Here is a 57,671-nt window from a genome sequence, read left to right as displayed (position 1 = left end):
TTAGCAAGTGATTCGAACGTTCATAATAAAACAGGAAAAGCCCTTAGTTCTTGGGGGTTAGCGAGAGAATATGGATTTAAAGATATTGATGGAAGACAACCTGATTGGGGAAAATATTTTGAAGAGAATGTTTTAAAAGGACAATGAGTATTGTATAAAATGAAATGAAGACTAAGAACCATGTATATATCGGTTCTTAGTCTTCATTTCCGTTTGTATAAATATTTTTGCTGCATCTTCATTCCTTCCAACGGTGGACAAAAGGTTGTTAAATATTGTTACGCTTTAGAACTTTTTAAAACTCATATCCATAATATATAAAACAGTGTGTGGATGATTATATAAGAGGGAGTTGAATGAATATGAATGTTCCATATTTTAATAATGAAATTCGAGTTCCTGCTGTAACATATACTTCAGCACAAGGTACACTTCAATCTGTTCAGCAGGCATTACAAGCGCAGGTACAAACAATGCAGATGCAAGGTATGCATTTTGACTATCCGTCTGTACAATATTATTATCCTACGTATATGACTCAGAATGGAATATATTTTTCAACAATTCCAATTGGTGCTGTGTACAATTTATAAAACTGATTTTATTACTCTTAACAAAATTAAGCTGTTCCAACTTGATTTTGATCTGCAACATCAGAATCAAATGTATTCGTTGCACTCACACCGTTAAAGGTATTAGTTACAAAAGCAACATTAGATGATCCTGAACCATTATAGGCTTTTGTATTCTCTTTCGGAGAAACATTATAGAAATCACCTAAGTTAAAAGAACCGTTACTATTTTGAACAACAAGATTTCCGACAACAGAGGGCATAGTCTTCACCTACTTTATTAGATTAGGGATTGTTAAAGTCACTATATGATTTATTTTTGTAAAAGTGCAGCTTAGCATAAAGCGAATTTGAGCGGAAGAGAAATGTATCGTATGAACCAAAGACATCATTGAACAAAAAAATGCATAGATTTGTGGAATTGAGATGGACTCTTTTTTATTAATATTTCGTACTATTTTGATAAATGCATTAAAAAAAACATTGATAAGATTCCATTAACCCAAGAAAATGTAATTATCGTTGTGCATCTAAAAGCGATAAATCTATTTATAGTAAAAACGTGCAAGCTGTTTTCTATCAAATGAATAAAATACATTATTTAATGAATAGGGAAGTGAACTATACTTTGTCTAAATGTTTTTTAACTAGATTAACAGGGCGAGAAGAAGTGCCTCTTGTAAAAACAGATGCTTGCGGTTTAGTACTATTTAGATTTAATACTGATTTTACAGGACTTCGATTTAAATTGGTGCTTAATGATATAGAAATATTGACTGCTGTTCACATTCATCTAGGGACGCGAGGCGAAAATGGTCAGGTTGTCGCATTTCTTTTTGGACCAGTAACGCGTGGTATTAGTGTCAATAGAGGAGTGGTAACGGGAATAATTGTAGAAAGTGACCTTACTGGTCCTTTACAAGGTATGTCCTTGTTAGAACTAGCAAGAAAGATGGAAATCGGCAATTCGTATGTAAACGCTCATACGGAAAACCACCCAAACGGAGAAATTCGAGGGCAAATAAAAAGGTTTTAATCTTTCTTAACTGTATATAGCCTGTTCTTACAGGTTATAATTCCATATTTTTATTCCTTATAAGTATGATGACAAAAACCTTTAGCCATAATTATGACTAAAGGTTTTTGTTGTGGGGAAATTTATATAGAACCAATAATTTTTAAGGAGGTAAAGTTCATGGAAGATAATAAAAAATCAATTCTCGCTTTTATAGTGTTATTTCTAGGTTTAGTGTTCATTGTTGGAGGGATGGTTTATAGTTTGTGGGGACCATTTTAAATTCATTGGTGAACAATTGCCACCTAGGCAATTCAGTCATAAACTGTTTTCCATTTTTTATTAGTTAATGGACTTTATATATCATTTCAGAAATAAAGGAGAACATTTATAATGAATTATATGCTGTTTAAGGTTATAAATCGTCTTGCTGGACGAGGAACTACTATGGATGCGATAATGGTTTTTCTTTCACAAAAGACGCGTTATCTATACCTTTTCATATTAATATTTATGTGGTTTAGAAACAATTTCTACAAAAAAATTATTTTGTATGCAGGAATTTCAGCAGGAGTTACTTTATTTATAAACCGTATCATCCAACTTTTTTATTTTAAACCTCGTCCTTTTATTTTCCATCGAATTCGTTTGCTTATCCCATCAAAGAGTAATTCCTCATTTCCAAGTAAACATACTGCCTTAGCTTTTGCTGTAGCGACTTCCGTTTTACTTCGTGAACGTTTAATTGGCTCTATTATGTGGTTATTAGCAGTTTTGACAGGTTTTTCACGTATTTGGGTAGGACATCATTATCCATTTGACATAATCGGGAGTGCTGTTATAGGTAGTCTAACAAGTGTGATTATTGATAAGAATACATATACATTTCAGTCTCTTATTACTTGGATTATAAATATATATTCATCGTTCACAAAATTATTTAAATGAAAAAAAGAGAAAAATCCCCTATGTCATTCTTGGGAATTGTACCAAATAAAAAGAGAAGGCACAAATTGAAAATCTCTTTTGGAATTTTAAAAAATCTAGTAAGGATTGACTAGGATAACTAAAAACAAGTACATGCTAGGGAGTGCTAGTATATACTTGTTTTTAGTTTTTAGGAACTGTGTGAACAATAAAGAATTTAATTAATGGTAATGTTATTCATAAATTAGCATTAAAGGAATGGATTGTTGATGAATATTTTTTTTGAAAGCATAATTTTAATTGTTACGGGTATCCTCGCCTTAAAATTAACCGGAAGTAAATCAATTAATCAGATGACAAGAGCTGAAATTATTATCGTTGTCTCTATTGGGCGTATTATTGTAGAACCAGTGCTAAGTAGAAAAGTAGGACCGTCTATCCTTGCTGCTTGTATATTTTCAGGTGTTTTATTTATTATTCATTATGTAGAAATGAAATCAAGAGAGATGGAACAATTTTTAAATGGTAATAGCATTGTTATTGTTGAAAATGGAGAAATTTTGAAAAATAATTTGAGACGTACGAAAATGACAGAACAGCAACTGCTGATGTATTTAAGAGAACAAGGAATTCATGATATTAAAACATTACAACAAGCAACGGCAGAACCGAACGGTCGCGTTGGTTATCAACTAACAGCTGGAGCACAACCAGTTACTTGCGAAATGTTAGAAAAGATATTGCACCAATACAACCTGAAAAAATAGTTAATATGGAGATATATTAACTATTTTTTGTTGTTTTAGGGAGTTTAGCAATACGTTATGAAATCTTTTTAATCCAATCAACATGTCTTTTTCATTTAACATAGAATAACTAATTCGTAAATAGTTATATTTTGATTCATGATTCAAAAAACAAGCCGTTCCTGGTAGAAAAGAAACGTTCGCTTCATTCGCTTTTTTAAGTAACATAAAAGCATTGATTGAATCTGGAAGTGTAATCCATAAATTAAAACCACCTAGAGGTTTTTGAAAATGAATTTCTCCTGTTAGAGAAGTTAATATTTCTAGTGTTGTATCGCGTCTTAGTTGTAATGCGGTGCGTAATTTTTCTAAATGATTTTTCATTCTTTCTGCTCGTAAAAATGGAAGAAGTGCCTTTTGTGTTAGTAACGGACTTCCTATATCCATCGAAGCTTTCACAGCATATAACCATTCAAAAATAGGTCCTTCTACAGCTAATGCTGCAATACGAAGGCCTGGCGCTAATGTTTTACTGAATCCTTTTAAATATATAACGTGACCATTTGTATCAAAGGTTTTAAGTGGAGGTGGAATTATAACTTCATCAAAATATATTTCCCCAAAAGAATCATCTTCAATTATAAAAAAATGATACAGTTCTGCTAGTTCTACAAGTTCATTTCTCCTTTGGCTACTCATTATAGTACCTGTAGGGTTTTGAAAAGTAGGATTCACATATACTAAAACGGGTCTCTGTTTTTGACAAACTTCATCGATTAAATCAGAGCGAATTCCTTGTTCATCAAGCTCAATTGGTATGATTTTAACCCCTTTGTTTATAAATACATCAATTGCTGCACCGTAGCACGGGCTCTCTATTATAACTGTATCACCTGGTTGTAACAATGTTTGAGCGATTAAATCAATTCCTTGCTGGGCGCCACTTGTAATTAATAAATTAGAAGGATCTACAGCTAGTCTTTGATAATCTTTTAAGTATCTTGCAATTTCTATTCGAAGCTCTTCATCTCCTTGAACTGGTCCATAAGTTGCTAATATCATTTGATCTTTGTCTATTATTTTTTGCATTTCATCCGAAAGAAATGGATTAGGTAAAAGACGAGGATAAAGAATGGCCTGTGAAAAATCATAATATTTCCTATGTTGATTCATTACATATTGAGATCGCATGACATTGATTGATTTCGTATGTTGCCAATCATACGGCGTAGGCTGATGCTTCCGATGTTCATGTTTATGTATATACACACCTTTTCCTTGTTTAATTTGTACATAACCTTTTGTTTCCAGCTGTTTATAGGCTTTACGAACGGTTAATATACTTATTTTCAAATCATCTGCTATAGTACGTAAAGAAGGTAAGGAATCACTATGTAATAACATTCCACTTTGAATCCGCTCAACAACTTGCATATAAATTTGTTGATAGAATGGTATATTAGACTCTTTGCGTAGTACAATTTTCATGATCTCACCTGAGTTTCTTTTTAATTTAATTAAACCTAAAAACATATGTAGGAGCAACTATAGATTTATCCAACTGTTATATACGTTGATATACTGTTATACACTGTTTCCTCTATACTCATCTTAAAAATCAAAAGGAGGAAACATAATGGTCATTTTTAATTATATTTTAATTTGTATGATTTTCGGCACAACATTTTTAACGATAAAAATTGGGATTGAAGCGGGGGCACCACCATTATTCTCGGCGGGAATCCGTTTCTTTTTAGCGGGTGTTATTCTAATCATCATATTTACCTTAAAACGGAAAGGTATTATACCATATCTACTTTCAAAACGAATTATATATGCTGGTTTTTGTTTAACCTTTATGACATTTGCAACATTATATTGGGCTGAACAGTATATTTCTTCGGGTTTAGCAGCTGTTCTTTCTGCAACAGGGCCAATGATGATTTTGTTATTACAATCGAAGAGAAATAAAACAAAACTACAACGGGAGCAATTTCTCGCTCTAATCATAGCGCTTATTGGAGTTGTTTGTATCTCCTTACCAGGGATGCACCAACAACTCACTTTTATATGGAGTATCGCTTGCCTTGTCATATTAGTCGGCGAATTATTTTATGGCATAGGTTCCATCCATTCAAAAGAAATACTTTCAGATCTGCTAAAAGTATCGCCGTTTCTCATTAACGGAATCCAAATGTTTTACGGTGGACTTTTTCTTCTGATTAGTTCTATTTTTATAGAACAGCCAAATCTCGATATATTAACATCTTGGAGTGTACAATGGCCCATTCTATATCTTATCTTTGTAGGGTCAATTGGTGGGCATGGTTTATATTATTGGCTCTTGTCAAAGACCAATCCAGTATTCCCATCAACTTGGCTGTATGTATCTCCATTAATTGCTGTTATTACAGGATACGTATTTTTAGGGGAACCAATTAATCCAGTAATGGGAATCGGAGCGTGTCTCATCTTGATGGGTGTATTTTTAGCAAATCGCTCTACACTTGGAGTGTACTTTAAACAGGGGAGATTATTGAAAAAAGAAATGTAACATAATTGTATTTCAGTTGTGAAATAGAAGAATAAAATAGTGTGTTTATGACAATGGAATTGATATGTAATTAAATGTTTTTTTATATGTATACTGTTGTTTTTCAAAGTTACATAAATAAAAACCCTCTCATATAGAAAACGAGAGGGTTTCATTATGCCTAATTTGTATGTAAAAATATTAGTTTATTTTCTTTATAAACCCTTTATAGTGACGCTTCACAAGCTGGCTTTCTAGTGTTTTCATTGTTTCTAACGCTACCCCTACAATGATGAGTAAACTTGTACCACCAATTTGAGCAGAAGGTGGTAAAGTAGCCACTTTCGTAAATACAATTGGTAAAATTGAAATAGCACCTAAGAAAATTGCACCAATAAACGTTAAGCGATACAAAATTTTTGTTACATATTTCTCTGTCGATTTCCCTGGTCGAATACCTGGAACGTAGCCATTTTGCTTTTTCAAGTTTTCGGCCATTTGTTCAGGATTTACTTGAACAAATGCATAGAAGTATGTGAAAGCAATAATGAGTCCAACGTAAAGGATCATTCCAACTGGATGTGTAAAGTCCAGATTTGTACTTAACCATTTAGATATATCAGAGTTAGGGAATAACTGCGCAATGGTCCGTGGTGTCATTAGAAATGCAGAAGCAAAAATAACAGGAATTACACCCGCACTGTTTACTTTAAGCGGTAAATGTGTATTTTTTGCCCCTTGATATTGATTATTCCCTGAAACAGCTTTTGCATATTGAATAGGTATTTTACGAATTGCCTGTTGGATGTAAATAACACCAACAACGATCGCTAAAATAATGAGTCCAATCAATACTACTTTTACAATATGCATAAAGAGTTGATCTCCAGCATTTTGAAATTGTTGTAAATAAATTTGATTTACGACATTTGGAATCGCTGCAACAAGTCCTGCAAAGATAAGCATTGAAATTCCGTTACCTACGCCGTTTGCAGTAATTTGTTCACCTAACCAAAGTAAAAATGCAGTACCGGCAGTTAGCACTGTAGCGATAAATAAATACGTAGTCCATCCTGGATTAGAAATTAGTTGCCCGCCTGCTATATTGTTAAAGCCAATAGACATTCCAATGGCTTGAATAAATGCGAGAATGATTGTAAAGTATCGGGTAAACTGAGCTGATTTTTTACGGCCCATTTCCCCTTGCTTTGCCCACTCTGTAAATTTAGGTACAACATCCATCTGTAACAACTGTATAATAATGGAGGCTGTAATATATGGTGTGATACCTACAGCAAAGATTGAGAAGTGTTGTAAGGCTCCTCCGCCAAATACATTAAGCATACCTAAAACATTGGCTTGATCTTGTACTTTTAATACCTCTGCGTTAGTATGAGGAACTGGTATAAACGTGCCAATTCGAAAAACAATTAACATCGCAAGTGTAAAAAAGATTTTCCTTCTTATCTCAGCTACTCTCATAAAGTTTGAAATCGTACGAAACATCGTGTCGCCTCCTGTATTTTTTAGCAGTTATCTAAAAAGAAAACTGTTTTTTTATATCCTGATGAACGAACTACAAGCCTCCTTCCGTGTAGAATTCATTTGACAAATGGATTTTCATACATTTTGTAGTGTTGTTATGGATATAAAAAATACAAACGTTTTTATAAGCGATAGATTTATTTTCGTAATCATTCAATAACCATAATATAACTAATAAATAAAAAAATGTACATAGATACGCATGAAAAATGAATGAAAAGGGTAATTCTTTACATTGTTATATGAAGAGTTGATTACATAAGTTTGTAATTGTTATCTTATAAGTAGAGAATTATCTACAATTGATAGCAGTCAAGTTGTGGCTATAGCGTGGGATTAAGTTTTAATAGGAAGTGTGTTTACTCCAAGTGATATTCATACACCTTTATGGTTATGGAATCAGTATTTCCGGACCTTGTTGTTCAAAACACATTAAAATAAAATGAAAAAGAAGTAGATGCTGGTGTTTCAAACATCGGTATCTACTTCTTTTTATTAAAAATCAGGAATTTTGTACCGGTACAGTTATTGTAAATGAACATTGTTGATGCTCTTCATAGCTTTTAAAATTAGCATATAATACATTCACTCTAAATATTGAAGGGGTGCTTTATATGACAGAGTTACAAGATCAGTTTTTTGCAAGGTTAAACCTAAAGAAATAACAGACTGTGAGATTTGAGGACTTGAACAAAATAATTAGCGCAATTGCGTATGAAATTCCGTTTGAGAATTTAGATATCGTAACAGGTAATACGAAAGAAATTTCTAAAGAGAATTTACAAAAGAAAATACTAATGAGTTCCCGAGGTGGGCTTTGCTATGAAATGAATTCTATTCTATATTACTTATTAAAAGATTGTGGATTCGATGTGAAGTTGGCATTAGGCACAGTTTATAAAAGTGATTTAAATGTATGGGCTCTTGAAGAAGGCCATATTACAATCATTTTAAATTATGATTCAGTATCGTATTTAGCTGATGTAGGAATTGCTTCACTTGTACCTCTCACACTTGTACCGTTTACTGGTGAGATTGTTACTTCAAAAAATGGCGAATATCGTGTTAGGAGAAAAGATACAGATAAAGGAACTTATATTTTAGAAAGACGAGACACTCATTCGTGGCATGACCCACACGAAAAGATAGAATGGAAAGTATGTCATGCTTTTCGTACGGATCCTATTGATGAAACAACTTTAAATGAAGTTCAAAGAAAAGTCATAGAAGATGAGAATTCTAGTTTTAATAAAGGGCCGATTGCAGTAAAACTTACGCATTCTGGATATGTCTCTTTGACGAAAGATAGTTTGACTCAAGTAATGAATGGCCAAAAAAGGAAAAGTGTAATTACAGAGAATTACTATAGGAAGCTCTTACATGATATATTTAACATTGAAATGTAAACCCTACCTTTGCATTCAAAATAGAAATAATATGATCCTTAATGTAAAAGCGTCATGGTAAATAAATGAAAAACCAAACTATTTATTTGAAAAACGAATTAAATAAATGGTTTGGTTTGCACAGCAAGGTCATTCTCTTTTATGGTAATATAGGTACGATAAAAGTAACAATGAATAAAAAAGGAGTCTACTATGTCAGTTATCGATAAATTGAACCTTAGTAAATATAGTAATATGGTAGTGATTAATCAACCAAGCGATTATGCCCTTTTTACTGAACACGCAATTAAGTTATCTAAAGATCATGATGCTATTTTCATTTTTGTAGAAACAATTGATGAGATGGTGAAGTACACGCAACTTATTATTAATAAGCAAATATTACTCGAAAAAGGTTATTTATTTTTCGCTTATCCGAAAAAAGGTAGCACTCGTTATGAAACTTTTATTCACAGAGATGAAATATTTCCAGCAATGAACGTTGGAGAAGATGGATATGTAGGTAATAGTGATATTAAGTTCGCACGGATGGTAAGTATGGATGATGTCTTTACTGTCGTTGGTTTGAAACGCGAAAAAAAGAAAGTTAAAAAGACATCTGCTGCTAGTCAATGTGTTTCTGATTATGTAGAGAATATTAAAGATGTAGAAGCATTATTAGCTAATCACCCAAATGAACTTCAGTTTTATCAAAGTTTAACACCAGGCTATCAAAAAGATTGGGCACGCCACATATTCTCAGCAAAACAGCAACAGACACGTGAAAAGCGTGCGCAGCAAATGGTTGAAATCCTTTCACAAGGTTATAAATCAATTGATTTATTCCACAGAAAGAAGAAATAAAGAAGATTTAATAGTAAAACTAGGATATTCAAAAAGAGTGGAATTTTTTTAAAGTGTAGTTATAGGTACCGTAAGTCTAATTTTAAGATATAAAACATATTCTTGACCTCATCAAGAATATGTTTTTTTATGAACTTCCGTTTTCGATATCAAAATACATAATGATGACACAATTAATAGAAGAGAAAAGTTGAAAAAACATCTCCTTCAAGTATACTGAATATGATTCGGAATTTATGAGAGTGGCTTTTTACAGCACATAAAATGTGTAGAGCTCTCGTGCAGTAAATAGAATATAAAAGAATGAATAAGAAAAGGTGTTTGAAATGAAATCGTATATTGTAGTTGGAGCTGGAATTTTAGGGGCGTCTACTGCTTATCATCTCGCTAAAGAGGGAGCTCGTGTTACTTTGGTTGATCGCCAGGATTTAGGACAAGCAACGGATGCAGCAGCAGGAATTGTATGTCCATGGCTTTCACAACGGCGTAACAAAGCTTGGTATAAAATCGCGAAAGGTGGAGCGAAATATTACGCTTCTTTAATCCAGCAATTAGAAGAAGATGGTGAAATAGATACAGGTTATAATCGAGTAGGTGCTATTAGCTTACATACAGATGATAAAAAGTTAGATCAAATGGAGGAGCGAGCATATAAACGACGTGAGGATGCTCCTGAAATTGGCGAAATCACTCGTCTATCACCAGAGGAAACAAAAAAATTATTCCCGCCGTTATCGGAAGAATATGGAGCTGTGCATATAAGCGGTGCTGCTCGGGTAAATGGACGAGCACTTCGTCAATCTCTTGTAAATGCTGCGAAAAAACATGGTGCTCCCTTTATAAAGGGAGATGCTGTTTTAATTCATGAAAACAATTATGTTAAAGGTGTTCATGTAAATGGTGAAACAGTAACGGCAGATCAAGTAATTGTTACTGCAGGAGCATGGGCAAATGAGTTGTTAAAACCTCTTGGTGTTAACTTTCTTGTGACTTTCCAAAAAGCACAAATTGTTCATTTACATATGCCGAATACGAATACTGAAAATTGGCCAGTTGTTATGCCGCCAAACGATCAATATATTTTAACTTTTGAAGATGGCCGTGTAGTTGTAGGTGCAACACATGAAAATGATACTGGTCTTGATTATCGTGTTACAGCTGGTGGTTTGCATGAAGTATTTGATAAAGCGTTGTCTGTGGCACCAGGGTTAGAAAATAGTACGATGCTGGAAACAAGAGTTGGTTTTAGACCATTTACACCAGGTTTTCTTCCAGTCATTGGTCCGTTACCTAATTTTAAAGGTATACTAGTTGCGAACGGCCTAGGTGCTTCTGGATTAACAGCAGGTCCATACTTAGGTTCAGAACTTGCAAAACTTGCTCTTGACCAACCGATAGAATTGGATTTAAGTCATTATGATGTAGCTGGTGCACTTGAATAGTGATTAGATCTAGAAACAAAAAAAGATTAGGAATAGCTACCTAATCTTTTTTTGTTTCTTTTTATATTTGCAGAGGGAATTTTGAGCATTTTGGAGAAAAGCTATATTGATTGTAAATTTGAAATAGATAGCATGAAAATTATAAATCAATTACACATACAATTTTAGAGGATTAAGGAGTTGCCTTAAGTGTATAACGTTGAAATAAGAAGACCAATCATTGGTGATTATGAAGAGTTACATCAATTGTTTCATACAGTCATTATAGATACGTTTGCTGGAGAAGGTTTATCGGAGTTGGCTGGCGATATAGAAAATGAAATTGAAACTAAAAAACAGTACTTGAAATGTGACTTTGATAGCGATGGGAAAAATCGATATTTTTTGATCGCTGTAGACAAACATTGTAATAAAATTATCGGCACAATTGAATTTGGGCCATCTAGTAAACTGATTAATAATTGCACAGATGGCGCATTAAAAGACTTATATGAGATAGGGACTGTATTTATACTCCCGAATTACCAAAGACGCGGCATAGGTAATTTGCTTTTAAATGCGATTTTTCTTACCTTATTGGATAAAGGAATAAAAGAATTCTGTTTGGATAGCGGATATACTAACGCACAAAAAATATGGAAGAAAAAATTTGGAGAGCCTAACTTTTTGTTAAAGGATTATTGGGGCGAGGCGTATGATCATATGATTTGGAGAAAATGCATAAATGATATACCTATAATATTTAGTAGATAATGAAAGTTGTTTTAGCAAATCGATTGTATAAATTTAATTAAATTACATTTATAATCAACACGCATAGCTTTTTTTTCATACTTATGCTATTATTTACCTTTACTATAAAAGAGGACGTGAAGTAACTTGATTAAAATTGATTTACCTGCAGTTGATGTTTCTATAACAGAAAGAAAACAAGTAATAAAAGGCGATGAGCCAAGAATCACTCCAATTCATGGATTCATTGATTTCCACCTGTTTCCAAGAGATAAAGGCGGCATTTTTATGTTTTATAACATTAATGATGAACTTCTTTTTGTTGGGAAAGCACGTAAAATAAGACAACGCATTAAAAAACACTTTGAAGACAATGTTTCACCAATTCAAGCACATCGCGATGAAGTATACCGCATTGATGCATGTATTGTAGAAGATCCAATGGAAAGAGAAATTTACGAAACATATATTATTAATGCGTTTCAAGCGAAGTATAATGTTGATAAGGTATTTTATAAATAAAATAAGAGTAATTTAAAACATGATCTTAGTATTATATTAAGGTCATGTTTTTTTATTTAATAAAAAACATTTGATCCCCTTAGACTATTCGACAAAATATAACAATGCAAAAAATTGTTTTTTGCTATGATAAATAGGAAATTTATATATTGTGTTTATTGGGGGATAAAAAAGGATGTTGAAAAAATTTACTACATGTATTTTGGGTGGCGCTTTAGTATTTAACTTATCTGGGTGTGGAAGTACATCTGACAAAACTTCTTCTGAATCTAAAGAAACCACTTCTAAGCAAGAAGAAAAGAATGTGAAAACAAACGATACAACGAAAGGGAATACAGATTCGAAAAACACGGAACAAACAAAAGAAAAGACAAAAATAAAAGAAAAAGAGTATTCATTAAACAAAACTTTTAATACGCCAAAATTTGATGTAACTGTGAAAAGAGTTGTAGAAAGAGATAAGGTTGGTAAAGAAAGTATAGGGATCCAAGAGCCTGAAAATGGACATGTCTTTATTGTTATAGAGGTTGAAGGGAAAAATATCACAAACGAACCGATGAAATTAGCAGTTTTGCCATCAGTTGATTTAGTGGATGAAAATGATAATGCTTACCAAAGTGATGTGTGGGCAACTAGTAGTTATGAGGTTGAAAAAGGCGAGACCTCTACTATTAGTAAGGAATTAAAACCTGGTGATGTAAAGAGAGGAAATAAAGTTTATGTGATTAATAAAGAAAAGTTTGATACAGGTAAATGGTATGTTCTTGTTAATCATGAACATAAAGAACAAATTAAATAAAGTTTATGTTAAGAGGGTATATACCCTCTTTTTTTGTTGTTTGGAAAAGTCCTTAAATCTTGAATTCCTTTACCTTTCTTTTCTTTCATAACAGGTAAAAACAAACATATACTGGTACAAGCAAACAAGAAAGGAGACAATCATGAACTGGTTAGAAGCTTTTATATTAGGAATTATTCAGGGATTAACGGAATTTTTACCTATAAGCAGTACTGGACACTTGTATTTAGGAAGACATTTGTTCCATTTAGATGAAGCTGGGCTTTTTTTAGACACGATGCTGCATATTGGTACCCTGTTAGCGGTGTTTATTTATTATAAAAAAGAGTTTATCTATTTAATTAAAAATCCACTTTCAAAGCTTACATTTTTACTCATTGTTGGAACAATCCCAGCAGTTATAATTGGCTTATTATTTAAAGATTTCTTTGAAGAGATTTCAAAAACGGGTGTAACAATCGGATGGGAGTTTTTAGTGACAGGTTTGTTTTTATATATGGTAGAGAAACAAAAAAATGGACGTAAGAAAATGGATGACATTACATATCAAGATGCTTTTATTATTGGTTCGTTTCAAGCGTTTGCTATTTTTCCAGCAATCTCTCGTTCTGGTATGACGATTGTCGCAGCACTTTGGAGAAAATTAGATCGTGAAACAGCTGCATATTTTTCGTTTTTGTTATCTACTCCCGCTATTGTTGGAGCAATCATTTTACAGTCTGTAGACGTATTTCAAGGGAAAGCTGAAAGCATTTCAAGTACATCGTTAATCGTTGGCACCTTATCTGCTGCATTTTTTGGATATATTGCAGTATCTTGGATGATTCAATATTTAAAGCAGCATTCTCTTAAAGTATTTGCATATTATGTTTGGGCTCTAGGCATTATCATTTTAACTTTACAGTTCACTGGCGTATTTTAAGGAGAACGACCTTGAAAAAATACAGTCATGCAATAATCTTATTTTATGCTGAGTCTTGCTGGTGAACGTTATTAGATAAACAATGCTATTTTTAGCGGAATTACATGTTGATTCTTTGCTTAAATAGTACTTGTAATTAAGGTGAAAGACGAATAAATGTTGATAAAAAAATCCTGTTGCGCAATTTTATAGCAGGATTTTTTATTTTATGATTCTATTAATATGTCAGAAGAATAAAGAGGGAAATGAAAAATTTATTTTAGCATCATGAAAGTAGCGGAAATATCTTGCGGGAGGTAAAAAATGTTAGGAAAAGCAATCGTTATTGGTGGAAGTATAGCTGGGAAACTAGCAGCAAAAGCTTTATCTGATTATTTTCAAGAAGTAATAATTTTAGAAGCAGGCGAAGAATGGAATGAAAAAAGGCCTAGAAAAAGAGTACCTCAAAGCCATCATCCTCATGTGTTATTAAAAGGTGGTGAAGTAGCAATTGAGAAATTATTCCCGGCAATTATGAATCAATTAAAAGAAGATGGTGGTATCGAAAATAATTTTACTGGGGATTTGAAATGGCATCATTTTGGTTTATGGAAACAACCATTTATCGGAGAGTTGAATGCGGTTCAACAAAGTCGTCCTATGCTTGAGTGGCACATACAAAAAAGAATGAGTGAAGTAACTAATATTACAACAAAATATGAAACAATGGTTGAACAGTTGATAATAGATCGGCAGCATAACAAAATCTCTGGAGTAAAAGTGCGATGCGTGAAGACCGGAAATAAAGAAAATTTCCACGCAGAACTAGTTGTGGATGCAAGTGGATTTGGTTCGAAAACTATAGAATGGTTAGAAACACATGACATAGAAGTAAAAGAAGAAAAAGTATGGATTCAATTATTTTACGCGACTAGGGTATTCCGTCTAAAAAAGAATGAATATCCTGATTGGTGTAATTTACTTATTTCTCCTAGCTTTCCCGAAAATCCTTATGGCGCCTTTATTCAAACCATTGAAGACAATCGATATTTCGTGACTTTTAGCGGATACGCCAATGAAAATGCACCAAAAACAGATGAAGAATTTCTTGCATTTGCTCATAAGTTACCTGCACCAGATGTCATTCATTTTCTTGAACAAGCAGAGCCAATTACAGATATAAAAATACATAAGATTCCATACCAAATTCGTCGTCGATTCGATTTAGTGAAAAATATGCCAGAAGGATTTTTAGTAATTGGAGATGCTCACTGTCGCTTTGATCCAGTTTTTGGACAAGGAATTTCTGTCGCTGCTATGGAAGCTGAAGAATTACAAATGTGTTTAAAGAAGGGGAAAGTGCTAGAGAAAGATTTTACGCGTGACTTTTATAAGCGAATTTCAAAAATTATTGCAACGCCGTGGGAAATGGTTACTACAGAAGCTTTCCGTCACCCTAAGATAAAAGGAGAAAAGCCTTTTATACAACCATTTCAACAATGGTATACGAAAAAAATATACCAACTTTCCGCGAGTAATACAGACGTTTACATTCGTTTAGTTAGGGTCATGAACTTTATGCGTAGTCCCCTACATCTTCTTCATCCTAAGGTATGGCTTGCTATTTTTACAACTCGAAAAAATAAAGGAGGTTAATCTCATTACAAGCAGTAGGATTTTAACTATTAAATGGAGAATTTATAATAGATAATTGATTAAAAAGGAATGAGTCATGAATGGAAATATACATAGAAAAATTAAAGAAACAAGATGCAGAAGAATTGTTTGCTTTTGAGAGTTATAATAGAAATTTTTTTGAAAAGATGGTACCGAGTCGTGGTGATGATTACTATGTTTATGAGACGTTTCAATCTAAACATGATGAATTGTTAAAGGAACAAAAAGAAGGCACTTCCTACTTTTATCTCATACGGAATATGGAAAAAACAATTGTAGGTCGAATAAACTTAGTAGACATAGAGAAATATAGACAATTAGGATATCTTGGTTATCGTGTAGGAGAAGATTTTATTGGAAATGGAATTGCAACTAAGGCCGTCCAATTACTCTTAATTCAAGCAGCAAACCATCAGATTATCGAAATTCATGCAAAGACAACAAATAATAACATTGCTTCACAACTAGTATTAGAAAAAAGCGGCTTTTCACGTACGGCAATTGATAAAAAAGGTATAGAGTTAAATGGTCAAGAGATTAATTTCATTCATTACGTTTGGAAACATACTAAAGTATTATAAAAGAAATTTTAAAACAAAAGGGGAACAATACAATGCAGGACTTACGTTATCCAATTGGGAAGTTTACTTATGAAGGAAATATTACGGAGGAAATGGTAGAAAAGTGGATTCAAGAAATTGAAAATCTCCCTGCAAAACTAACAAAAGCAATTAACGGTTTAGATAAAGAACAGCTAGATACACCTTATCGAAAGGGTGGATGGACAGTACGGCAAGTTGTTCATCATGTTGTCGATAGTCATATGAATAGTTATATTCGTTTTAAGTTAGCTCTTACAGAAAATAACCCGACAATTAAACCATATATGGAAGAGAAATGGGCAGAGCTCCCTGATTCAAAATTACCTGTAGATGTTTCCCTTATATTATTAGATTCATTACATAAAAGATGGGTAAATGTATTAAGCTCTTTAGAGCAGACAGATCTTGAAAAAACTTTTAATCATCCTGAATCAGGTGAAACAAAACTGGAGGTAGCAATTGGATTATATGCATGGCACGGTCGACATCATACTGCACATATCACTTCTTTACGGGAGCGATTAGGGTGGTAAATGTTATGGAAATAACACTAGAAAGAGCAATAAGTTTTGATGCGGAATATATTTTCAATATTCAAGTACAAGTATTTAAACCCTTATTAGAAAAATATAAGGACTATAAAACGAATCCTGCTAATGAAACAATTGATAAAGTAATTACAAGAATAAACAATCCTAATGGTGGATTTTATAAAATATTAGTTAATCATACTCTTGCGGGGGCTATTTGTATATTTTGGAAAGAAAAGACAACGGAATTTTGGATAAGCCCTATGTTTATCCTGCCTATTTATCAAGGGAAAGGGGTAGCCCAGGAAGTACTCGTTTTAATAGAGAAGATGTTCCCACAAGCAACTAGTTGGGAATTAGCTACCATTTTAGAAGAAGAACGTAATTGTTATCTGTATGAAAAAGTGGGCTACATTCAGACGGGGTTAAGAAAGAAGTTGAATGATAATACAACACTTGTTTATTATAAGAAAATATTATAAAAATAGGTTTTAAAAGGATAGATACAACAGAGTATATCTGTATTATCTATCCCTTTATTTTGGTCCTATATAATACAATGCTGCGAAGTTTTTTGTATTTTTAAAACAAAGCAATGCATGTTGTTCCAAAAAACACGGGGTTATAACTTTTGTTTTTGTATAAAAATGCAAAGGTGTTATTTTGTTGTATATTTTACTAATGCTTTTTGAACGCTTAAAATACTGTCATCACTTTTAAATTCCTTTGTAATCGGTTCATGCATACTAGATACCCAAATTTTAAGTTCTGCATCTAAATCAAAATGACCTGCTGTTTCAATGCTAAATTGTGTAATGCTTTTATATGGAATAGAATGATATTCTGTTTTCTTACCAGTTACTCCTTGTTTATCTACTAAAATCATTCGTCGATTTGTAAATACAATTAAATCTCGAATCAATTTATACGCATACTCAACTTGTTCATCATCAAGCATAATCTTCTGTAAGTCACGCTCAACATTTTCTGTACTCGTATCAGATGCATTTCGGAAAATACCACTAAATAAACCCATATAAAATTCCTCCTTTATGATCTGTGGAATGAGTTTCTTTTATTGTATCATGTTATAGACTAAGAGATTCTTACAATGCAGCAAGAGCTTTTTTAAGCAAATGCAATGAATTTATTGATACTTCATCATAATATCTTGTGCTAAAATATAAGTGTTTAGAAAATCAAGAAACAAATATAGAGGGATTATAAATGAAAAATATCGGTTTAGTATTAGAAGGCGGAGGCATGAAAGGGTTATATACAGCAGGGGTACTTGAGTACTTTATGGAAAATGATTTGTTTTTCCCATATGTAGTTGGAGTATCGGCAGGAGCATGCATGGGTGCAACTTATTTATCGCGTCAAAAAGGAAGGAATAAAAAAGTAAATACAGAGTTAGTATCTGATCATCGTTATATATCTTATCGAAACTTAATACGAAAAAGAGAATTGTTTGGTATGGACTTTCTTTTTGATGAAGTGCCTAATAAAATTGTACCATTTGACTTTCAAACTTTTTTATATGCAAATGAGCAATTTGTAATCGGCACAACAGATTGCGAGACAGGACAAGCTGTTTATTATAATAAGCAAGAGCATGGGAATGATATATTGAAAATTATTCGCGCATCAAGTTCTGTTCCATTTATTGCTCCAGCTGTGGACTATGATGGTAAAAAACTTTTAGATGGGGGAATCATTGATCCTATCCCTGTTCGAAAGGCACAAATAGATGGATTTCAAAAAAACATTGTTATTATGACAAAGCCAAAAGGATATGAGAAAAAGCGTAATAAGTTTTCACCAATGGCAAAATATTTATATAGACGATATCCGAAAGTCTCTAAGCTTTTAGTAGATCATTATCGGTTTTATAATGAGAGCATTTCATACATGTCTTCAGATGAACAAAAAGAAAACTTTTTTGTAATTCAACCAAGCATGCAGCTTCCTGTTAGTGGGATTGAAAGAAATAAGGACAAGCTTGTTAATTTATATAATCTTGGGTATCAGGATGCAAAGAATCAGTATGAGCAGTTATTAGAATGGATAGAGAAATAATAACTATAGGGGTGAACAGTGGATACTAGGCAACAGTACGTAAATTATCACTTTACTATCTTGATAAATAAGAATGTAAACACACAGACTATATTGTTTGTGTGTTTTTGTTCATAAAATATACAACATTAGTACCCTGTTTATATAGGGATTTATTTACAAAAAAAGAAGTACTAATATACTGCGGTGGAGGAGGGAAAAGGAATGAAGTCAATACTAAGCCCCAAAATAACAGAGCTTACAGATCAATTAAGCAATGGAGATACACGAGCTTTTCATACATTTTTAGATGAACTCAAAGCAAATGAGACGCCACTTATAGAAACTTGTCCAATGAATAATCAGTATCATCTTATTACTTACATATGGCTAGGCGATAAAGACACAGAAAATATTTATGTATTTGGTAGTTATCCTGGTTGGGATCTTCATTCTAATCGACTAGAACGGCTTTCAGACACGAATTTATGGTACAAAACATTTAGAACGAACAAAAAGTTTATTTCTACCTATCACTTTTCAGTTAATGATTATTTTGAACAAAATTGGATAGCGCGTAGTGAACAGTATCAGTTAGATCCATTTAACAGTCATATATTCGGAGAAGGAACAGATAGAGCAGCTGTTTTAGAAATAGGAATGGAAATGCAGTACGATAAAAGATTTCCTAAAAATTATAATCCTCAGGGAAAAGTTGAAACATATTCTTTTTACAGTTCTGTTTTAGGCAATACACGAAAGATATATATTTACACACCTCATGATTATTCTCTTACATCAAGCCTTCAAAATCTTATCCTCACATTTGATGGAAACTCATTTATGCAAAATCTTTCAGCACCAGCAACACTCAATCATCTCATTCATAAACAAGAAATACCTTCGTGTATTGTTGTTGGAATTGAACACGTAGATCGATTAAATGAGCTTACTTATAACGACAAGATGAATGCATTTTTAATAGAAGAGCTACTTCCTTGGATTCAAACAAAATATCATGTATATAAGGATCCGGCGCATGCAACAATTGCTGGTTTAAGTTTAGGTGGCCTAGCGGCGTTTTATGCAGCACTTCAGAATCCTCATGTTTTCGGAAATGTGCTGTCATTGTCAGGTTCTGTACATTGGAAAAAGGACGGGTATGAAGAAAAACTTCCTTGGATGGAGAAACAATTTTTATCAATTAGTAATACGCTGAGCTTACGTATGTATATGGCAGCTGGAACTCTTGAGAACGAACCGCTGTTACAAGCCAATAGGAGCCTGTATAAGACGCTTAGAGAAAAAGAATACCAAATTACCTATAGTGAGTTTCAAGGCGGTCACGACGAGATTTGGTGGCGAGAGCAACTTGCTGAAGGTTTATTAGCATTAAATAATTCAAGATCGTTATCTTAAAAAGAAATGAGGAGGTAAAATATGAATCAAAAGCATTTAGATAAAGAGTTAAAAAAACAAGAGATTTTAGTAAAGGATGAGAAGGTTTGGGATTTCACGTATGAAGATCATATTAGTTCTATCGTTAAGCGGGCAGAAAAATCAGGAGCTTTTGATGACCTACCTGGCAAGGGGAAACCACTTAATATTGATAAAAGTCTTTCGTATAATCCTGAAAAACAACTTTATAAAACATTGAAAGATAATCATGTTTTACCTAGGTGGATTGAGCTTTCGAAAGAAATTGATTATTTAAAGGAAAAGCTGAAAGAGATTATAGATTCTAAAGAAGCAGCAAAGCTAGTTCGGACTATTAATAAAAAAGTTTTGGAACATAACCTTTTGTGCCCAGCATCTGCACAAAAAATGAGAGTGAAAACGGATTTTTAGTATTTTTCAATAAGCCTATTTCTTGTTATATAATTAAAATAGGCTTATTTCATATATTATGCAAAGGAGGAGTAGAGGGTGACAAATACATACCATTTACAAATACCAAGGCAGCTAGAACAGTATAGAGGCATTCTGGAAGAAAGCGCAAAACCCTATATAAAAATTACAGGAGAACTAGGTGAAACAACTTTATTTGAAAGTAAATTTGGTGGGTATCCGTATGTACCTATTCATCATGAGCATCCAAAGGATTCGAATATTATTTATCATGCAGAATTAACGCAAGATGAAACTCGAATTGTAACGGATTTTAGCTACTTAAATGCTATTGATTCAGAGAATTTTATTGTACCTAGAGCAGCAAAGTTAAGGTTTGAAGCAGGTTATCAACCTGTAACACTAGGAGATTATCGATTTGAAGAGTTTTTTAGAGATGCAATTCATTTAGAAGAAATCGATGACGATAGCGTAGAAATGGAATTTCATAGATTGTACAATAAACGCTTTGAAAGCCAAGGGCATAAAAGTGGAGGATATCCATTCTTTACACAAACGGATCCAAGAGAATGGGAAGAAACCTATCAAGAACATAACATCTTATTGCTACAAATCGATACAGATGATTCTCTAGGAATTATGTGGGGAGATTGCGGCATTGCTAACTTTTTTATACGAAAAGAAGATCTACTAAACCTAAACTTTTCAAATGTACTTTATAATTGGGATTGCTGTTAAGTCTAAAAACACCTTTAATATAGCGGAAAATAGGGAAGAGGGGTTGAAGTATTTCGCTATATCTGTGTGAATTACCGGTTATAGCAAGAATCTTAGTGTGAAATCACAATTTTAAAACTTATGTACGTAGTTACATGAATAAAAAGTCAATATAATTTACAAAAAGAAATATAAACCAATATAAAAATTCTTCCTAAAAAATAGGGGGAATTTTTATAGGAATAGTATCGGGTTATGTTAACTAAGATAAAAAATACAACGCAATAAACAACTTGTTATAGATAAACCCTAAATTTAACCATATTAAGAAAATAAGATGTAATTATAAGGAAATGTATAATAGATGATGAAAAACTTAAATGCGCACGCGGAAACAATGTAATAACAAAAAAATTTTTAACGAATTACGTAATAAATTTTTGTTCATCAATGTTTTTGTATGTTGTAAACTCAGCAAAATTTTTATTCTAAAAATGCTGTAGAGAAATTTAATCCTAAATTTACTATAAAATCTATAAAAATTTAAATAAGTAATATGTAAAGCCGATTTCATCAAAAATATCCGTTTCATCTCATTTTGTATAGTATACTTGTGTTTAGAGACAGGGAAACACTTCTTCTGTATAACTACCTATAATATATATTATGTTAACTGTTAAAATGAAAATAACTTACTTTTTGTTTCATTCCCCCTTTTTTGCTATTATTTAACGAAAAAAAGATTAGTGTTAGAATGCAGCATTCACACTAATCTTTAAACGGAATTTTAATTTGAATGTATTTGTTCAAAGTGATTTTTGAATTCTAAATCATTTTTTAACCAGCTTTTAAATGTCGCTTTGCTCATATTAAGATATTCGCAAGACTTATTTATACAATTGTGTTGCTTATATTGTATGAGAAAATCATTTTTCCTTTGAGCAACTGCTGTTTTTGTTCTTTTTAATTTTCTATCATGTAAAAGTTTAATTGTTTTTCGACCGCTGAGGATTACACGAAAATGCGTTTTTTTATTTATAAAGTTTGGTTTGAGATTTTGTTCTTGTAAGGTTTGGATTAAAGAATTCACATAGCCATCTCCATCAAAATATCCCTTAATAAAATGATGCAGATACTCTTTTGGGACAAATGGGAATTGTAAATCATATGATTTACAAGGCATGATTCCGTGTAAGTCCATGAGATCGTTTTTCATGATTTTGCTATTTAGATTCAACATATAAACGCCAGTATTCTTGTTTTGGTATAACGGCTGGTTTGAATTGAGTTCTATTTTTATATCTTCTAAGATTCTGGAGTCTTTTTGAGAAATGCTTACAGTTTGATTATCTTTTGTAATGACACCATCTGCAATGAAAAACCCTAAAATATATGCCATATTATTAGACCAATGTTTAAAGTAATCTTCATTTAAATTATATTTTCGTTTCCAACTCCCTCTTGCTCTTCTTTCAACCTTGTTATCTGCTAAGATCATACGAATATATCTAGGAGAAACATTAGCTAATTTCGCAATATTTGATGTGCTCTCCCCTTCTAAATAAAGTTTAATCATTTCTGCTTTTTTCAGTGTGCATTTAGACTTCTTTTTACTCCTTTCAAAGATATAAATTAAGTGCTACGCCCCTTCCTCTATATCATATAAAAGAACGAACGTTCTATCTATTATCTACCGAAATCAATCGTAGCGTTTTTATTCAATATAAACCTGATATCCTCCCTTCTTTCTGCTGCTATCTGCTCTTCCTGTACTTTACATTTGTTCTATTTTTGTGACAGCTATGTAGCATTTTTCCTAGAGTTCTCTTCCGACGGTTCTTTTTACACCGTTTAATTTATAGAATTTTTAAATTTAATAGAATTATCACCCTTTTCTTTTTGATTTATATAAACTCCATCCTTTAGTATAAATATATAAATCTAATTGTTCCTATTTTGTTTAAATGAATCCTAGCTGATTAGATTTATGTGATAAGGTTTATAAAAATTTAGGAGGGGTATGTGTGTTTTCGAAATGGAAAAAAGGATTTGTAACTACTTTATTTGCATTAACAACGTTTTCGACAATCGTATCTGCTGAAGAATTACCTGCAGATCAACAAAAATGGCAGAAATGGGTTGGTGAACATGCGGTCAAATTGCAGGAACCAACTGCTAGTTCTAATGAGGATTTGTCATTTTTAAAGCAAACCTTACAAGATAAACGTATTGTCTTACTAGGTGAGTCTACTCATGGTTCAACAGAAATGAATCAATTAAAGGTTCGAATGATTAAGTATTTACATGAAGAAATGGGTTATGATGTACTTGCGTTTGAATCAGGATTTGCGGAAGCGAATTCCGTATATCAAAACTTAGATGATTTAACAGCTGAGCAAGCCATGAAAAAATCTATTTTTGGCAATTGGTTCACAAAAGATGTAGAAGAATTATTTCAATACATAAAAGAACAAAAAGAAAAAGGAACGCCCCTTATTTTAACAGGGTTTGACATACAAATACCGTGGAATGCTTCTACTGCTACATTTGCAACTTCTGCAAATGAATGGATTGGAAAATTAAATCCGGAAATAGGAAAACAACTTGTAGAAACAGAAGAAGAAATTGTGAAATACCGTTCCGTTTCTACTTATGAAGAATTTCAAACAATGCAGTCCTCCCTTTTACGTAAATATGAAAAAGTAAAAGAATTTATCCAACAGCATTCGAATGATTTAAAACAAGTAGCGCCTAAAGCATCATATGATGTAAATCTTCTGGAAAAATCAGTTAGCATTCGAATCGGTACGCTTAAAACATATATTCCAACTGAAGTGAAAGGAATTTTCATATTACTCACGCGATCAAAAAATGGGAAAAAATTTAGCGTGGTTAAGTGAAATACAATTTAAGAACAATAAAATAATTGTGTGGGGACATAATTATCATATACGAAAACAGAACGCTAAAATGTTAAAAGCAGATCCTTATCCAATTCCATTTCCAAATATGATGGATGTTATGCCAAAATACTTGAAAGATCAAATGTATTCTGTGGGATTATATGCGTATAGCGGGAGCAGTTTAGGTTCGAATAACAATGGCCCTTTTCCTGTAAATGAAAAACATGCAGCTAATAGTATCGAAGAAATTTTGAAATCTGCGCAACATCCGCATTTAAAAGGTGAAGAAAATCGTCCTGAAACCTCTTGGATGTATATGCCAATTATCGGACTGCATTGGGGACAAAAGGAAGAAATCATGATTCCTAACCAACAATATGATGGTATTCTATGGTTAGAGCATATTACACCTTCTCAGATTAAATAAAATAAAAAGCGCACCAAGAAAATGGATGGTGCGCTTTTTATTTTATATGGTCACTAGAAGATATATTTTTCTTTAACCAATCTTCTTTATGAAGGATATAGTGATTTTCTATAAAGCTCTTCTCCCTCCTTTTATGTCTTAGGATGTTAAACAAATCATTCATGTATAGCAAACACGCATAACTATTTTAACTATCGTATGTAAATTATACACTTTTTATTTTATCTAAAACTTATTTTATGAAATTATTAGTTTAAATGTATTCTGCTTAAAATGAACAAGAAAAGACACCTTATATAGGTGTCTAAGAATCTTATGTATCATACAAATCAAATGGAATTATTCTTTTTTCTCTTCATCTGTCTTCCCGTAAGCGAAAATCTCAAAAACGAATTCACATAGACCAACTACGACTTCCCCAATTACTTCGTGCATTTTCCCACACTCCTTTTTTATAAATCTATCTTAAGTATATGAGTGGGATGTTTTTAAGTGCTATTGGAGAAGGTGACATAAACATTACAAATTTGTAATGTTACTCTAGTTTAAATGACACCAAATTTCTTTAACGCGTAAGATATTCCTCCTTCGCTTGCTCTTTTGGTAACGAAGTCTGCTTTTTGTTTTAACGTATCTTCTCCATTTCCCATGGCAATTCCCAAACCCACATACTCCAACATGTCGATATCATTTCCGCCGTCACCGAAAGCAATGGCTTCGGATTTGCAAAAGTTGAGATGCTCCAATACTTTTTTAATCGCAGCTGATTTGGATACTTCCGTTTCTTCAAGTACATTCATTACGTAGCCATGAAAACGCTCGAATCTAAGTTTTGAAAATCTATCTAGAAATTTTTGCGCTTCACTGTCGTCCGCATACAAACATATACAGTAAATTTCGTCTGATAGAGATTTCATTTTTTCGGGATATTGTGTAAGGTTCAAAGTTTCTTTTAATGCCCCCATGACCCGCTCATCATCGGAACCCATGCCGTTCATCGTAAATAGCTTGGTAAAATAAGAAACACCGTGTCCGTTCAACTCAGCAAAAGCAGAAACATCTTGAACTGTTTCTGTTGATAGTACTGATTTATGTATAACCTTCTCGTTACATGTTATAAGCGCATCATTAGCAGAAATAAACGTATCAATGCCCATAGTCTTAAACTCTTCGCACAAATTGTACGGTCTTCCTGTTGTAACTACAACTTTTAATCCTCTCTCGATTAATTTCTCAAGTGCTTCTTTTGTGCTTAACGGTATACTTCTATCCACTTCGCTTAATAGGGTGCCATCAACATCAAAAAATACAATTTTGTACATATGTAATCCCTCCCTTGTTAAATTGCGCTATCTTTATACAATAACTAATAGTGTACTTTTTACAAACATCTCAAAATACGTTCTACACTCAACTAAAATGAAGCAGTTTAAGCGTTTTTTCAAAACATGGAGTTCTTCTTTCGTACGGGCCTTTTACTAAACTATGTTCTAATATATGATGTTCATTGAGCATTTTAGGTAGAAAGTGAGGTATCATCGCCCCTACCCCATAATTATACTCACTAAGTATCCATGACACGCCTTTCCAGTCTAAAATTCCTTCGGCTGTCTTTTTAGGAGTTTCGTAGTAAAAGTCATTAGGCACATCTACTACATACGCATACATGCCACCTGAATATGTATGATCCATTTCCCATGTTATGATACCTTTGAACTGGATTTGATTTCTTTTGATATCGATATCTGTTTCTTCTTTTATTTCACAAATTGCGCTTTCTAATGGCGTTTCTCCGCTCTCTATTTTTCCGCCTACTCCGTTCCATAATCCTTTAGCAGGGGCGTATTCTTTGTTTAACATGAGTATCTCATCATTTCTTTTAATAAAACATAGTTTCTAATTTTAATATAAAGCAACCATTACTTATATAATCGTATAGTCATCAAAATATTGATCGATACTTTTTAGTTTCTCTACTTTAAAATTTATAATAGCAAAAGAACTCTCATGTAAATGTAACTTTTCATCTAAGGTAATAATGTTGCCGTCTGTATCAATCAATATGAACGAATAAACACCCTCTATAGTAGCTGTTACTTTTCCTAACGCTTTTTTATCCAACCATATAGATAATCCTGCAAACAAAGAAGCAGTAACAAACACTTTGTTATCTATTAATTCAAATTTAATATAGTCTGGACTGTCAATATCAAATAGTTCAACGTAATTACATTCCGAATTCTCGTATTCTTTTGTATAATAATCAATAAAACTACTAATAAACATTTCTTTGTTATTCAAATTTTCTAGTATTTCTCCGCTTTCATTCAGTATAAATTCCTCAAGTTTTTCGCTTGAAAGTATTTCGTTATATATTTGCAATGAAACCGCATAAAAAGAAAAGACTTAGAAAGAAAAAACGTAATCGAAAAACATTTAAGCAAATTGTATTTCAATGCTGGATCAATATTAAGAAGTTTTTTAAAGTATTGTTTGTTTTAGTGCTTTTTGGCGCGTTTTGGGGATCTTGTTATTACATATTTGATAAAGTATCGAATCGGGAATTTACAGTTCATCTTGTTTTCGCTTTTGTAATCTGTTTTGTGTTGTCCTATATTCTAGGGCATATTATCAGCAAAGTTAAGGACTGGAATTTTTCAAATGCAGATGTAAATTTTGATGGAGATATTGGAGGTTGTTTACTAACTCTTATTTTATTTCTATCATTCTTGTTATTATTTGGTGTAACGTACTTAGGTGTGAACTACATTATTTATAAAATAATTGGAAATAAAAAATTTAATTCCTTCTCAAAAGAGCCCTAATGTTCATTTAGGGCTCTTTTCTATACAGAACACATGCAAAATGTTAAGCTATTTTTCGATATAACTTTTGTGTTTCTTTCTTTTTCTCCTTGCTTGGTGGTCGAATTAAAATGGAGATAATAAAGGATACAATACATAGTATACCGATTGTAATAAAAGTTGGTTGAAATCCGCCTAACAGCGCTCCGATAAATGAACCTGCGAGTGCACCAAAGCCAAAACCTTGATATACAATTCCATAATTTGTACTATGATTTTTTAAACCGAAGAAATCACCCACAATTGCTGGGAATATGGTAATATTTCCTCCAAAACAAAATGCGACACTTGCAACACAAGTAAAATAAATAGCGTAGTTTAAATTCATAAAACTCAGTGTAAAAACAGATAAGCCAATTACAATAAAAGTTGCTGAAACAATTTTTAATCGACCTATTTTATCTGATAATGTCCCAAGAACAATTCGGCCAACAGTATTAAAAACCGCAATCATTGCAACGGCATTAGCTGCGGTTGCTACACTAAGTCCTACGAGTTGAACTCCGATATCTTTTACCATACCGATTAAATAGAGGCCACTCATACATGATGTAAATAACATAAAAAACAATAAATAAACTTGTTTTGTGCGTAACATTTCTTTCGTTGAGTAATCATTACTTAAAGTTTCAGATACTGTTTCATTCGTAGCAGCTTCACGTAAGAAGAAAGATCCCGCAAGTATTACAATCAAAACGATTATGCCCCAATATAAAAAAGCTTCCGATACACCAACTGTATCAATTAACTTTCCATTTACGTATTTAAAAATTAAGCTCCCCATTCCGTATGCTGAGACTGATATACCAGAAATGAGACCTTTACGATTTGGAAACCATTTAATTAAATTTGATAATGATGTGATATAGGCTGTACCATCTGCATAACCTACCACGACACCAGCTAGTAAATAAAGAAGTGGTAATGAGGAGACTTGTGAGCTAAGTATTAATCCAACTCCAAGAACAATTCCTGCGGTTGCGATAAGTTTACGAAGCCCCATCTTTCGTTGTAATTTACCTGCAAATAAAGTTGAAAATGATAAAGAAAAGCTGGTAATTGAGAAAGTTATCGCTACAGTATGAAGTTCCCAACCGAATTTACTTACTAAAGGTTGATTAAACAAACTCCATGTATAAATCGTTCCAAGGCCAATTTGCACAATGATTGTGCCTAGGACAATCAGCCATGGATTTACAGATGCTTGTTTCATGCGAACTGTCCCTTTCTTATCATGACATGTTTTATCACAATTTAGTATATCCGTGATGAAATACAAGATACTAATTTAAAACTGGAAATTAAATTGGAGTCATTGTACAAAATAAACAAAAAGACACTTCGTTAAGAAGTGCCTTTTTGTCAATTAGATTATATACGGGTTTATTGTAAAAAGCTGTGTTAAGATAAGACATTTTCAAATGCTTATATACATTATAGTACCAAATGATGTCTTTATTTTTATGGGGCTTAAGATGTATTTTTCTTTCATAAAAAAGTCTTATAAAAAACAAAAATTAATATTCGATTTCCTCATAATCTTTTGGTTGTGGAACAGTTTGCATATTTGCAGCATCTTTTGGATCGCTATATATAGCGTTCTGCTCAACACTTGTGTCGTTGATGTTTTGTTTTTTACTTTTATTCGTTTGTTTTTTCATAAGGGTTCACTCCTTTTCTTTATAAAAGTAGTTATACCCCAATTCAAATATTTTTACAGGTATGTAAAAGATGATTTCGCGAATGTATCAGCGACTAAATTGCTGAATTCTCGTAAATAATACAGATAGTTGTCTCCTCCATAGTTATATCTTTTGTTATACATTTTGGCAACGACAACATTATACTTGGGAATGACTAAAATGGTGGGTCCTGTAATGCCTAATATTTGATACGAGCCTTTAGGTACCCTTTCTCCAAGCTCGCTTTGTATAGCGGGTGTGTTTTGAACAAACCAGAAGCATCCGTTTTGTGGTAAGTCCGTGTTTTCGTATTCTGGACTTTGAAGACTTGTTGCAATTTTAATAACCTCTTTCGGTACGATTTGTTTTCCATTTATGTATCCTTCATTTAAATGTAAATTTCCCCAATAGGCGAATTCTCTAGCAGAAACAAAAAGGTTTTTTTCCGTTCCATCATCTAATATTCCAGTACTGCATATTGCTTCTTCATGAGGATTTACTATTACCTTTACCAAATTCTCATGATACTTTTTTCTCCATCCTGTTTCTTTAAAACCTGCAGGTATAAAGATACGTTCTTTTAATAACGCAGGAAAACTTTTATTATATAGTTGATAAATAAGATGGGTCATCATACGTACGTTAATATCTCGATATGCCCACCCTTGTCCAGGTTCGAATTCTCGATAAATAGTTCCGTCTACTTTTTCATTTAAACCATGTGAATGGGTTACTAAATGCCTTAATGTTGTTTTACCAAGTAAATTTGTATCATAGTCTTTAAAATAATCAGCTGCGTAATCGTCGAGATGCTTTATTTTCCCTTCATATAGTGCATAAGCAACCGCTAAACCTAAGTAACTCTTTCTAGCGGAAGCAACATTAAATTGTGAAGACGCTGTTATAGTAGCACTGTTTTCAGTATTAGAATGATTTCCACTATAATGTTCAAGTACCACTTCATTATCTTTCATAATAAAAAGTGCTGCTGCAGAACTATGATTCCGTTCTTTTATATCTTCTACCCATGAAACTAATTTTTGGTATGTATGCAATGTCTCATTCACCTCTGTATGAAATTCTATATCAAATATTAATTTCGATGAAAATAGAAGATGTCCTTTTATTTGTTAAATTCACAAAATGAAAGAAAAGTGTCTCTACACTCTGAACATGTACATACACCTTTCTTTCATACAATAACTTCATTTATGTTACAAAGTTAAATGAACCACCAGCTCCAGCAGCTAAAGCAGCCGCCGCCGCACCCGCCGCACCCTGCACAGCCGAAACAGCCGAAACAACGTCCGCCGAAACCACCACAACGTCCGCCGCAACGTCCGCAGCCGCCGCAGCGACGAGCATCTTCTTGTGCATAATAATATGGATATTGATTTTGATTATCCCAGTACACAACATTTCCAGGGTGATAATCATTTAGATTCAATGATTGCAGTTCTTGTTGAAATTCATTCATTTTAATGACCTCCGTTTATAAATTAAAGCTTCTATCCAGCATAATTCATCGGTGCTTTTCTATAGGTATTGCTTGTTTAATCGGTGTAATAAACAGCAATACCTATAAGCTAGAAACTAATTTCGATACGTACAACAACAAAATATGAGGTTTTACTGGGTGATGTACCTTGTTCGATTGCCTATTTTTAGATAGCTTGTATGATGGATTCATTTTTATAAACGATATGAAATTGAACAATAGTATTTAAATTCATATGAATTTCTCATTTGTAAATATAGGAGGAAATCTTACATTCTTTGTAGGAACATGGGCTGAGGTTTATTTCTTTCATACAATCGAGGCGAATCAGTTATTTTACTTGATCGGGATTATAGCTTTCTTTAGTGGTTATTAAGAATAAGCTGAGTACCTATGCAGTACTTTTATTAACATTTAAGTACCCAATATCCATCCTTAATACTTTATAAATTGCTAATCCAACAATTTGATAAATCCTCTTTTTGTACCTTTTCTATTAATCTTTGAACAGAAGGTTCAGGCATTATTTTATATGTAATTAGATTTTTATTATTGGGGATGATCCAATGAAAAGCCAGGTGAGACTCTTTAGAAATCGGTGGTATATCACTATGTAGGTCGTTACTATCGACTTCGAAAACATGATTCATTTCATAATGAAGCGTCTCGCTATCTTGCCACTGATTTTCAATCACTCCTAAAAAGCGCTTAACTTCACAATCGATCCCTATTTCTTCTTTAAGTTCTCGAATTAATGCGCATTCTGCAGGTTCTCCAAATTCAACATGACCACCTGGTAGAAAAGAGTGATGCCCTTTGTAATTTGCTATTAAAAGCCTTTTATCTTTTATAATTATCCCTCTTACAATATGATGAAATTTTGTTTTCAATTAAGATTTCCCTCCTTTTGTAGTAACATAGCATGTATTCTCATTAAGTCTTTATTATTATTTTTTGTTTTTCTAGAACTATCGTGAATAGATTTTGAATACACCTTTAAGTAATCTTTAAAAAATGAAATTACAATACTAACTTCATGTTTTTTGAAAGTGATATCCTCCGAGAATATTAAACTTGTCCAAAATGTTCATTTAGTAGTGGCATGATATAAATCATGGGTGTTTCGTAAGGGTGAATTCGATTAATTATGGTAAGTGTGTCTTTTACAATGTCTTGTTTACACCTTATTTCGACTTTACATTCTTGCCCTTCACATATTTGACCGATTTCTCCATCAAAAGGTGTTGCATTATCTAACGGTCTCCAGTACCCTTTAACTGTGCTGTAAGATAGACAGTTATCGTAATTTCCGACCTTACAAGCGTGAATGTTATTTAATTCATCTCGTAGAGTTTCAATATATTCCTCTGGGATAAATATTTCGATTTTTACTTCATTAAATTCCATGCGCTAGATCACAACCTTTTCTAAATAAAAGTTAGACATATAAACGATATACTTGCTCTTCGTCATAAACATAATCAAGTTTTTTAAATCCATAACCTTCATATAACCTCTTTGCAATAATATTCTCTTTATGTACAGTTAATCGAATCTCCTTACATTCCGTAAATTCATTTGTAATCCATTTAATCATTTCAGCTAAAGCAGTTTTACCATATCCTTTTCTTTGATGATGCTCATCAATCATAAATCCGTTAATCCAATACATGTCCGATGTATTTGGTTCGAATGCATGCATAATGAATCCAATCATACTATCGTCATCATATATGGCTAATGGAATGTATTCGACATTTTCACCATCCGGCTTAATATATACTTTCGCAAGTGATACTGCTACTGGTGGTACAAATGTAGTTTGTTTCTTCGATACTTGTAATTTCAGTGCTTCTTCCCAGTTATCTCTTGTTATTATTTTTAATTGGATATTCATCGTATGGACTCCTTTTTGAATAACAAATTTATATTCGCTTCATGTATTTCAATCAGCAGATATACATCTTTCTAGAATATCGATGGATGAGTGTGGTATCGTACCAAGCGATTTGTCTAGACGAAGTAAATATAATAAAACGAAAAACATTTTATATTCTATCCCTTGTTTTCACAACCCAACAGGTGTCTTAATGTTGGAAAGTCGACGGAAAGAACTTATGAATGTTTGTGAAAAAGAACAACTTCCTATTATTGAAGATGATATTTATCGTGAATTATGGATTGATGAACTACCTCCACTACCATTAAAGGCAATGGATCAAAATGGGCATGTATTGTATGTCGGTAGCTTATCGAAAACACTTAGTCCTGGATTAAGAATTGGATGGGTAATTGGTCCAGAATCTGTGATTGAAAGATTATCAGACATAAAAATGCAAACAGATTATGGATCTAGTTCATTATCACAAAGAGTTGCTGCTGAATGGTTGTCTAGTGGTTTATATCAAAAACATGTAGCGTCCGTGAGATTGCAGCTGAAAGAACGAAGAAAAATCATGATACAAGCGCTGGACCTGTATTGTAAAGACATCGCAACATGGAATGCCCCTAGCGGAGGATTGTTTATATGGTTAAAGATACAACCTAAAATTTCAATGAAAAAACTATTTTCAAAAGCATTATCTAAAGGGATTCTTCTTAACCCAGGGCGTATTTATGAAGAGGAATCTGATCAACATATTCGTTTATCGTATGGCTATGTACCTGTCCAAGATCTTACGCAAGGAATCTATCAGATAAGTCAAATTGTTAGGGAATTAATAGAACCATAGAAAAGTCCTCTTCATTTAAGGAAGAGGACTTTCAAGCGGGTACTCATACATTCATATGTTAGGTGTTGACAACTTCCTGATACATTCTTCTCTACCTTTTCATAAACTGTCCAAATCAAATCTTTGAGTTAACTTATAATTGTTTAACCATATTGGTATATAAGAAAGATGAAAATACTTTTGAAATTTCCAATTTAATTAGATTCTATTTGTTCTTCTATTACAAGTAGTAATTCCCACTTTTTCTTTTTAGTTTATATAAAGCGTCTTATTCAAAATCCCTTTTACAAAATCAGTTTTAGCTTCACAATAACCATCAATATTATATCGATAGTTCTCAGCTAATTGATATTTCAGTTCTTCATATTCTTTCCGTGCACCCTCATTTGCTGATAAATAATCCCGTAAAGCGACATGTTCTAAATAGCCTTTCCCATCCTTCGGGCAGACATAGAGGTGGTATTTCATAAAATTATCTTCATTATTTCTTTGAAAAGCTTCACGTCCTTCAACACCTAGATCTCCTTGATGGTGATAACCTTCTTTTTCTAATCGTTCTATAATGTCAGGTAATAGATCGTAACTTTCTATAACTACATCAATATCAATAATTGGTTTTGCTGCTAACCCTTCAACAGAGGTACTACCTACATGCTCAATTCTTAAAATTAAATCGCCGATATAACTTTCAATCATTATTTTGATTTTCTTGAACTCCATTTTCCATTCAGGATTATAAGACATGATTTCTATTATTCTCGTTTTTTCAGCCATTATTATATACCTCCTTATCATAATTTAATTTTCTTCCAAATATAATAAATTGCTCATACGAATCCTCATCAAGCCCTAGAATTTCTGCAAAAGCAGTTTCTATTTTACACCTTTTTTAGAACTATAATATCTTTTCAAATATGAAGTAGTTTCTTAAATTATAGTATACATTCTAAAGCGTCTAATAAAATATGTTGAAAATTATTATAACTAGAAGATGTTCTAGAAACACCTTTATTTCAATATATTAAGTTGAATCAAGGGTATATTTCATCTCTTCTTCAATAAACCCAAAATATTAAAATAGCAAAGGAGGAAATTTATTGGATATCTTTCATATACTTTTAATAATTCATATTCTATTTGGGATCATATGTTTAATTTCAGGAGCTGTCGCAATGTCTGCAAAAAAGAGAAAAGGAACTCATACAGAATGGGGTGAAGTTTATCATGCATCTTACGTTGTAATATTCATCACTGCAATTATATTGTCTATTTTACATTGGAATGAGATTGCTTATTTGTTTTATGTCGCACTTTTTTCTTATTCATTTGCTATTTATGGCTATCTTGCAAGAAAAAGACGCTGGAAAAATTGGATTCATCATCATATTAGAGGTATGCTAGGTTCATATATAGGTGCTGCAACGGCTCTTCTAGTGAACATAGGGAATTCTATACCGATATTAAATTTACTTCCTACACTATCGTTTTGGTTTTTACCAACATTGATTGGTACCCCACTTACAATAATGGTTATAAAAAAATATAAAAAGCATACAAACAAGTAAAAAGCTCTATTCCTCTTTGAAAAAATAGAATCGCTATTAATCATGCAGTAAATATTCTGCTTCGATAACTGGATTCAGCGATTTTTTTATTACTACTCAATCATTTTAGTCCAAAGAAAAAAAGCCATTTAGATAAAATACAATTTATTATTCGTGAATAGTTGAAACGAAGTGTCAATAAAAAATAGACGATCTAAGGAGCAGAAAACTTCTTAAATCGTCTATTTTGACTGTGTAATTCCCTACACTCTTGAAGTATGCTTCGAAATAGCGTTAATTATATTATCCCAATCATCAAAATGAATTTCATGCCCCGTTCCCTCTAGTGGTAGTAACGATGCATTAGGAATTTCATTCGCTAGAGCTAAGCCATGCTCATACGGAAGTGCCGTATCTTCGGTGCCGTGAATAACTAAAGTAGATATATTTATTTTTTTTAATTTCCCCTCATAGTAATCATCACCTTTAAGCAGTGCATGATTAAACATGCTGAGTAGATTGTTTGCTCGTTTTATTTCTTTTGTTACCTGCTTCGTAACTCTTAGTTCATCAAATTTATGCTTTGGTCCACAGAGTAATGCTGATCCTCTAACCAAATAATTCACAACAGATTCGTTATCTGTCCAATCCAATTTACTTCCATTCGCATGATAAGCAAGAATTTTTCCATCCATTGGAGGTAAATTCCGATTGTTTTCATCAGACCCATAAATACTTGATGCAATCAATGTCATTGTTAGGACTCTTTGAGGATGCCTTACTGCAATAATTTGAGCAATCATACCTCCCAAAGACATTCCTACAATATGTGCCTGATTAATATCGTATGCATCGAGCACTTCAACAGCATCATCCGCCATGTCTATCACAGTATAATGGGAACTTCCTGGCTCGTAGACAACGGAACGTCCAACATCTCGATGATCATATCGAATAACGTATCGCCCTGTATCTGCTAACCTTTTGCAGAATTCTTCATCCCAGTAAACCATTGAACACATTGCGCCCATAATCAATAAAATCGCTGGTTGATTGGGGTTTCCAAAACTCTCTGTACATATATCAATTCCATTAATTTTATTTATCTTTTCTTTCATGATTCATTCCTCATTTCATTCGAATTTGGTCATTTGAAAAAAGGTACATCAAGACAGCCAAAAATTCCCTTTAGAAAAATGAACGAATAGAAATGTACCTGAAATTAACGGAAACGAATGAACTTAATAATCATAATAAGCACTCTCCTTATAAGAAATGAATAAGAGGCTTAACCCCATTACTAATTATATTATATTTTTGTAACTTAGGTTAATCTATTTCATTACTAATGGATAATGATAAAATTACATGCTGTAAACGATCCGGATAATTCGTAAACATCCCATCTACACCCCATTCAATCATTTTTTTCATATCTTCCTCTTTATCTACTGTAAATGGGTGAACTTCTAAGCCTTGTTTTTGTATTTTTGGAACATCGGTAGCATTCATATATGTATAGTTCATGCCCAAACCTACACAATAAGTTTTATACGCCTTTAAGTCTTCATTGGTTAGTCTGACTGCTTTTTTGTGTGTTAATAATTGCACCAGCGGAATGCTAGAATTTAGACTATGAATCTTTTTTAAACTTTCTGTACTAAATGATTGGATGATTATTTTCTCCTTTACAATAGCGGGATCACTTAGTTGGTATCGATTCAGTATTTCTAAAAGCTTTTCTTCCATTCCTAGATAGCCCTCTGGTGATTTTGTTTCAATATAATAACGAGCATCATGGCCAAACGTTTCAATAATCTCTTCAAGCGTTGGTACTTTTACGTCCTTAAATTCTTCTTTTGATAGCTTGGGATGTTTTTTATTAAAGAAGCTACCAGCATCAAGTCTTTTTATTTCTTCTAATGTATGATCTTTAACAAGTCCTGATCCGTTTGTTGTTCGATTTAATGTATTATCATGCATAGCAATTAAGTGTCCATCCTTTGTCATTTGAAGATCTATTTCTATATAATCACCTTTGAATTGTTGACCTAATTTATAGGCTGATATTGTATGTTCTGGAGCATATGCAGATGCCCCTCTATGGGCAATTGTTATGACATGATCTGATTGATTCTTAGCTTTTATATAATTTTTTTCTTTTGTTTGCTGTAGAATAGCAATGCTTATTCCTATCAAGATGCAAACAGTTGTAGTAATAAGTGCTTTTTTCATAGTGATATTTTAACTCCTAATCTTATACTCTATTTATATATGTTACACGATAAAATTTAAGCACGTATAAATATGTTATTAAAGCTTTGTAACAAAATCATTCAGTCTACAAAATAAACAACTGGATAGCTAATGTCTTGATAAAAAATAACCATCCTCTAAGGCTTGGATATACCTTAAAGAATGGTCGCCTTAAAACAGATTTACGATTCAATATTTTTAGGTACTTCTCTTATACCTTTAATCGGTAAGCAAGTACCTATCAGTGCAATTATAGTACAACCCATAAACATAACAGGTAACCCGTATACAGCAAGTATAGATAACGTACCAAAAATAATTAAATCCAGTACAGAATCTAGTACTGATAACAATGAAATTGTTGTTGCACGTACATGTGATGGAATTATATCATTACTCAGCTGTGAATACATCGGATATCTTATTGCTCTTACAAATCGTAATATAATAAATGCTCCTAAAACGCTCCACAACGTATTTCCAAAGCACGCTGCTAATAGTAATCCACAGACAGCTAATGCACCTGAAAGATTTAATAAAAATATACGAGAGAATTTTCGGGTTAACCACCCTATAGAAATGGATGCAAAATATCCGCCTATTGCAGCGACTGCATATAATATGCCAATTGCAAATACGGGCACGCCTGCATTTTTCAAAAGTAATTGATCATAGTTGTCAAAAACTGCACTCGCTGGAATAAATACAAGCGATATATTTAAGAACATAATAAGTAATTGAGGTGCTCTTCGGATAACTTGTATTCCTTCAATTACTTGTGAATAAGCTGACTCATTATATTCAAATTCCACCGCCGGATTTTTTATAAATAAAAGTAAAATTAATTCTACGAAATGAAAAAGAAGTCCGAGTGTAATTAAAATAAAGAATTGCTCTTCCTTCAAATCTTTCGCAAAATAAGATCCGAAAATAACAGCAATCAACATTGAAATAAAGCTAGCGGATTGAATTTTTCCCATCGCTTTATCCATAAGATGTTGTTCATTCGTTTCTTTTAAAGATTCGTATATTAAGGCTTCATCAGCACCCGAAAAAAATGTGACTGATAAACCATTCAATAAGCTATATAAACAAAATAGCCATATGTTATCAGCAAAGAACAAAATAGAGATACTTATAATTTTTATGCAAGCGCCTGTTATAAAAGAGAGTTTTAAACTGAAACGATCTGCAAAAATGCCTGCTGGTACTTCTCCAATTAAAACCGCTCCACTCCAGCACATCAATACAATAAAAATATTTGAAGGAGTTAATCCTCTTTCCACATAAAACAACGTCATAACTGCTTGTAAAAAGCTAATTGTTCCAAAAAAATGTACCCAAAATAAAATAGAAATATTATGATTTGCCAGCGTATACTTATCCAAACGTTCTCCTACTTTCCGATATTTATATTCTTCGCGGAAGCAGGAGTGTTAAGTTAGCTTAAATACTATGCACTCCTCTTCCTTTACTTGAGAATGTTTTTAAAGTTTTTAACATGTTAATTCCTCCTTACATTTAATTAAGTGTATCGTAACAAATATTCTTAATATTTACAAAATAAAATTATAAACTGGATAAGATTGTCGTAATGGAAAAAGTGGTATATAATAGGCAGTAACATTACTAGTAATTATTTTAGGTATTCCTAGAATAAAGGAGCGATACATATGAAAATTACTATTTATTTCGGAAGTCATGAAGATCAAGATGTACGTACAATGGATTGTCATTTAGATGTAGAAGATGCAGAAGAACTTGTCTCTGTTTCATAATATAAATCGTAAATAAAATGGGTTGAATCCTCTTCCCTATCGCATTCAGGGCACCTTTTAAAAGGTGTCTTTTTTATGTTTTTCCGGTAAAAATCCCTTTACTTTATAACGATTAAATAGTAAAATATAAATATACGAACAAACGTTCTTTTATTTCAATCGTACTTGAAGGGATGATTTTTACAATGGCTCAAAACAAACGCAGAGGAAGAAAAAAGCATACACCTACTATCTCAAATACAGGCTTTATCGGTTCTGTGTTTATTGATACATTGGAACTACAAAAAAAATCCTATTATTTTGCCCGTAAAAAGCTTCAAATTGTCCATCATGTATTAGATGGCCTTGCAGGCGCAACAAGTTCTTTATTTAAAGAGCATAATATTTCTGCACATATGTCTTGTGTGTATTTACATAAACAAAAGAAGATAGGTTTTGTTCTTTCAACAAAACCTTTTGAACAAGCTGATGGTGTTGCTTATTTTAAAAATTACTTAATTGAAAAAAATTTTTATGATAAGCAAGACGCCGAATTTCAAGAAGTATTTAATACAGGCTTTATTGGGGTGGTATTTGCTGACATATCTAGTATTGATCGATTTAACTTTGATTTTGAAATGAGCATGTTATCAAAGCTAATGAAGGATATGATAATTCCTGTTAAGGAGCTATTCTTACGTCATAATACCCCCGCTTATATCTCTACTTCTCATTTAGAGGAACAAAATAAATTAGGATTTGTTTTATCTGTAAAACCTTATGATGAACGTGCAGAAGCAGATTTATATTTTGAAACATATTTAAAAGAACGTGGCTTATATATTGGGGATGAAGAAGACGAAATTGATAAGATTGTCATTCGAAAAAAAGTTGAATTGATATAGAAAAAATGCAGGATTCCAATAAATCCTGCATTTTTTATTTGAAAGTTTCATTCTCTAAAATAACAACATAATCATTAGTCAATCTACCCGCTTCTTTTGTATAATCAACAAGTCGTTGTATATTATCACAACACAGTTTTGCTCCCCATACGAGTAAGGGAACACCAATAAAATCAATATGTAATCTTCTTGAAAACAATCCTCCAAACGTCATAGGAAGTGGAACTGTTGGTGAAGTATTTGAAAAAATGATTTTTTCATTGTTTTGATACTGATGTTGAAGAATTTCCGCTAAATTTTTCATGGATGGAACAACTACTTTTGATGTCCCGTGTCCTACTGTATAAACCGGATTTCCTCCTTCGTCCCTTCCATGAAAAATTATTTTTCCCATATCAGACGTTTTAAGCTTATTAAAATAGTCCACATTTAAAATTTCTTCTTTTGTCAGTCTTCGATCAGTGGGGAGTTTGTTTAAATGATATGCTGCTGCAAGTGAAGTTGTATGTGTTCCGCCAAAATCTGTGTAAATAAAAATCATAATACCATCCCTTATCATAAACGTTTGATAGTTATTAGTATCACCATTTCATCATTTACTAATCAAGAAAGGCTTTGATTTTATAACTTACTTGTTAATTCGTGATATTTTCTCCAAATATAATATCTTCTACTAATTATTGTACCAAGTGGCGTACATAAAAAAGCGTTTGTTACAACGGTTAACATATAATGTGTACCTCACGAAAAAATACCCTTGAGTTTTAAGTTAATATACGATTATGATATCTAGATAGAATATAATACTGAAAGGAAGGTGTATTTCTTTTGAATATTCTCGAAACAGAGCGTCTTACTCTTCGCCTACAAACAACCGACGATGCAGCGTTTATCCTCGAGCTTTTGAATGACCCCTCTTGGTTACAATTTATAGGAGATCGCAGTGTGAGAACGTTAGAAGATGCAAGGATCTATATTTTGAATGGACCGATTCGCATGTATGAGAAATTTGGTTTCTGTCTTTTTTTAGTAGAAAGGAAGGAGGATCATGTTCCGATTGGAATTTGTGGTCTAGTAAAAAGAGATTCCTTGGAAGATGTAGATATTGGATTCGCCTTTCTCCCAAAGTATTGGGCTAAAGGATACGCCTATGAAGCAGCTTCTGCGGTGATGGCATATGGAAAAGATAAATTGGGGCTAAATCGTATTGTGGGGATTACTACTCCAGACAATCACGCTTCAGCCAAACTTCTTGAAAAAATAGGGTTGCGGTTTGAACGATCGATGCAGGTGGCCAATGATTCTGAAGAACTTAACCTGTTTGCATTTGATAAACGAAAAGAAACCACATAAATAAACAGCAAAGATATCAAAAATAATAACTCATATAAAAGACTCTCCGCTTGGGAGAGTCTTTGCTTTATTTGCTGAATTTTGGCAGAATATCTGTCGGTATAATTATTTCACAGCTTGAACAGATACTGGTTTCCAGCCTTTATTTTCAATCCAATCAATATACACTTTATATTTTTTATTGCTTTGCTTATCTCGCACATTACCATAGGCCTTATTCGTTCCGTTATTTCCAATAAAATCATAAATGAGTTGTGATTCAGAAACATCAACAGCGTAGGAAATTGCTTTTTTCATCTCATTCCAATCTGTCGTTCCCTCTTTAAATTGCATGGCAGGTTTTGCTCCTTGCTCTGTACCAACTGGATTCCATTGCTTATTTTGTTCTGTTTGATTTGCATCTCTGTCTGATTGATTTTTATTTATTGTTTCTACATTAGCCTTCTGTTCTTCAATTTTATTATCCTGCTGTTCTTCTTGTTTTTTTACTAGATTTTCATTGTTCTGTTTTTCTTTTTCCTGTACTTTTGGGCTTTCTTTCTCTTGATTTTGCAGTTCTATTAATTCTTGTTTTTCACTTTCTTTGTTTGCTTGTTCCTTTGATGAGTCTGCTTCTGATTGTTTTGTTTTTCGTTCCTCTAATTTATTGTTTTTCGCCTCTTTAGATGCTAATTGGGCTACTTTCTTTTCTTCTGGATGTTCTTTTCCTTTTGTTTGATCAGTAAAAAATAACTGATAAGATACCATGCTGACTGTCAATAATACTAAACTTAATCCAATATTAACAACACTGCGTTGTCGACGGACTTGTTGCTTTTCTTGAAATCTACCTTCATTTCCCATTTCTGAAACCTCCATGTAATTTTTACAGTGAAACTGTATGCTTTGTTCACTATTTTAGAATTCAGTAAGCTTATATGTTGATGAACTTTAAAATTCATCTGTATAGTTGTTAATCCCTTCCTCCTTATTACTTACACACACCTTTATTGTAAATACATTTTCTTACCTAAAATAAGTACATTGTTAAACACGCTTTTTTTATATTACATTTTAATATTCAGAATTTCAACAACAAAATTAATGTTAAGCTAGAATGTTTCTACTATTTTTAATAAAAGCGTCAACCACTCCAAGAATTCATCTACTTTTATAAAAATATTTTACAATTATTGGTGTATCTACAAAAGTTGAGCATAATACACTCACCTTAACACCGTAAGTTTCCTAATGATGTTCTATTTTAACTACATATGAATAGAATTCACTCTATAGGAATACATAAAATATATATGTACAAGCCTACTCACTACATCCTTAGTGAAAATAGAACTCTATAACTTTTGGAGGAATACACATGCCAAAAAAGGTTCTCCTGTTTACAGATTTGGGAATTGACGATGCATTTGCCATCCTGTACACCTTTTTTCGTAAAGATATTCAAATTTTAGGGATTGTAGCCGATTATGGAAATGTATCAAGAGAGAATGCCATAAGAAATATTAACTATTTGAAGTACATTGCGGGAAAAAAAGAGATACTTGTATTCCTTGGTGCTTCTGTACCGTTAACGGGTATATTGGTTCAGTATTTTCCTGAGGTACATGGAAAAGTCGGGTTAGGACCTATCATTCCACCTAAAATTTCTTATCCAGTTTATCCCTTAAATGATATTTACCAAATTATAAATTCAAATTTAGATGATCTTACAATTATCAATTTGGGAAGACTTTCTTCGTTAGCTACGACCTTTGTTTTAAATTTAGAAACAATGCGGAATGTAAGAGAATACATTTGCATGGGTGGAGCTTTTTTTTATCCAGGAAACGTGACTGCGGTGGCTGAAGCTAACTTTTATGCGGATCCTTATGCAGCAAACTTAATTCTGCAGCATGCGAAGAACTTGACAATTATTCCGTTAAATGTAACTCAACATGCGGTTGTTACACCCGAAATGGTCCAACAAATCGATGCATTTCATCGGGAGACACAGGATATTGCAGGACTCATCATCAAGCCTATGTTAGACTACTATTATAATTTCTACTCCAAGTCGAATCCCGGTATAGGAGGAAGCCCTATGCATGATTTTGTAACAGTGTGGTATTTGCTGAATCAAGAGGCTGTTGGTCTTTCAAGAGTACCCATCAAAGTAATTCCCGATCAAGGGGAAGGATTCGGTCAAAGCATTGCAGACTTTCGTTTTGTGACTAATCCAGGTTATAAAACGCATAATGTAGCTTTTCAGTTTGATTATGAAAAATTCAAGAATGATATTATGGAAACGTTCCTAAGGAGAAGGCTGTAGCATTCTTTCGTTGAGAGATAAAACTGTTTCAAGAAATATCCACAAAAAATTGTATAAGTAACCGGTATATCCCAGGGTTCTCTTTATCGAGTAATCAAAGGAAACTTCAAGAAACACAGGGATGCCAAATCTCTGTGTTTCTACTTTGCGATCTATAACAGCAATCCTGTCTCTTTCCCATAAAGTGAAACTTTAATCAGTGGGGTTTTCTTCATCCCCCACTGATTATTAGTTGAACGAATCGGGCTTTTACGGGCAGTTTATCTCCCACCTAATTTCTTTAGAAAAGCGCAAGCGGCTCGCTCAGAATCGCAGGGCGAAACGACCGGAGATTCTAGCCGCTAGAGCTGGACAATGCTTTCGCCGAATTTTGAGGTGGGAGTATTACTGCCCACAGATAGCGGGATAAACCAGTGGTATTCATACAAACTAGATGTTTATGCTAATTTGTTTATTTGATTTATTTATTATACAAATACAGTGCGTGAAATTGCTTGCTTGAGTATTTATCCCTCTAGAATTAGGGATACCAACAACAAAATACAAATTTCACACATTAAGCAAAATAAAAAGGTAAACAAGCTGGATTTTCACACACTAAGGATGTCCAGCTTGTTTACTTTATTGCTAAGGTGACATAGGAGTTATTTGTATTTCCCTAAAAAGAGGTATCATTCAAAACTTTCTCCCATTGATCCATGACTCATGTTTTTTCCGTAAAATATTTCATCCATTTCCGTTTTTAATTTTTTTGTAATTTCCTCTTGTTCTTTTACGGATAATTTTTCTTGTGTATATCCAAATAGATAGTTGTTTAAGTCAAATTCTTTTAGTTTACATTTTGTATGAAAGATATGCTCTTGATAAACATTGACATCAATCATATCATAGAGATTTTTCACATTATTTGGAATGTAATTTTGGATAGAACTTATTTCATGGTCAATAAATAACTTGTTACCTGTTATATCTCTTGTAAATCCCCGAACGCGGTAATCAATTGTCATAATATCTGTATCAAATGAGTGGATAAGGTAATTTAAAGCCTTAAGAGGTGAGATTTCACCGCATGTAGCTACATCAATATCCGCTCTAAAAGTGCTAATACCTTCATCTGGATGATATTCAGGATACGTATGAACCGTTATATGACTTTTATCTAACTGCATAACAACTGAATCAGGAAGAGGTCCAGGTGATTCAGTGAATGATTCTGTCGGCACTTCTACCACGGGACCTTCTGATACTAATATAGTTACGCTCGCCCCTTGTGGTACATAGTCTTGTTTAGCAATATTCAGTACATGCGCACCTATAATGTCCGAGACATTTTTCAAAATCTTAGTTAATCTGTCTGCATTATATTGTTCATCTATGTATTCTATATAAGCTTCTCGTTCTTCTTTTGTTCTTGTATAGCAAATATCATACATGTTAAAACTTAATGATTTTGTGAGGTTATTAAAACCATGTAATTGAATCCTTTGTTCTGGTGTTAGGTTCATGATAAAATGCCCCATTCTTTTTTCTGATTAATACTATTTTATAAATCCTTTATGAAATATAGTTCCATTCTACAATTTTTTCATGCATCTTCTTTTTGAATTGGGATTACTTGTAATATACAAGTTATTTCTAATTCGTTGGTGATGGCTAATTATTATATTGTTGTGGCTTGTTTTAGTTTTATTAGAAAAAATACGGTAATTGAAATTTGGAATAGCAGCTATGTAAAATTTGAATGAAGAAACCATTGTGAGTAAATGTATCCAAAAAAGAAAAGATGTGTAAGCTTATCTAAGCTTACACATCTTTTCTTTTTTCTATGTTTAAAACTAATTAAATACTGCGCCGATTTTTATAATTACTCTCAATTATATTCCAAATCAAAACACTACTTTTTTAAATCTTTTTTCGTTACTTCACTTCTAATATTTACATCTTTTGAGAATTCAGTATCATTTTTTAGGTTATTTGGATATTTGCTTTTTTGTTTTCGATTATCATTCCGATTCGTCATGAATGATCCCTCCTCTTATAAACGTTCGTACCTATTTTGTACAAAAGGAACTATTTCATACTGATAATTTCATGAGTATAGTCCCGTTCAACTTACGCAATCCGATTTAACACAATGTTTTCAATATTTCTCCAAGCGATTTGGACATGCTAAAGAATGAGGTGACTGTTATGAAAAATGAAATATTAAAGTTAGTACCAGAAGCGGTAAAAAAGTTAATCCAGAAAGACGTTAAAGAAAGAAACAAGCGCATCATTGATTTAATTATCGATGATGCAACTGCATATGAATTTGAACCAGACCAAGTAGTTCCTTGTATCATGGCAGCTTATTATGCTTACGAGTCCACCCCTTATCCTAGTGAAATGGAAGATGAATGGATGAAGATCTTAGTTTTTCACACAGCTACTCGTTCAGCGATGAAACTTTTATCTTACGGTAAATTTAAAGCAAAACGATCAGAGAGTGGATGGATGAAGTATACAGGTCATTGAATGATCCCATTTTGAAGTGAGAGGTTCCTATTAACTAACATATTCGCTGGAATCTCTTATTTCGCAATGGAATTTTCACAGAACATATGACTGTTTCGTGCTCAATAGGCGTCGTACATTTCGTTCGAAAAAATTTTTACGAAAAGTTACACATGCTATATATCTTCTAACTAGCCCTAATATTTTTTGTTTTCCAATTAAATACAGTGCGTGAAATTAATGTTTGTATGCATGAAAAAGAACCCATCATTTACGAATAGGTTCTTTTTCTAGTAACTTGTATGATTAATGTGTATGGTTATATTTCGATAACAATGGAATTCGTTTTGCAATGGATGCATAAATTACAAATACCATTTGTGTTAATGGTTCTAATTTTCGCGTACTTTGCATTACTATGCCGCAAGTTATAAATGACAGGAATGCTCCACCAATTATATCTGCTGGATAATGGACACCAACGTAAATACGTGAAACTCCAACTAGTACGGCCCAAATTAATGCAATATATTTTAATCTTTCCCCTCTCAATAGCATCGTAAATGCTATTGAAAATACAAGTACAGAATGATCACTTACAAATGATGAATCTACTGCATGTGGCACTAATTGATGAACATGATAAGTTACAAAAGGTCGCGCATGATAATATACTGCATGAATGAAAACATTTAACAGCAATGAAACTCCGACTGTAAGAACAGTATATACAACAGTATATTGTTTTTGAATCGCCATTTCTTTTTTAGTATTACTAAACCATAAAATAAGCATAAAAAGAATCGCCATGTAAGGCGCGCTATTCGTAATCATAATCATGATCTTATCTGAAATGATTGAGGTTCCCGCTAAATTATTAATCCATTGAAATACTGTGTAGTTCATATCTACCCTCTCCTTATTTTCATTACATTCGTACTTTAAGAAAGTACAAGTTCTATTGGTTTACACAGTATACAACAGTAATATGAAAATACTTTGAAACTTTTCTCATCTATTTCTCATTTTCATGTAAAACATAAGGAAACGAAATTGTAACTGATGTACCTTCTTTCTCCTTACTTTCTAATATAATGTTTCCATGATATTTTTCTACAAGCCGTCTTGCGATGGAAAGCCCCAGGCCATTTCCACCCTGTTTACGACTCCTTGCTTTATCCACCCTATAAAAACGATTAAGTACATATGGTAAATCTGATTCGGGTATTCCGACGCCATGATCTATAATACGTATAGTAATATTTTCTCTTTGCATGTTTGTTTGAATACAAATGTATTTATCATTTGCTTTGGTATATTTAATTGCGTTATCTAGTATGATAATCATTATTTGCTCTAAATAAGGTGTTGGTATAGCCACGTAAGCCTCTTCGGTATATAATTGTATATCGAATTCGAATTCAGTTTGAAGAACTTCAAAGTTTTGGATTACTTGTTTTAATACAGTATTTACATGTACAGGCTCGACTGCTAATGAGGGCATTTGCTCTGATTCTGCTCTGGATAACTCTAATAATTCTGAGACTAATTTATTCAATCTATCCACTTCTTTTAAACTAGATTGAAGTGACTTTTGTAGAATAACAGGATCATCCTTTCCCCAACGGTTTAACATGGATAAATGGCCTTGAATAATTGTAAGGGGTGTTCGAAGTTCATGTGATGCATCTTCAACAAACTGTTTTTGTTGTAAAAAAGACTTTTCTACATCATCCATTAATTCATTAAATAGAATGCCTAGCTTTGCAAGTTCATCATTATTTTCCCGTACAGGAACTCTTTCTTTTAACCCGTTTGTTTTAATTCGATTCATCGTATCAGTTATATTCTGAACACTTAATAAAAGTTGTTTAGCAATAATTGTTCCACCTAAAAAACTAAGTATAAGTCCACCGATACCAGCTGCAACCATTACAACGAAAATGATTTTCAACAAATGATCGAAAGCTTCTAAATTTTTCCCAACCTCAATTGTTCCCATAAATGTTGCTGTTTGAATCGGCATACGTTCAATTAATATTCTATCTTCTAAATGCCTCTTTATATAAGCTTCAGGTTGGGTAACCGATTTAGGAGGCGCCCACCTCGGATTAAAATCACGAGAAATCGAGACAATTGGTTGTCCATCTTTATCTAAAATTCGAATAATCTGATGTTTATCATTCATATTATTAAGAAAGTCTTTACTGTTTTCAATCGTTTGGTTAGAAAGTGTTTCTTTTTTATCAGTAAAATATGCTGCTATTTCTTTCACTTGCCTGTTCATTTGTTTCTTTTCATAGTCTACTGTCCATTGATTAATCACAATAAACTGTAAAACATTATATAAAGCGAACAAGATAAATAATAACGTAGTTGACCAAAGAGTTAGTTTCCATTTTATCGGAAGGTTTCGAATGCGCTGTGCAAAATTTTTGATCATCTCATCACATATCCAGCCCCTCTAACAGTCTGGATATACTCCTCCTTATCTACACCATGTAATTTGTTTCGTAAATAGCGAACATATACATCAACAATATTTGTTTCTACAATCGCATCGTAACCCCACACTTGCTCTAAAAGTATATTTCGTGTAAGTACGCGGTTAATATTCTTCATAAACATGAGTAATAACTCAAATTCTTTGTTCGTTAATTCAATGATTTCATCATTTTTTCTTAGCGTTCTTGATTCTACATGTAACTGTAAATCTTTAAAAGCAAGCAAAAGTGTTGGCTTACTTTCTTCTTTTTGTTGGCGTCTAAATATAACACGTATTCGTGCAAGGAGTTCTTCAATTGCAAATGGCTTCGGTAAGTAATCATCAGCGCCGCTATCTAATCCTGTAACACGATCCATAATACTATCACGCGCTGTTAACATAATGATGGGAGTATTCTTCGTCGTACGCAGTCTACGACATACTTCAATCCCATTGAGTCCTGGTAACATCAAATCAAGAAGTATAATATCATAGTTCTTCTCTATGGCTGCTTCCAATCCTTTTCGCCCATCGTATTGTACCTCTACTGCATATCCTTCATATTTTAATTCTAACTCTAAAAATTCAGCTAAACTTTCTTCATCTTCAATTATTAATATATGATGCAACCCTAATTCCTCCTATATTATTAAATGAATGATCAATCCTAATCCAAATAGAATCGCAATCATTTGATGTATGTTTCGATATAATACCGATTTTTTTCTGTCTTTAACCTTATTCAAAAGAATTCCAACAACTCCTAGCAATACTAAGCTACCAAAAGCAAATATGCCGCTGTAAATCTGTATCATATGGTGATTTTCCCTTATAAAAAAATAAACTCCATGTGTTGTTGCAACAGCTAATACAGCATAACCGATAAACATATGATATTTCTTTGCTAACATATATAATTCTTTCATATACTTGAATCCGGGTATTTTATTTTTGTGTAAAAACAGCCAAATATGACGTAAAAACCAAAGTGATGCAGCTGCAATCGCACCATATTCACCAAGAGAACCAAGATTTTTATTTACGCTTTTTAATCCTATTTGATCTCCTAGCATAAAGTTTACGATAAACATTGTAACACTAAATGCAATCACACAAGCTCCTGCGATCTTTATAAACAAATTAAAAATTTGACTTCCGAACGTTTTCTTCATTTTGCATCCCTCTTTCAATTTCAAAACATCACTACATTCCAAATTGTAGCAATCAAAAAAGAAAAAAGAATGAAAGAAAGATTAGAATAAGATGAGAAATACTTTATGTGAACTAAAAAACAAATTTCCCACCGTAATTTTTATATGTATAGATTTTCTTTCGCCAGTGTAATGATCCTTTGAATAAAAGGTTCTTTTGCATTAGTATACGCCACTCGATTAAATGGATACTTCATAGCAAGCTCGTATTTTAATTGTTTGTATTCCACACGTGCCCATTCATGATTTTTCATAAAATCACGAAATAGTAAATTGTTTTTCCAATCTTGACCACCGTGCGTATAGACGTGTAAATGATGTGTACCTGCTCTCCATTTCCCTTTTCTAAAAAAACGCCTCTGCGGAAAATGTTTATGAAATACATATCCATATCCTATTGTTTGCAATGGTTCTATCCAATGATCAACTAATTTTAAATCTTTAACACCTATCATCATATCAATAAGAGGTTTAGCATCTAACCCTTCTACTGACGTACTTCCGATATGTTCAATCGCTAAGATGTCCTTTTTTAGCAATGTGATAAATTTCTCTTTCTCCTTCACAAATTCCGTATGCCAATTTAAATTATACGGTTCAATGATTATTTCTTTATCCATCTTTTACTCCTTTCATAATAATTACATAGCTTTAAAAGTAATTCTTTTTAACTAATCAAAACAGGATTTTTATTACTCTCCTCGAATTTATTAATATTTAATCTCATTATATAAAATAAGAGGTGTAAAATGAACGAAATTCCAGTCACACTTAGCTTTGATGATGTAACTTTTAAATTAAAAGAATATCAAGATTTTGAATGGCTTGTGAAGCTTGGTAGAGTGTTTACTGTATTTGATCAACAAGATTCTGGCAATATATGCTTTGGTATTGAAATAGATGGTCAGAAAAGATTTGTTAAATATGCTGGTGCAAAAACAATGGAGTATTCGGGAAATCCAGATGCCGCTGTTACTAGATTAAAAGAAGCTATTTTTCTTTATGAAGAATTAAAACACGATCATCTAATCGAATTAATTGATCATTATGAAGTAGAAAACGGTTATGTGGCAATCTTTAATTGGTTTACCGGAGAATGCCTTCATTCCCATTGGTCATTTCCACCACTAGCGAAATATAGTAATCCTAGTTCTCCGTTCTATCGCTATAAACAATTATCAATTGAAGAACGTCTTATTTCACTAGATCATATTTTTTCTTTCCATGTTCATGTTGAAAGAAAAAATTATGTAGCAATAGATTTTTATGATGGAAGCATTTTGTATGACTTTGAAACAAAGACAACAAAGATTTGTGATATCGATTTCTATCAGAAGAAACCTTATATCAATACAATGGGAAGACTTTGGGGATCATCACGATTTATGTCACCTGAGGAATTCGAACTTGATGCAGTGATTGATGAGAAAACAAATGTATTTAATATGGGAGCAATCGCTTTTGCGTTCTTAGGAGGGGAACTCGATCGTTCTTTCACTAAATCGGAAGCAGGGAAAGAATTGTATGACGTAGCAGCTCGTACGATAGAAAAAAATAGAAATCAACGTTATGCATCAGTTGAAGAATTTCACTTAGCATGGGAATTTGCTCGAAACAAATAACAATTCAAAAGTAATCACAGTCCTCATTCCAATAATTAAAACATGAAGAAGTTGTATTTTTCCGGTATAATACTTATAGTACTGAAAACTACAATAATGAGGCATGCTAGATGAATTTTGTATACATTAACCAAAACGTATTAAATAATCTGCTTTACATTTTAAGCAGCATCTTTGTTTTTTATTTTATATATAATAATGAAATATTTTTTAAAAACTATAAAAAGATTCTTATCATTATATGCACTAGTATACCATTGATTTTATGTATGAAATTCCCTATATACATAGACGAAAACTGCGTTCACGACTTAAGACAGATCCCTTTTTTAATAGGTACACTTTATGGTGGTTTACCAGTTGGGATCGCTTTATTATCTATCATGTTATTGATTCGGTTTGTTTTTTATGGTGTTAACTTTTTAACAGTTATTGTTTATATTACCATGCTTATTTTCACTGCCTATTCTTCTTCTAAATTTAATCAATTAAACAGAAGAAAGAAGCTTATCATGTCAATGACTTTACCTTTTTTCCTTGCTTTACTTACAACCTTTATCGCTGTTGTTCTGTCAGATTTCCCAATTACAAATTCATATATCACTTATTTTATTCTACTCCCTCCAATTGTCATGTTATTTGTTGTATATATAAATGAGGTTTTAAGAGATGCCGTTATTATGAGGTCTAAATTAGTAAAGATGGAGAAGATGGAGATTGTGAGTCAACTTGCTGCGAGTATTTCACATGAAGTAAGAAATCCTCTTACCGTAGTAAAAGATTTTACTCAACTCCTTAAAACTCCAGATTTACCACAAGAATCGCGAGAACAATATATTGAACATATTCTTGGAGAGCTAAACCGCGCTCAGGTTATCATTGATGACTACTTAACATTTGCTAAGCCAGCATCACAAAAAGTTGATAACATTGTAATAGATCAAGAATTAAAAAGAATAATAAGTATGATGATGCCATTATGTAATATGAATTCTATAAATGTTTCTGAGAATTTAGTAACAGGTTCCATCACTGGGAATACACAACATTTTCAGCAATGCTTTTTAAACTTAATAAAGAACAGTATTGAAGCGATGCCAAATGGCGGAAAACTAAGTATCAAATCATCTGCTTGTGAAAACAAAATTACTATTGTCATTAAAGATAGTGGAATTGGGATGACACAAGAGCAAATCAATCGATTTGGTGAACCTTATTTTAGTACAAAAACAAGAGGAACAGGTTTAGGTACGATGGTTGCAGTAAAAATCATTGAAACGATGAATGGTACTTTAGATATAAATAGTATTGTTAATAAAGGAACCACTTTAACGATCACATTTCCACAAAATAATGAGATTGCTAAAAAACACTAACATTTTGATTTAAAAGGAGCTTCCTATGCTCCTTTTTGTTTTTCACTACATAAATTGAAATTTTAATCAATGTTTTTTCTCCATCCCCCACTGATTATTAGCCTTCACTAATCAGGTATTTACTAACATTTCATCTCCCGCCTAACTTCATTGTTTTCGATGATTTTTAAAGCGGGAATATTACTACTAGTTAATACAAAATAAGATATGCTTTTCATAAACCTTGGCTTAAATTATTTATATATGAACCCTCCTATAAAAGGTCCTGGCTATAGCTAACTTGAAGGTATTCCTTCTTTACTCCATTTTTTATTACCTAACATAGTTGTACCACTTCTCGTATATTTACTCATTAGGTTTTACATTCGCAAGACTCCATCCGCATCAATCACCGGTACGCAAAAATAATTCGAAATATTTAGGAGGGATAACTTGAGCGCTCACTACTCTTTTCACATATTAATTATCAAACGAAGCCTGATAGCTCCTTTCCCGTTAAATATTTAGCACAATAAACGCATATAACTTCAAAATAAATATACTTTTTATGGGTAAAGAAAAAGTCTCATCTCAGTATGAATAAAAGCAAACTGCTGAATCATTTCATTTAGGCATCTCGCTGCTTTTGTAGGAATTTGATGCTTTACGTTATCAATGAATTTTAATTCATTACATGGCAATTTTTCATGTAGTAATTTGGCATGACTATAAAATACTTTATCTTTCTTACCATACACCAACAAAACCGGAAGCTGAATATTTCTAAGCTGATTAGTACAATCATAATGCAAACTATAACAATAATACTGCCAGATATTTTTGCCATTCCCTTTTCGTGCCTCTTTAAACATCTTTCTGAACAATTTATGTGTATTTGAGTTGCTCCATGAAATAGACCATGCTAAAAATGAAACTGCCCCCGCTTTCGCAAGTTTCACGCCAAGTGAAATCTTATTCTTTAGATATCCATCCCTCACTTCTGACATTCCCCCGATTAGAATACCTCCTAACGCTCTTTCAGCAAAGGCCAATAAAAATTCTAATGCGACAGAGCTTCCAGTCGAATATCCACATACAAATGCTTTCTTAATCTCTAAATGATCCAACAAACATCTAATGTCTTCAGCAATCAGTGGATAGGTTATCGGTTGTTTTGAATACTGACTCCTTCCGTGTCCTCTAATATCAAAAGCAATCACCTTAAAATTTTGGGATAATCCCTCTATTTGATACTCAAAATTCACACATGTAAGTACAGGAGGATGAATAAAAACAATAGGAACCCCTTTTCCCTTAACGATATAGTACAGACTACTACCATCTACATCCAACATTGGCATGTATGTAATCACCTCAACAATCTAAAATTATTCCCAACTCTTTTTCAAAAAAACAGTAGCTCTAAAAAATGATGCATACTAAAAATTGATTTTAGTACATGAGTATTTTCCTTTTGTTATTAATTTCTTTATAATTTGTTAGCTATAAGCTGTCGATATTATTCTGTTATACGTTCCTGATAACGTTGAAGCTGATTTTCGTTTAAAAAAATGAATTTAGTCGCTCCTCAAGTTTTTCTTTTAATCTTTTCATTTATTTAGACAGAAAAACAGATGGTCTTTTTTGAATGTTATGCTATAAAATAACCTCTTACAGTACACTTGACGATGTGTCTTTTCACTCATTTCTGTTATTATGTGGCACTTCTTTTTTTCTATTCTGGCAACTATTTAGAATAAATTACAATGGATTTTCCTTATGAATCACACATAAAATTACAATAATTCTTTTTAATCCCATTTTTCAATATACTGCATCTCATTGATTAAATAAACATTATGTAAATGAATTTAAAATCCTTATTTATCTGTACATGTTTCCCTTTGTAATGAGTAAACTTAGGGTTTTTAGGAAAAAAGAATCCAGAAATGTTAGCATAAATTCCGATAAAATATTGCAACATAAATCATGTGAAATTGAACTTAGTGTTTCTTTTTCCTAATTATCTTTACAGGGGGTAAAAAATGAATACTCTTAACTTCTTGATGTCACTATTCAATTCTGGAAGAAGAACTCAGCAAATGTTTAAATTATTTAGAAATAGACGGAATAACAATAGAAGCTGGATTTGGTTTTCTTTACTAGGATTAGGAACAGTTTTTAGTGTAGTAGCAACACGTAATTCAAATATGATGAAACCTATTCAACGTTTGTTCCAAGGTGTTCAAAATACAACAAAAACATTTATTCCATCCAAAGTAAATTTGGCAAATATAGAATTTTCCGATGAAATTACGCCTAACAGTCAAAAGAGACTAGGTAATCAAAACCAATAACTATCGTGAATAATAAAAACTCGTCTTTTAGTCACAAGTATTTACAATATTAAAAAATCATGTAAATTAAACGAATTTTCCGGAAATCAACCTTATTATTTCGGTGAAATTTCAACATAAAAAAAGGAGCATAGCAGCTCCTTTTTTTATGTTGAATCTCGTATTGATACTAAAAAAGTATCTTTAATGGTTTTTCTGATTACATGATTCTGTGACGAATGATTAAAAAGTTATATGTTTTTAATACCCTCAGCCCCAGCAGCTGCATCCAACAATAATTAATAAAATAAATAACACAACTAATAAAGCAAAACTTCCACCAAAACCACAAGAACCACCGAAACTCATATTCTCTCCTCCTTTTAGTATAAAACTAATGGATAATGAAATTGATCGTTTATTAACAGGTTCGTATTATACAGTATGTTTCTATGTCATTTTTGAGCATGTCTTGGATAAATTTAAAAAGACATTCCCCTGAGTTCCTAAATTTTATCCCAATAACATCCAGAAAACTTACAATGGATACCAAAACCCTTTGAAAATATTGAACTTTAGGTAAATGGCCAGTACTAAAATTATAATACCGATAACGAGCCCTAGATAATCCTCTTGTTTTGCTTTTGTTGTAAAATACCATGTTCGCTTCTCTTTTTTTCCGAATCCTCGTAAGTCCATTGCATTTGAAACCGTATCAATTCGCTCTAAAGAATGAATAACAAGTGGCCAAAAGATGATTACCCGATTTTTAATACGTTCCCAAAAATTCGTCTCTCCTCTTTCAAATGGTACACCTCTTGCTTCTTGAGCGTGCTTAATCAATTTGTATTCCGCTTGTATATTCGGTATGTAACGAAGCGCAATGTTTATTGCATAGGCAATCTTATATGGTAAGCCAATTTCATGCAGGCTGCTAGCGAACTCACTTGGATGTGTCGTGTATATGAAAATAAGTGTAAATGGTAATAACGTAAAATACTTTAATGAGAGCGTAAGAGCATAAAATAGTGTTTCAAATGTAATCGTAGCATATCCAATATGCAAGAATGCTGTACTTGTACCAGTTAACTCAGATCCATGAGTTGGTGTAATCAATAAAATCATCATTGAATTTAGCATACTAAATGTGAAAATAACACTAAATATAATTACAATTTTTTTTATAGGGATTTTAGCGATCACTAATCCTAAACAACCAATGAAAAACAAGCATAATAAAATACGAAAATCAAAAAATATAAACGTAAGAGTCATCCAAATTATAAATAACAACAATTTAATTGCGCCGTCCATACGATGAAAATATGTATGATTATCTATATAAAATAAATCTGATTTATTCATAATCCCCTCTCCTTTTTGCCTCCATATACATTTGTACAAAAACGTCTGGAAAAGGGACTTTACTCAAATTCGCTAAAGTTGTTAGCGAACTCTCCTGTAAATTAGCTTGTTGTAATACTTCGCTATTTGCTAATACGCTTGGAACAGTATCATTAGCAAGTATTTTCCCTTTATGAAGGACAACTGCACGGTCTGCATATTCTAAAGCTAGATTCATATCATGTGTAATAAAGATGAATGATATTCCTTGTGCCGCTAGTAGGCTTATACAAGACATAAATTGTTTATAATGAAAATAATCTTGTCCTGCTGTTGGCTCGTCTAATATGATAAGCTTCGGATTCCTTGTTAAAACCGATGCAATGGTAAGCCTCTTTTTTTGTCCGTAACTTAACGCTTGAATAGGCCAATTTCGGAATGGATATAATCCACAAATTCGCAATGCATCTTCCACGCGTTTATTTATTTCTGCGCTAGAAGTCTTCTTTAATTTTAATGAAAAAGTAACTTCATCCCAAACAGTAGATTGTGTAATCATGTGATTAGGATTTTGCATGACATAGGAGATCACTTCTCCACGCTTTCGAATAGACCATGAACTTATATTTTCATTATCAAGTACAATTCCCCCTTCCTTCGCTTTGTTCATTCCCGTTAATGTATGTGCAAATGTAGACTTACCTGCACCATTATGGCCTAATAATGCTACAATTTCTCCCTTTTGTATAGAGAGTGTTATATCCCTTAATGTAAAATCTTTTTGCGAATATGAAAATGATATATTTTCTATTTCACATAAGATTTCTTTTTTTTGTTGTTCTTTAAACATGGTAGAATTTAACATCCATTGCTTAATCGCTTTATTCACATTTTCATGATCTAAACTTTCAATTGGATATAATTCTTCATCTAAAATATTCATTCTTATATTTTTTAATGCTTCAATATATACAGGTTCTCTTAACCCTATTTTTTGTAGCATGTTTGTTTGTAAAATTCTTTTTGGTGAATCAACCGCTACAATTTTTCCTTCTTCTATTAATATGATTTTATCAAGGTCTTATTTTAATATTTCTTCTATTCTAGGGGTACGGAAACGATTCTGGGTATGAGGGGCCACTCTGGAATTTAATTACAAATAAAAAAGAACTTTATTCAAG

At 32.5% G+C, this 57,671-nt stretch carries 61 protein-coding genes and 4 pseudogenes (1 of these 65 running past the window's edge); 32 read left to right on the top strand and 33 right to left on the bottom strand.

Annotation, left to right across the window (positions count from 1 at the left end):
• Positions 1 to 147 carry the 3' end of an SDR family oxidoreductase gene (locus JDS96_RS11680; protein ID WP_199666891.1) on the top strand. The gene continues 732 nt to the left of window position 1, outside the view, so only the last 147 of its 879 coding nucleotides appear in the window; its start codon lies off the left edge, out of view; the stop codon is at positions 145 to 147.
• A 209-nt stretch (positions 148 to 356) separates the two neighbouring features.
• On the top strand, positions 357 to 593 hold the full coding sequence (locus JDS96_RS11675) for a DUF3947 family protein (RefSeq protein WP_006094922.1): 237 nt from the start codon (positions 357 to 359) through the stop codon (positions 591 to 593).
• A gap of 26 nt (positions 594 to 619) precedes the next feature.
• On the opposite strand, the gene JDS96_RS11670 is transcribed toward JDS96_RS11675, so the two are convergent.
• The gene (locus JDS96_RS11670; protein WP_003207198.1) at positions 620 to 835 is read right to left on the bottom strand and encodes a spore germination protein; all 216 of its coding nucleotides are present in this window, start codon (positions 833 to 835) and stop codon (positions 620 to 622) included.
• Between the two features lie 320 nt (positions 836 to 1,155).
• Here JDS96_RS11670 and JDS96_RS11665 point away from each other — a divergent pair, with 320 nt between their 5' ends.
• From JDS96_RS11665 to JDS96_RS11655, 3 genes are all read left to right on the top strand, one after another.
• On the top strand, positions 1,156 to 1,608 hold the full coding sequence (locus tag JDS96_RS11665; protein ID WP_080740374.1) for a CHRD domain-containing protein: 453 nt from the start codon (positions 1,156 to 1,158) through the stop codon (positions 1,606 to 1,608).
• Positions 1,609 to 1,980: 372 nt separating this feature from the next.
• The gene (locus tag JDS96_RS11660; RefSeq protein WP_003197858.1) at positions 1,981 to 2,535 is read left to right on the top strand and encodes an undecaprenyl-diphosphatase; all 555 of its coding nucleotides are present in this window, start codon (positions 1,981 to 1,983) and stop codon (positions 2,533 to 2,535) included.
• Positions 2,536 to 2,783: 248 nt separating this feature from the next.
• Positions 2,784 to 3,281, top strand: coding sequence for a DUF421 domain-containing protein (locus JDS96_RS11655; RefSeq protein WP_199666884.1), 498 nt, complete (start codon positions 2,784 to 2,786; stop codon positions 3,279 to 3,281).
• On the opposite strand, the gene pdxR is transcribed toward JDS96_RS11655, so the two are convergent.
• On the bottom strand, positions 3,282 to 4,748 hold the full coding sequence (pdxR, locus tag JDS96_RS11650) for a MocR-like pyridoxine biosynthesis transcription factor PdxR (RefSeq protein ID WP_199666882.1): 1,467 nt from the start codon (positions 4,746 to 4,748) through the stop codon (positions 3,282 to 3,284).
• Positions 4,749 to 4,896: 148 nt separating this feature from the next.
• On the opposite strand from pdxR, the gene JDS96_RS11645 reads away from it, so the two are divergent.
• A complete protein-coding gene (locus JDS96_RS11645; protein ID WP_199666880.1) occupies positions 4,897 to 5,814 on the top strand; it encodes a DMT family transporter in 918 nt (305 codons plus the stop codon).
• A 180-nt stretch (positions 5,815 to 5,994) separates the two neighbouring features.
• On the opposite strand, the gene secY is transcribed toward JDS96_RS11645, so the two are convergent.
• Positions 5,995 to 7,299: a preprotein translocase subunit SecY gene (gene secY, locus JDS96_RS11640; RefSeq protein ID WP_199666878.1), complete on the bottom strand. Its 1,305-nt coding sequence runs from the start codon at positions 7,297 to 7,299 to the stop codon at positions 5,995 to 5,997.
• Positions 7,300 to 8,009: 710 nt separating this feature from the next.
• On the opposite strand from secY, the gene JDS96_RS11635 reads away from it, so the two are divergent.
• From JDS96_RS11635 to JDS96_RS11585, 11 genes are all read left to right on the top strand, one after another.
• Positions 8,010 to 8,744, top strand: a complete 735-nt coding sequence (locus tag JDS96_RS11635; protein WP_307838176.1) for an arylamine N-acetyltransferase family protein — start codon at positions 8,010 to 8,012, stop codon at positions 8,742 to 8,744.
• A gap of 192 nt (positions 8,745 to 8,936) precedes the next feature.
• Entirely contained in the window at positions 8,937 to 9,587 is a 651-nt protein-coding gene (locus JDS96_RS11630; protein WP_199666876.1) for a YdeI/OmpD-associated family protein, read from the top strand.
• 326 nt (positions 9,588 to 9,913) lie between these two features.
• Complete coding sequence (locus JDS96_RS11625) at positions 9,914 to 11,029, top strand: NAD(P)/FAD-dependent oxidoreductase (protein WP_199666874.1); 1,116 nt, start codon at positions 9,914 to 9,916, stop codon at positions 11,027 to 11,029.
• Positions 11,030 to 11,218: 189 nt separating this feature from the next.
• The gene (locus JDS96_RS11620) at positions 11,219 to 11,782 is read left to right on the top strand and encodes a GNAT family N-acetyltransferase (RefSeq protein ID WP_199666873.1); all 564 of its coding nucleotides are present in this window, start codon (positions 11,219 to 11,221) and stop codon (positions 11,780 to 11,782) included.
• Positions 11,783 to 11,908: 126 nt separating this feature from the next.
• Entirely contained in the window at positions 11,909 to 12,283 is a 375-nt protein-coding gene (locus JDS96_RS11615; RefSeq protein ID WP_199666871.1) for a nucleotide excision repair endonuclease, read from the top strand.
• Between the two features lie 175 nt (positions 12,284 to 12,458).
• Positions 12,459 to 13,082 carry a DUF4352 domain-containing protein gene (locus JDS96_RS11610; RefSeq protein WP_018765940.1) on the top strand — a complete coding sequence of 208 codons (624 nt, stop codon included), beginning with the start codon at positions 12,459 to 12,461 and terminating at the stop codon, positions 13,080 to 13,082.
• A 142-nt stretch (positions 13,083 to 13,224) separates the two neighbouring features.
• Complete coding sequence (locus JDS96_RS11605; protein WP_033797613.1) at positions 13,225 to 14,004, top strand: undecaprenyl-diphosphate phosphatase; 780 nt, start codon at positions 13,225 to 13,227, stop codon at positions 14,002 to 14,004.
• Between the two features lie 303 nt (positions 14,005 to 14,307).
• Entirely contained in the window at positions 14,308 to 15,639 is a 1,332-nt protein-coding gene (locus JDS96_RS11600) for an NAD(P)/FAD-dependent oxidoreductase (RefSeq protein WP_199666869.1), read from the top strand.
• Between the two features lie 80 nt (positions 15,640 to 15,719).
• A complete protein-coding gene (locus JDS96_RS11595; protein ID WP_199666867.1) occupies positions 15,720 to 16,241 on the top strand; it encodes a GNAT family N-acetyltransferase in 522 nt (173 codons plus the stop codon).
• Positions 16,242 to 16,273: 32 nt separating this feature from the next.
• Positions 16,274 to 16,795: a YfiT family bacillithiol transferase gene (locus tag JDS96_RS11590; RefSeq protein WP_199666865.1), complete on the top strand. Its 522-nt coding sequence runs from the start codon at positions 16,274 to 16,276 to the stop codon at positions 16,793 to 16,795.
• Complete coding sequence (locus tag JDS96_RS11585) at positions 16,735 to 17,274, top strand: GNAT family N-acetyltransferase (RefSeq protein WP_199666857.1); 540 nt, start codon at positions 16,735 to 16,737, stop codon at positions 17,272 to 17,274. Before JDS96_RS11590 ends, JDS96_RS11585 begins: the two co-directional genes overlap by 61 nt.
• A gap of 176 nt (positions 17,275 to 17,450) precedes the next feature.
• On the opposite strand, the gene JDS96_RS11580 is transcribed toward JDS96_RS11585, so the two are convergent.
• Positions 17,451 to 17,828, bottom strand: a complete 378-nt coding sequence (locus tag JDS96_RS11580) for a PH domain-containing protein (protein ID WP_199666855.1) — start codon at positions 17,826 to 17,828, stop codon at positions 17,451 to 17,453.
• A gap of 191 nt (positions 17,829 to 18,019) precedes the next feature.
• Here JDS96_RS11580 and JDS96_RS11575 point away from each other — a divergent pair, with 191 nt between their 5' ends.
• The 4 genes from JDS96_RS11575 (at position 18,020) to JDS96_RS11565 (ending at position 21,436) form a co-directional block, all read left to right on the top strand.
• A complete protein-coding gene (locus JDS96_RS11575) occupies positions 18,020 to 18,871 on the top strand; it encodes a patatin-like phospholipase family protein (RefSeq protein ID WP_199666854.1) in 852 nt (283 codons plus the stop codon).
• 204 nt (positions 18,872 to 19,075) lie between these two features.
• Positions 19,076 to 20,269 (top strand): alpha/beta hydrolase, encoded by a 1,194-nt coding sequence (locus JDS96_RS11570; protein WP_242479895.1) that lies wholly within the window; start codon positions 19,076 to 19,078, stop codon positions 20,267 to 20,269.
• A gap of 21 nt (positions 20,270 to 20,290) precedes the next feature.
• Positions 20,291 to 20,698 (top strand): DnaJ family domain-containing protein, encoded by a 408-nt coding sequence (locus JDS96_RS32015; protein WP_242479894.1) that lies wholly within the window; start codon positions 20,291 to 20,293, stop codon positions 20,696 to 20,698.
• Positions 20,699 to 20,776: 78 nt separating this feature from the next.
• Positions 20,777 to 21,436: a YwqG family protein gene (locus JDS96_RS11565; RefSeq protein WP_199666852.1), complete on the top strand. Its 660-nt coding sequence runs from the start codon at positions 20,777 to 20,779 to the stop codon at positions 21,434 to 21,436.
• A gap of 766 nt (positions 21,437 to 22,202) precedes the next feature.
• Here JDS96_RS11565 and JDS96_RS11560 read toward each other — a convergent pair.
• A complete protein-coding gene (locus JDS96_RS11560) occupies positions 22,203 to 22,991 on the bottom strand; it encodes an LAGLIDADG family homing endonuclease (RefSeq protein WP_199666850.1) in 789 nt (262 codons plus the stop codon).
• 448 nt (positions 22,992 to 23,439) lie between these two features.
• Here JDS96_RS11560 and JDS96_RS11555 point away from each other — a divergent pair.
• A pseudogene (locus JDS96_RS11555) lies at positions 23,440 to 24,745 on the top strand (erythromycin esterase family protein).
• Positions 24,746 to 25,290: 545 nt separating this feature from the next.
• Here JDS96_RS11555 and JDS96_RS11550 read toward each other — a convergent pair.
• The 3 genes from JDS96_RS11550 to JDS96_RS11540 form a co-directional block, all read right to left on the bottom strand.
• On the bottom strand, positions 25,291 to 26,067 hold the full coding sequence (locus JDS96_RS11550; RefSeq protein WP_199666849.1) for a Cof-type HAD-IIB family hydrolase: 777 nt from the start codon (positions 26,065 to 26,067) through the stop codon (positions 25,291 to 25,293).
• Positions 26,068 to 26,155: 88 nt separating this feature from the next.
• On the bottom strand, positions 26,156 to 26,629 hold the full coding sequence (locus tag JDS96_RS11545; protein WP_307838178.1) for an NUDIX hydrolase: 474 nt from the start codon (positions 26,627 to 26,629) through the stop codon (positions 26,156 to 26,158).
• Positions 26,630 to 26,668: 39 nt separating this feature from the next.
• Positions 26,669 to 27,046, bottom strand: a complete 378-nt coding sequence (locus JDS96_RS11540; protein WP_242479892.1) for a hypothetical protein — start codon at positions 27,044 to 27,046, stop codon at positions 26,669 to 26,671.
• 53 nt (positions 27,047 to 27,099) lie between these two features.
• On the opposite strand from JDS96_RS11540, the gene JDS96_RS11535 reads away from it, so the two are divergent.
• Entirely contained in the window at positions 27,100 to 27,570 is a 471-nt protein-coding gene (locus JDS96_RS11535) for a permease (RefSeq protein ID WP_242479891.1), read from the top strand.
• 43 nt (positions 27,571 to 27,613) lie between these two features.
• Here the strand turns inward: JDS96_RS11535 and JDS96_RS11530 are convergent, their stop codons facing one another.
• From JDS96_RS11530 to JDS96_RS11500, 7 genes are all read right to left on the bottom strand, one after another.
• Positions 27,614 to 28,822, bottom strand: coding sequence for an L-lactate MFS transporter (locus JDS96_RS11530; protein WP_199666847.1), 1,209 nt, complete (start codon positions 28,820 to 28,822; stop codon positions 27,614 to 27,616).
• Between the two features lie 304 nt (positions 28,823 to 29,126).
• Positions 29,127 to 29,270, bottom strand: a complete 144-nt coding sequence (locus tag JDS96_RS11525) for a hypothetical protein (protein ID WP_003197930.1) — start codon at positions 29,268 to 29,270, stop codon at positions 29,127 to 29,129.
• A gap of 53 nt (positions 29,271 to 29,323) precedes the next feature.
• Positions 29,324 to 30,346, bottom strand: a complete 1,023-nt coding sequence (locus tag JDS96_RS11520; protein ID WP_199666846.1) for a serine hydrolase domain-containing protein — start codon at positions 30,344 to 30,346, stop codon at positions 29,324 to 29,326.
• A 167-nt stretch (positions 30,347 to 30,513) separates the two neighbouring features.
• Complete coding sequence (locus JDS96_RS11515; RefSeq protein WP_199666845.1) at positions 30,514 to 30,768, bottom strand: heterocycloanthracin/sonorensin family bacteriocin; 255 nt, start codon at positions 30,766 to 30,768, stop codon at positions 30,514 to 30,516.
• A gap of 464 nt (positions 30,769 to 31,232) precedes the next feature.
• A complete protein-coding gene (locus tag JDS96_RS11510) occupies positions 31,233 to 31,679 on the bottom strand; it encodes an NUDIX domain-containing protein (protein ID WP_199666844.1) in 447 nt (148 codons plus the stop codon).
• A gap of 178 nt (positions 31,680 to 31,857) precedes the next feature.
• Positions 31,858 to 32,196 carry a divalent cation tolerance protein CutA gene (gene cutA / locus JDS96_RS11505; protein WP_199666843.1) on the bottom strand — a complete coding sequence of 113 codons (339 nt, stop codon included), beginning with the start codon at positions 32,194 to 32,196 and terminating at the stop codon, positions 31,858 to 31,860.
• 31 nt (positions 32,197 to 32,227) lie between these two features.
• Complete coding sequence (locus tag JDS96_RS11500; protein ID WP_003197946.1) at positions 32,228 to 32,686, bottom strand: GNAT family N-acetyltransferase; 459 nt, start codon at positions 32,684 to 32,686, stop codon at positions 32,228 to 32,230.
• 28 nt (positions 32,687 to 32,714) lie between these two features.
• Between JDS96_RS11500 and JDS96_RS11495 the strand changes: the two are divergent.
• Positions 32,715 to 33,521, top strand: a pseudogene (locus tag JDS96_RS11495) (aminotransferase-like domain-containing protein); the annotation flags it as partial.
• A 249-nt stretch (positions 33,522 to 33,770) separates the two neighbouring features.
• Here JDS96_RS11495 and JDS96_RS11490 read toward each other — a convergent pair.
• Positions 33,771 to 34,295: a GrpB family protein gene (locus JDS96_RS11490; RefSeq protein ID WP_199666842.1), complete on the bottom strand. Its 525-nt coding sequence runs from the start codon at positions 34,293 to 34,295 to the stop codon at positions 33,771 to 33,773.
• 323 nt (positions 34,296 to 34,618) lie between these two features.
• Here JDS96_RS11490 and JDS96_RS11485 point away from each other — a divergent pair, with 323 nt between their 5' ends.
• Positions 34,619 to 35,086, top strand: coding sequence for a DUF2306 domain-containing protein (locus tag JDS96_RS11485; RefSeq protein WP_199666841.1), 468 nt, complete (start codon positions 34,619 to 34,621; stop codon positions 35,084 to 35,086).
• Between the two features lie 242 nt (positions 35,087 to 35,328).
• Here the strand turns inward: JDS96_RS11485 and mle are convergent, their stop codons facing one another.
• The 3 genes from mle to JDS96_RS11470 form a co-directional block, all read right to left on the bottom strand.
• Positions 35,329 to 36,183: an alpha/beta fold macrolide esterase gene (mle, locus tag JDS96_RS11480; RefSeq protein ID WP_199666839.1), complete on the bottom strand. Its 855-nt coding sequence runs from the start codon at positions 36,181 to 36,183 to the stop codon at positions 35,329 to 35,331.
• A 211-nt stretch (positions 36,184 to 36,394) separates the two neighbouring features.
• Positions 36,395 to 37,300: a glycerophosphodiester phosphodiesterase gene (locus JDS96_RS11475; RefSeq protein WP_199666837.1), complete on the bottom strand. Its 906-nt coding sequence runs from the start codon at positions 37,298 to 37,300 to the stop codon at positions 36,395 to 36,397.
• 203 nt (positions 37,301 to 37,503) lie between these two features.
• On the bottom strand, positions 37,504 to 38,709 hold the full coding sequence (locus tag JDS96_RS11470; protein ID WP_199666835.1) for an MFS transporter: 1,206 nt from the start codon (positions 38,707 to 38,709) through the stop codon (positions 37,504 to 37,506).
• Between the two features lie 563 nt (positions 38,710 to 39,272).
• Here JDS96_RS11470 and JDS96_RS11465 point away from each other — a divergent pair.
• Entirely contained in the window at positions 39,273 to 39,983 is a 711-nt protein-coding gene (locus JDS96_RS11465) for a hypothetical protein (RefSeq protein ID WP_006094955.1), read from the top strand.
• 34 nt (positions 39,984 to 40,017) lie between these two features.
• Here the strand turns inward: JDS96_RS11465 and JDS96_RS11460 are convergent, their stop codons facing one another.
• Together JDS96_RS11460 and JDS96_RS33250 are read right to left on the bottom strand one after the other, a co-directional pair.
• Positions 40,018 to 40,524: a DUF3189 family protein gene (locus JDS96_RS11460; RefSeq protein WP_199666833.1), complete on the bottom strand. Its 507-nt coding sequence runs from the start codon at positions 40,522 to 40,524 to the stop codon at positions 40,018 to 40,020.
• 80 nt (positions 40,525 to 40,604) lie between these two features.
• Positions 40,605 to 40,721, bottom strand: a pseudogene (locus tag JDS96_RS33250) (DUF1453 domain-containing protein); the annotation flags it as partial.
• Between the two features lie 90 nt (positions 40,722 to 40,811).
• On the opposite strand from JDS96_RS33250, the gene JDS96_RS11455 reads away from it, so the two are divergent.
• Positions 40,812 to 41,336: a GNAT family N-acetyltransferase gene (locus tag JDS96_RS11455; RefSeq protein ID WP_199666831.1), complete on the top strand. Its 525-nt coding sequence runs from the start codon at positions 40,812 to 40,814 to the stop codon at positions 41,334 to 41,336.
• 105 nt (positions 41,337 to 41,441) lie between these two features.
• Here JDS96_RS11455 and JDS96_RS11450 read toward each other — a convergent pair whose 3' ends face one another.
• Positions 41,442 to 42,179 (bottom strand): DUF1510 family protein, encoded by a 738-nt coding sequence (locus JDS96_RS11450; protein ID WP_199666830.1) that lies wholly within the window; start codon positions 42,177 to 42,179, stop codon positions 41,442 to 41,444.
• Between the two features lie 514 nt (positions 42,180 to 42,693).
• Between JDS96_RS11450 and JDS96_RS11445 the strand changes: the two genes are divergently transcribed.
• Entirely contained in the window at positions 42,694 to 43,644 is a 951-nt protein-coding gene (locus JDS96_RS11445; protein ID WP_199666829.1) for a nucleoside hydrolase, read from the top strand.
• Between the two features lie 671 nt (positions 43,645 to 44,315).
• Here JDS96_RS11445 and speD read toward each other — a convergent pair.
• Complete coding sequence (speD, locus tag JDS96_RS11440) at positions 44,316 to 45,149, bottom strand: adenosylmethionine decarboxylase (protein ID WP_033797625.1); 834 nt, start codon at positions 45,147 to 45,149, stop codon at positions 44,316 to 44,318.
• 389 nt (positions 45,150 to 45,538) lie between these two features.
• On the bottom strand, positions 45,539 to 45,664 hold the full coding sequence (locus JDS96_RS32795) for a hypothetical protein (protein ID WP_006094941.1): 126 nt from the start codon (positions 45,662 to 45,664) through the stop codon (positions 45,539 to 45,541).
• Between the two features lie 170 nt (positions 45,665 to 45,834).
• On the opposite strand from JDS96_RS32795, the gene JDS96_RS11435 reads away from it, so the two are divergent.
• A complete protein-coding gene (locus tag JDS96_RS11435; RefSeq protein ID WP_018765975.1) occupies positions 45,835 to 46,158 on the top strand; it encodes a hypothetical protein in 324 nt (107 codons plus the stop codon).
• A gap of 285 nt (positions 46,159 to 46,443) precedes the next feature.
• Here JDS96_RS11435 and JDS96_RS11430 read toward each other — a convergent pair whose 3' ends face one another.
• The 5 genes from JDS96_RS11430 to JDS96_RS11410 form a co-directional block, all read right to left on the bottom strand.
• Entirely contained in the window at positions 46,444 to 47,043 is a 600-nt protein-coding gene (locus JDS96_RS11430; RefSeq protein WP_018765976.1) for an undecaprenyl-diphosphatase, read from the bottom strand.
• Positions 47,044 to 47,152: 109 nt separating this feature from the next.
• On the bottom strand, positions 47,153 to 48,580 hold the full coding sequence (locus tag JDS96_RS11425; protein ID WP_199666828.1) for a HAMP domain-containing sensor histidine kinase: 1,428 nt from the start codon (positions 48,578 to 48,580) through the stop codon (positions 47,153 to 47,155).
• Positions 48,577 to 49,251 carry a response regulator transcription factor gene (locus tag JDS96_RS11420; RefSeq protein WP_199666827.1) on the bottom strand — a complete coding sequence of 225 codons (675 nt, stop codon included), beginning with the start codon at positions 49,249 to 49,251 and terminating at the stop codon, positions 48,577 to 48,579. The genes JDS96_RS11425 and JDS96_RS11420 overlap by 4 nt, the downstream gene beginning before the upstream one ends.
• Positions 49,252 to 49,263: 12 nt before the next feature.
• Complete coding sequence (locus JDS96_RS11415) at positions 49,264 to 49,794, bottom strand: hypothetical protein (protein ID WP_199666826.1); 531 nt, start codon at positions 49,792 to 49,794, stop codon at positions 49,264 to 49,266.
• Positions 49,795 to 49,934: 140 nt separating this feature from the next.
• Positions 49,935 to 50,453, bottom strand: coding sequence for a GrpB family protein (locus tag JDS96_RS11410; RefSeq protein WP_199666825.1), 519 nt, complete (start codon positions 50,451 to 50,453; stop codon positions 49,935 to 49,937).
• A 129-nt stretch (positions 50,454 to 50,582) separates the two neighbouring features.
• Between JDS96_RS11410 and JDS96_RS11405 the strand changes: the two genes are divergently transcribed.
• Both JDS96_RS11405 and JDS96_RS11400 read left to right on the top strand, forming a co-directional pair.
• Positions 50,583 to 51,455, top strand: coding sequence for a serine/threonine protein kinase (locus JDS96_RS11405; RefSeq protein WP_199666824.1), 873 nt, complete (start codon positions 50,583 to 50,585; stop codon positions 51,453 to 51,455).
• A 110-nt stretch (positions 51,456 to 51,565) separates the two neighbouring features.
• A complete protein-coding gene (locus tag JDS96_RS11400; protein ID WP_199666823.1) occupies positions 51,566 to 52,831 on the top strand; it encodes a sensor histidine kinase in 1,266 nt (421 codons plus the stop codon).
• Positions 52,832 to 53,376: 545 nt separating this feature from the next.
• Here the strand turns inward: JDS96_RS11400 and JDS96_RS11395 are convergent.
• Positions 53,377 to 54,171: an alpha/beta fold hydrolase gene (locus tag JDS96_RS11395; protein WP_199666818.1), complete on the bottom strand. Its 795-nt coding sequence runs from the start codon at positions 54,169 to 54,171 to the stop codon at positions 53,377 to 53,379.
• 684 nt (positions 54,172 to 54,855) lie between these two features.
• Between JDS96_RS11395 and JDS96_RS11390 the strand changes: the two genes are divergently transcribed.
• Positions 54,856 to 55,167, top strand: a complete 312-nt coding sequence (locus tag JDS96_RS11390; RefSeq protein ID WP_040119585.1) for a hypothetical protein — start codon at positions 54,856 to 54,858, stop codon at positions 55,165 to 55,167.
• A gap of 249 nt (positions 55,168 to 55,416) precedes the next feature.
• On the opposite strand, the gene JDS96_RS11385 is transcribed toward JDS96_RS11390, so the two are convergent.
• The 3 genes and pseudogenes from JDS96_RS11385 to JDS96_RS11375 all read right to left on the bottom strand — a co-directional run.
• A complete protein-coding gene (locus JDS96_RS11385) occupies positions 55,417 to 55,515 on the bottom strand; it encodes a YjcZ family sporulation protein (protein WP_018765986.1) in 99 nt (32 codons plus the stop codon).
• Positions 55,516 to 55,683: 168 nt separating this feature from the next.
• Positions 55,684 to 56,511, bottom strand: a complete 828-nt coding sequence (locus JDS96_RS11380) for an energy-coupling factor transporter transmembrane component T family protein (RefSeq protein ID WP_199666817.1) — start codon at positions 56,509 to 56,511, stop codon at positions 55,684 to 55,686.
• A pseudogene (locus JDS96_RS11375) lies at positions 56,504 to 57,595 on the bottom strand (ATP-binding cassette domain-containing protein); the annotation flags it as partial. The pseudogene JDS96_RS11375 and the gene JDS96_RS11380, both read right to left, overlap by 8 nt.
• Between the last annotated feature and the right edge of the window lie 76 nt (positions 57,596 to 57,671).

This window comes from Bacillus cereus group sp. N21 (genome assembly GCF_016483395.1).
Classification (GTDB): domain Bacteria; phylum Bacillota; class Bacilli; order Bacillales; family Bacillaceae_G; genus Bacillus_A; species Bacillus_A pseudomycoides.
The sequence above is the reverse complement of the archived record's forward strand: the minus strand, read 5'-3'. Positions and strand labels throughout refer to the sequence as shown.

Bases quoted from the DNA above. Each gene is read 5' to 3' on its own strand.
- JDS96_RS11475 (WP_199666837.1), bottom strand. From the start codon at position 37,300: ATGAAAAAAGCACTTATTACTACAACTGTTTGCATCTTGATAGGAATA.
- JDS96_RS11595 (WP_199666867.1), top strand. From the start codon at position 15,720: ATGGAAATATACATAGAAAAATTAAAGAAACAAGATGCAGAAGAATTG.
- JDS96_RS11515 (WP_199666845.1), bottom strand. From the start codon at position 30,768: ATGAATGAATTTCAACAAGAACTGCAATCATTGAATCTAAATGATTAT.
- JDS96_RS11445 (WP_199666829.1), top strand. From the start codon at position 42,694: ATGCCAAAAAAGGTTCTCCTGTTTACAGATTTGGGAATTGACGATGCA.
- mle (WP_199666839.1), bottom strand. From the start codon at position 36,183: ATGAAAGAAAAGATAAATAAAATTAATGGAATTGATATATGTACAGAG.
- JDS96_RS11530 (WP_199666847.1), bottom strand. From the start codon at position 28,822: ATGAAACAAGCATCTGTAAATCCATGGCTGATTGTCCTAGGCACAATC.
- JDS96_RS11590 (WP_199666865.1), top strand. From the start codon at position 16,274: ATGCAGGACTTACGTTATCCAATTGGGAAGTTTACTTATGAAGGAAAT.
- JDS96_RS11380 (WP_199666817.1), bottom strand. From the start codon at position 56,511: ATGAATAAATCAGATTTATTTTATATAGATAATCATACATATTTTCAT.
- JDS96_RS11465 (WP_006094955.1), top strand. From the start codon at position 39,273: ATGATTTTTACAATGGCTCAAAACAAACGCAGAGGAAGAAAAAAGCAT.
- JDS96_RS11665 (WP_080740374.1), top strand. From the start codon at position 1,156: ATGAATAAAATACATTATTTAATGAATAGGGAAGTGAACTATACTTTG.
- JDS96_RS11645 (WP_199666880.1), top strand. From the start codon at position 4,897: ATGGTCATTTTTAATTATATTTTAATTTGTATGATTTTCGGCACAACA.
- JDS96_RS11385 (WP_018765986.1), bottom strand. From the start codon at position 55,515: ATGAGTTTCGGTGGTTCTTGTGGTTTTGGTGGAAGTTTTGCTTTATTA.
- JDS96_RS11550 (WP_199666849.1), bottom strand. From the start codon at position 26,067: ATGTACAAAATTGTATTTTTTGATGTTGATGGCACCCTATTAAGCGAA.
- JDS96_RS11460 (WP_199666833.1), bottom strand. From the start codon at position 40,524: ATGATTTTTATTTACACAGATTTTGGCGGAACACATACAACTTCACTT.
- JDS96_RS11655 (WP_199666884.1), top strand. From the start codon at position 2,784: ATGAATATTTTTTTTGAAAGCATAATTTTAATTGTTACGGGTATCCTC.
- JDS96_RS11435 (WP_018765975.1), top strand. From the start codon at position 45,835: ATGAAAAATGAAATATTAAAGTTAGTACCAGAAGCGGTAAAAAAGTTA.
- JDS96_RS11575 (WP_199666854.1), top strand. From the start codon at position 18,020: ATGAAAAATATCGGTTTAGTATTAGAAGGCGGAGGCATGAAAGGGTTA.
- JDS96_RS11415 (WP_199666826.1), bottom strand. From the start codon at position 49,794: ATGAAGAAAACGTTCGGAAGTCAAATTTTTAATTTGTTTATAAAGATC.
- JDS96_RS11625 (WP_199666874.1), top strand. From the start codon at position 9,914: ATGAAATCGTATATTGTAGTTGGAGCTGGAATTTTAGGGGCGTCTACT.
- JDS96_RS32795 (WP_006094941.1), bottom strand. From the start codon at position 45,664: ATGACGAATCGGAATGATAATCGAAAACAAAAAAGCAAATATCCAAAT.
- JDS96_RS11660 (WP_003197858.1), top strand. From the start codon at position 1,981: ATGAATTATATGCTGTTTAAGGTTATAAATCGTCTTGCTGGACGAGGA.
- JDS96_RS11610 (WP_018765940.1), top strand. From the start codon at position 12,459: ATGTTGAAAAAATTTACTACATGTATTTTGGGTGGCGCTTTAGTATTT.
- JDS96_RS11425 (WP_199666828.1), bottom strand. From the start codon at position 48,580: ATGATCAAAAATTTTGCACAGCGCATTCGAAACCTTCCGATAAAATGG.
- JDS96_RS11630 (WP_199666876.1), top strand. From the start codon at position 8,937: ATGTCAGTTATCGATAAATTGAACCTTAGTAAATATAGTAATATGGTA.
- JDS96_RS11570 (WP_242479895.1), top strand. From the start codon at position 19,076: ATGAAGTCAATACTAAGCCCCAAAATAACAGAGCTTACAGATCAATTA.
- JDS96_RS11405 (WP_199666824.1), top strand. From the start codon at position 50,583: ATGAACGAAATTCCAGTCACACTTAGCTTTGATGATGTAACTTTTAAA.
- JDS96_RS11525 (WP_003197930.1), bottom strand. From the start codon at position 29,270: ATGAAAAAACAAACGAATAAAAGTAAAAAACAAAACATCAACGACACA.
- JDS96_RS11600 (WP_199666869.1), top strand. From the start codon at position 14,308: ATGTTAGGAAAAGCAATCGTTATTGGTGGAAGTATAGCTGGGAAACTA.
- speD (WP_033797625.1), bottom strand. From the start codon at position 45,149: ATGAACCTAACACCAGAACAAAGGATTCAATTACATGGTTTTAATAAC.
- secY (WP_199666878.1), bottom strand. From the start codon at position 7,299: ATGTTTCGTACGATTTCAAACTTTATGAGAGTAGCTGAGATAAGAAGG.
- JDS96_RS11395 (WP_199666818.1), bottom strand. From the start codon at position 54,171: ATGCCAATGTTGGATGTAGATGGTAGTAGTCTGTACTATATCGTTAAG.
- JDS96_RS11410 (WP_199666825.1), bottom strand. From the start codon at position 50,453: ATGGATAAAGAAATAATCATTGAACCGTATAATTTAAATTGGCATACG.
- JDS96_RS11605 (WP_033797613.1), top strand. From the start codon at position 13,225: ATGAACTGGTTAGAAGCTTTTATATTAGGAATTATTCAGGGATTAACG.
- JDS96_RS11430 (WP_018765976.1), bottom strand. From the start codon at position 47,043: ATGAACTACACAGTATTTCAATGGATTAATAATTTAGCGGGAACCTCA.
- JDS96_RS11490 (WP_199666842.1), bottom strand. From the start codon at position 34,295: ATGGCTGAAAAAACGAGAATAATAGAAATCATGTCTTATAATCCTGAA.
- JDS96_RS11670 (WP_003207198.1), bottom strand. From the start codon at position 835: ATGCCCTCTGTTGTCGGAAATCTTGTTGTTCAAAATAGTAACGGTTCT.
- cutA (WP_199666843.1), bottom strand. From the start codon at position 32,196: ATGGAATTTAATGAAGTAAAAATCGAAATATTTATCCCAGAGGAATAT.
- JDS96_RS11560 (WP_199666850.1), bottom strand. From the start codon at position 22,991: ATGATTAAACTTTATTTAGAAGGGGAGAGCACATCAAATATTGCGAAA.
- JDS96_RS11500 (WP_003197946.1), bottom strand. From the start codon at position 32,686: ATGAATATCCAATTAAAAATAATAACAAGAGATAACTGGGAAGAAGCA.
- JDS96_RS11585 (WP_199666857.1), top strand. From the start codon at position 16,735: ATGGCACGGTCGACATCATACTGCACATATCACTTCTTTACGGGAGCG.
- JDS96_RS11400 (WP_199666823.1), top strand. From the start codon at position 51,566: ATGAATTTTGTATACATTAACCAAAACGTATTAAATAATCTGCTTTAC.
- JDS96_RS32015 (WP_242479894.1), top strand. From the start codon at position 20,291: ATGAATCAAAAGCATTTAGATAAAGAGTTAAAAAAACAAGAGATTTTA.
- JDS96_RS11390 (WP_040119585.1), top strand. From the start codon at position 54,856: ATGAATACTCTTAACTTCTTGATGTCACTATTCAATTCTGGAAGAAGA.
- JDS96_RS11450 (WP_199666830.1), bottom strand. From the start codon at position 42,179: ATGGGAAATGAAGGTAGATTTCAAGAAAAGCAACAAGTCCGTCGACAA.
- JDS96_RS11675 (WP_006094922.1), top strand. From the start codon at position 357: ATGAATATGAATGTTCCATATTTTAATAATGAAATTCGAGTTCCTGCT.
- JDS96_RS11580 (WP_199666855.1), bottom strand. From the start codon at position 17,828: ATGGGTTTATTTAGTGGTATTTTCCGAAATGCATCTGATACGAGTACA.
- pdxR (WP_199666882.1), bottom strand. From the start codon at position 4,748: ATGAAAATTGTACTACGCAAAGAGTCTAATATACCATTCTATCAACAA.